The organism is Paracoccus broussonetiae (assembly GCF_031854425.1).
Classification (GTDB): domain Bacteria; phylum Pseudomonadota; class Alphaproteobacteria; order Rhodobacterales; family Rhodobacteraceae; genus Paracoccus; species Paracoccus broussonetiae.
In genome coordinates, this window is the sequence record NZ_JAVRQI010000004.1 from 111,530 (window position 1) to 167,331 (window position 55,802).

Here is a 55,802-nt window from a genome sequence, read left to right on the forward strand (position 1 = left end):
GAAGGTCACGGGCGGCCTGTCGGGCGCCGCGCTGATGCGCGATCTTGACCACGCGCTGGAGCTGGTCGAGGCGGTGGTGGGCGCGGTTCCCGACCTGCCGGTCACGCTGAAGATGCGGCTTGGCTGGGACGAGGATTGCCTGAACGCGCCCGAGCTTGCCGCCCGTGCCGCGGCTGCGGGGGTCAGGATGCTGACCGTGCATGGCCGCACCCGCGCGCAATTCTATACCGGCCGCGCCGATTGGAGCCGCATCCGTAAGGTCGCGAACCTGTCGGGCCGCCCGCCGCTGGTGGCGAATGGCGACGTGGTGGACGCGGCCTCGGCGCGGCTCGCGCTGGAGCAGTCCGGCGCGGATGCGGTCATGGTCGGCCGGGGGGCGCAGGGTGCGCCCTGGAAGCTGGCGCAGATCGCGCATGATCTTTGGGGCACACCCGCGCCGCTGATCCCGCAGGGGGTCGCGCTGGCCGATGCGGTGGCCGAACATTACGAAGACATCCTGTCGCTTTACGGTGCCGAACTGGGCCTGCGCGTCGCCAGGAAGCACCTTGGCTGGTATGCCGAGGCGAACGGCGCCCCGAACCGCGCCGAGCTTTTGCGCGCGCTGTCGCCCGATGCCGCGCTGGCCGCGATCCGGGCCGGATTTTCCGACGCACGCACTTCCGAACCCTATGCCGAGGCCCCTGAATGACATTTCGCGCCAGGACGACGACCCCCGGGACGGCCGCAGACGAGGCCGGGCTTCCGGGCGATTTCGTCCCGGCCGCAGTGGGGCCAAACTGGTCCGCATTGCCCCTACCGGCGATCATCGTCGATGCGCAGGGGCGGGTCGCCGGCATGAACGACCTTGCCGAGGCCTTCCTGAACATCTCGCGCCGCTCGGCCATGGGGGTGGCGCTCGAGGGCCCCGAGATGCAGAAGCGCCTGCATATCGTGCCCCCTGTCTCGGAAATCCTTGACCGCGTACGCGAGGGGCACGAGGCGCTGAACCGCTCGGGCGTGCGTTTCGAGATCGGCGACCGCGTCGGCGGCCATGCCGACCGCACCGCGACCGTCCATGCCGGTCCGGTCCCCAGTCCCGAGGGCGGGATCGTCCTGCTGATCGCGCCCAGCGACGGCACCGGGCGTCTGGGGCAGGGGCGCGCCGTCCGTTCGGCCGCGCGCTCGGCCATCGGCATGTCCGAGATGCTGGCGCATGAGATCAAGAACCCGCTGGCCGGGATCAGGGGCGCGGCGCAGTTGATCGGGATGAGTCTGGGGCCAGAGGATCGCGACCTTGCCGACCTGATCGTCGCCGAGTCCCGGCGCATCGTCGAGTTGCTGGACCAGGTCGAGCGTTTCGGCGACACCTCGGCCCCGAAGCTGGCCGAGGTGAATGTCCATGACGTGCTGGAGCGCGTCCGCCGCTCGGCCGCGGTCGGCTTTGGCAAGGGGTTGAAGATCGTGCCCGATTACGATCCCTCGCTGCCGCCGGCGCTGGCCGACAATGACCAGCTGGTGCAGGTCTGCCTGAATCTGGTCAAGAACGCGGCCGAGGCGATCCGCCGCGCCGGGCGCGAGACCGGCACCATCCGCATGCGCAGCTTCTATGACGGCACCCTGCGCATGGCCCCGACCGAGGCCGAACCCCATGGCCGCAGCCTGCCTTTGCAGGTCGAGATCGAAGATGACGGACCCGGCATCCCCGAGGCCATTGCCGATCAGGTCTTCGAGCCCTTCGTCTCGGGACGTGAAAACGGCACCGGGCTGGGGCTCGCGCTGGTTTCCAAGATCATCACCGACCACGGCGCCTGGATCAATGTCGAATCCCGGCCGGGTCGCACCGTATTCCGCATCTCTCTTCCCAAAGCCTGAGGTTTTTCATGGACGGCACCGTTCTGATCGCTGACGACGACCGCACCATCCGCACCGTTTTGACCCAGGCCCTGACCCGCGCGGGATGCCGGGTTCACGCCACCGGCTCGCTCGCGCAGCTTTTGCGCTGGGTCGAGGAGGGGCGTGGCGATCTGGTCATCACCGATGTGATGATGCCCGACGGCAATGGCATCGACATGATCCCCGCCATCCGCCGCCTGCGTCCCGACCTGCCGGTGATCGTGATCTCGGCGCAGAACACCATCGTGACCGCGATCCGCGCGACCGAGGCCGCGGCCTTCGATTACCTGCCGAAGCCCTTTGACCTGCCCGACCTGATGAGCCGCGCAGGGCAGGCGCTGTCACGCCGCGTCCGCAAGTCCGACACTGCACCGGCAGCAGCCCCGGCAGGAGTCCCCGCGCCGGAGGCCGGTGCGGACCCCGCGCTGCCGCTGATCGGGCACGCGCCCGCGATGCAAAGCCTGTTCCGCATGGTCGCGCGCGTCCTGAATGCCGATCTGCCGGTGATGATCGCGGGCGAGGCGGGCGTGGGCAAGACCGTGGTCGCGCGGTCCTTTCATGATCTGTCGGACCGGCGCGATGCCGGGATCGCGGTGCTGACCTCGGCGGACCTGTCCGAGGAAGCCATCCACCGCGCCGCCGAGCGCGCCGCCGCGGGCACGCTGCTGATCGAGGATCCGGCCGGTTTCGGCGCCGCCGCGCAGGCCCGCCTGATCGGCATGATCGAGGCATGGGAGGTCGGACCGGGCCGCAACCAGATGCCGCGCCTTGTGTCGACCACCGGGCCCGAGCCGCAGGCCGACGTGGCGGCGGGTCGCTTGCGCGCCGATCTTTACTATCGCCTTGCCGGGGTGACGATCACCGTGCCGCCACTGCGTTCGCGCGTGGACGACATCCCGCCGCTGGCGCGCCACCTGCTGGCGCGCGCGGCCTCGCAGGGGTTGCCGCATCGGGCGCTGTCGGATGGCGCGACGGCGCTGGTCCGTTCCTATCCGTTTCCGGGCAATGTGCGCGAGCTTGAGAACCTGATGCGCCGGCTGGCGCTGACCGCCGCCGGGGCCGAGATCACCGAGGCCGAGGTCAGGATCGCGCTGTCGGAAACCATGCCGGTGCAGCCGGGCGTCGCGCCCGCCTCGGTCGTGGCGCCGACGCCACGCGCGGCCGCGCCGGTCGCCACCCTGATGCCGGTCGCGAATCCGGCGACGGCTCCGGTTGCCGAACCCTCGAACGCGCGGCTTGCGCAATCGGTCGAGATGCATCTGCAGCGCTATTTCGACCTGCACGGCGACCAGCTGCCGCCGCCGGGCCTTTACGACCGCATCCTGCGCGAGATCGAAAAGCCGCTTCTGGAGATTGCGCTGGATGCGACCGGCGGAAATCAGCTGAGATGTGCCGATTTACTGGGAATCAACCGCAATACGCTGCGCAAGAAGCTGACCGACCTGAATATCGAGGTGACACGGCGTCGTAAGCTGATGTAAAACGGCCACAGATGGCCACGGCGGAGTCGCTGAACGGCCACATAACGGCCGCGATACAGCGGCGAAGCCGTGAGGTCGGACGAGTTGGCGGGAACGCTCTCAAGGGGCACATGGGAACGCGTCGCAAGATTGCGGCGCAAGCGGCTGGTGCGCAATGCCGCGACGCTGGGGCTGGCCGTTCTGGGGCCGGTGCTGGCCGCGCTGACATTCGCGGTGATGGGGCCACTGGCCCATGTCACCTCGGGGGGGGCGCTGCTTCGGCTGGTGCTGCTGGCGGACCTTCTTTACCTGATCGTCCTGACCGGCATGGTGATCGCACGCATGACCGGCATCGTCGCGGCGCGGCGCCGCTCGGCGGTGGGTTCGCGCCTGCACATGCGGCTGGTCGGGGTTTTTGCCACCATCGCGTTGGTGCCGACCGTGCTGGTCGCGCTGTTCGCGGGCCTGACCGTCAATATCGGGCTGGAGGGCTGGTTCTCGAACCGGGTGCAGCAGGTGGTCAGCAGCTCGCTTTCCGCAGCAGAGGCCTATCAGGAAGAACACCGCCGCGATCTGACCAATGACGCCAAGCTGCTGGCGGGGGCGCTGACCCAGGCGGCGCGGCAGAACCCGATGCTGGACGACGGCGAATTGCGCCTGCTGCTGGGGCAGGGGCAGGCGCTGATCCAGCGCGGCCTGCGCGAGGCCTATGTTGTCGACGGGCGCGGCACGATCCGCGCGCGCGGTGAACGCAGCTATCAGTTCTGGTACGAACAGCCCTCGGCGCAGGAGTTCGACGAGGCGCAGGCGCAGGGGCTGGTGCTGATCCAGGACTGGCAGAACAACGAATTTCGCGCGCTGGTGCCGCTGGCGCCGTTGGCCGACCGCTATCTTTACGTCACCCGCGACGTGGACGGGAAGTTGCTGGGCCTGCTGGACGATACCCGCCAAAGCGTCGGCGAATACCAGCGGCTTGAACAGGAACGCGGCCGGGTACTGCTGGAATTTTCTCTGCTTTATCTTGGCTTTGCGCTGCTTCTGGTGGCCGCCGCGATGTGGCTGGGCCTGTGGTTCGCAGATCGATTGTCGCGGCCCATCGGCCGGCTGGCCGAGGCCTCGGAGCAGGTCGGCAAGGGCAATCTGGACCTGCAGATACCCGAACCCGATACAGGGGACGAAATCCAGACCCTGGGCCAAAGCTTCAACCACATGACCCGCCAGCTGAAACAGCAGCGCGAGGAGCTGGTCGAAAGCTATCGCGTCGCGGATGACCAGCGGCGGCTGTTCGACAGCGTGCTGTCCTCGGTCACGGCGGGGGTCATCGGCCTGGACGCGGCCGGAGAGATCGACTTCCTGAACCGCTCGGCCAGCCGGCTGCTGGGGCTTGACCCCGCGCGCGCCCATGACCGGCTGCTGTCGGAGGCGGTGCCGGAATTCGCGCCGCTGTTCGACCGGCTGGCGCAATCCGTGAACGAATGGGTGCAGGACGAGATCCGCCTGAACCGCGAAGGTCGCGTCGAAAGCCTGCTGGTGCGCATGGCGATCCGGCGCAGCGCGGCGGGTGGGCTGGAGGGCTATGTCGTCGCGGTCGATGACGTGACCGATCTTGTCTCGGCGCAGCGCATGGCGGCCTGGGGCGATGTCGCACGCCGCGTCGCGCATGAGATCAAGAACCCCCTGACCCCGATCCAGCTTTCGGCCGAGCGGCTGAAGCGCAAGTTCGCCCCGATCGCGGGCGATGACCGAGATGCGCTGGAGCAATATACCGAGGTCATCATCCGCCAGACGAACGATCTGCGCCGGATCGTGGACGAGTTCTCGCGCTTTGCCCGCATGCCCGAGCCGGACCGCAAGGAAACCGACATCGCCAAGCTTCTGCGCGACAGCGAATTGATGCAGCGCGACGCCCTGCAAGGCGCGCTGGTCAGCCAAATTCCCGATCTACCGATCATCGTCGATGCCGATGCCGGGATGATGCGGCAGGTCTTTACCAACCTGCTGAAGAATGCCGGCGAGGCGCTGGACGAACTCCGCGCCGATCCGAAGCCGGGATGGCAACCCCGGATCGACGTGACGATGGAGGCCGCGCCCGATGCGGTCACCATCCGCATCATCGACAACGGCCCCGGCTTGCCCGAGGACCGTTCGCGGCTTTTCGAACCCTATGTAACCATGAAACAGGGCGGCACCGGGCTGGGCCTGCCCATCGTCAAGAAGATCGTCGAGGAGCATGGTGGCCGTTTCACCCTGACGGACGCCCCCGGCCAGCAAGGCGCGATGGCCGAGATCCGGCTTCCCCGCGAAAGACAGCCCGTGCGCCTTTCGGCGCGGCGCCAGAAACCAGAGCAGGACCACGTGAAATGACTGACATCCTAATCGTCGACGATGAAAAAGACATTCGCGAGCTGGTCTCGGACATTCTCAGGGACGAAGGTTACGCGACCCGCCTTGCGGCAAACTCTGACCAGGCGGTGGCGGAACTGAACCTGTCCGAACCGGCGCTGATGATCCTGGACATCTGGCTGAAGGACAGCAAGATGGACGGGATCGACATCCTCAAGCAGGTCAAGCGCAACAATCCGGACGTGCCCGTGGTCATCATCTCGGGGCACGGCAATATCGAGATCGCGGTCGCCGCGATCAAGCAAGGCGCCTACGACTTCATCGAGAAGCCCTTCAACATCGACCAGCTTCTGGTGGTGATCCGCCGCGCGATGGAGGCATCGCGCCTGAGGCGGGAAAACAGCACCCTGAAACGGGGCGAGGCCCGCGCGGCCGAGATGCTGGGCAACTCTGCCTCGTTCCGCAAGCTGCGGGAACAGCTGGACAAGGTGTCCAAGTCGAACGGCCGCGCGATGCTGTCGGGCGAGCCGGGGGCGGGCAAGGAAATGGCCGCGCGCTATATCCATGCCCACAGCCCGCGCGCGCGTTCCCCCTTCATCCCGGTGCCCTGCGCCACGATCGAGCCAGAGCGCATGGAAGAAGTGCTGTTCGGCCGCGAGACCTCCGAGCGCGGGATCGAGCCGGGGCTGCTGGAGCAGGCGCATGGCGGCGTGATCTATTTCGATGAAGTCGCCGACATGCCGCTTGGCACCCAGACCAAGATCCTGCGCGTGCTGACCGAGCAGCAGTTCCAACGCGCGGGCGGCACCGACAAGGTACGGGTCGACCTGCGGGTGATATCCTCGACCAACCGCGACCTTGGGTCCGAAATCGCGGCGGGCCGTTTCCGCCAGGAACTGTTCGACCGGCTGAACGTGGTCCCGGTGGCCGTGCCCTCGCTGGCCGAGCGGCGCGACGACATCCAGCACCTGGCAGAATATTTCATCGAGCAGTTCCACGCCCAGCAGGGCCTGCCGCAACGAGCCCTGCCAGAGGAAACCCTGGCCGCCCTGCAGGCGATGCCCTGGCCGGGAAACATCCGCCAATTGCGCAACGTGATCGAACGGGTGCTGATCCTTGGTGACGGCACCGGCCCGATCCAGCCGTCGGAACTGGAAAGCCAGGGCGCGAGCAGCGGCACCGGCGACGCGCTGGCGCTGGGCCCGCAGATCACCAGCCTTGCCCTGCGCGAGGCGCGCGAGCTGTTCGAGCGCGAATACCTGATCGCGCAGATCAACCGTTTCGGCGGCAATATCAGCCGGACCGCGCAATTCGTCGGGATGGAGCGTTCGGCCCTGCACCGCAAGCTGAAGTCGCTGGGCGTCGTCGGCGGCATGCGCGTCGAGGAGGAACTGGTCGGGAAGTGATCTGTCCGACCCGCATGCGGTGCCCGTGGCGGGCGTCGCATGGGTATTTGGAAAACGGTGAAGAGCCATCTGCCCGGCGCAGCACCGGGCAACGGCTTTGCAGGTGGCGGTTTTTTGCGGTATCCGCCCGGTTCCGGCCGGGTTAGGATCGGTCGGGCTGGCGAAGGGGGACCGGGCCGAGATGAAGATCATCATTTGCGGGGCGGGTCAGGTCGGCTGGCACATCGCGCGCCATCTGGCCGGCGAGCGCAACGATGTCACCATCATCGATACCAGCGCCGAACTGATCCGCCGCGCGACCGACGCGCTGGACGTGCAGGGCGTAACGGGCTTTGCGAGCCATCCCGACGTGCTGGACCGGGCGGGGGCGCGCGATGCCGACCTGATCATCGCCGCGACCCATTCGGACGAGGTGAACATGGTCACCTGCCAGGTCGCGCATTCCGTGTTCCAGGTGTCGCGCAAGATCGCGCGGCTGCGGTCCTCGGCCTATCTGGATGCGATCTATTCCGATCTTTACCGCACCGACCACCTGCCGATCGACGTGGTCATCAGCCCCGAGCGCGAGGTGGCGCAGGCGGCATTGCAGCGGCTGCGCGCGCCCGCGACCTTTGATGCCGAGACATTCCTGACCGGGCGGCTGCAATTGCTGGGCATTTCACTGGAGGCGGACAGTCCGGTGTTGAACACCGCCCTGCGCCAGTTGAACGAGATGTTCGCCAGCCTCAGCGTCATGGTGGCGGGGGTTCGGCGGCGCGGCAAGCTGTTCGCCCCTGAACCGGGCGACCAGCTGTTCGAGGGCGACCAGATCTATGTCTTCACCCTGTCCGAGGATGTGCCGCGCACGCTGGAGGTCTTTGGCAAGCCCGCCGAGAAGATGGACAACGTCCTGATCATCGGCGCGGGCAATGTCGGGCTGGTCGTCGCCCAGACGCTGGAGGCCCAGCCCGAACGCATCCGCGTCAAGGTGATCGAGCGCGACCGCGCGCGCGCCGAGGATGCGGCCGATGCGCTGAACCGGACCATCGTCCTGAACGGCGACGGCCTGTCTGCCGAGTTGCTGGAGGAGGCCGCGGTGATGCGCGCCAGCGCCGTGCTGGCGGTGACCGACGACGACAAGACCAATATCCTGGCCGCCGTTCGCGCCAAGCAGGCGGGTGCGCGGCTGGCGATCTCGCTGGTCAACGACCCGACCTTGATGTCGCTGATGGAGCCTTTGGATATCGACGCCTTCATCAACCCGCGCGCCAGCACGGTATCGACCATCCTGCGCCACATCCGGCATGGGCGGGTCAAGGACGTCTATTCGATCGGCGACGCCGAGGCCGAGGTGATCGAGGCGCAGGTCCTGTCCACCTCACCCATCGCGGGCCGGCCGATCCGCGACATCGAATTCCCCGAGGGCGCGCTGATCGGCGCCGTCCAGAAGGGCGAGCGCGTGGTCAAGCCCACGGGCGACCTGCGCATCGACGAGGGCGACATCATCGTGATCTTCGCCCTTGCCAAGGACGTCCCCGAGGTCGAGCGCCTGTTGCAGGTCTCGATCGACTTCTTCTGAGGCGGCGATGACGGTTCTGGCGCGCCTGCCGCTTCTGGTGATCCTGGCGGGGATCGTGTCGCTGGCGATGCTTCCGCCCGGCCTTTACGCCCATGCGCTGGACCTGCACCACCTTGGCTCGGCCTTTCTCAGCTGTGGTGGGCTGTTCCTGATCCTGTCTGCGATGATCGGGATCGCGACCGCCGATCGCCCGCGGGCGGCCAGCGCGCGCGAGGTGCTGCTGACCATGCTGGGCGCGATGCTTTTGCTGCCGGCGATGATGGCAGCGCCCTTTCTGCTGGGGGTGCCCGATACCGGCTTCCTGAATGCCTGGTGGGAGATGGTCTCGTGCCTGACAACCACGGGGGCGACGCTTTACTCCGCCGACCTGCTGCCCGCGCCGCTGCATCTGTGGCGCGCGATGGTGGGCTGGATGGGCGGGCTGTTCATGCTGGTTGCAGCGGTCGCGCTGCTGGCGCCGCTGCGGGTCGGCGGGTTCGAGATCCTGGCGCGTCCCTATGGCCGGGTCGAGCATTTCGAGCGCCTGCCGCGTTCTGCCGTCGGCCCGAAAAGAATGTCGCACCTGTCGGCGCCGATCTTTCGCTCGGAACTGGCCGATCCGGTCAGCCGTGTCATCCGGTCGTTCCGGCAGGTCTTTCCGATCTATGCCGGGCTGACCCTGCTGATGTGGGTCCTGCTGCTGATGCTGGGTGAATCCGGGCTGGTCGCGCTGGCCCATGCGATGGGGACGCTGTCGACCAGCGGGATTTCCCCGGTCGATGGCCCGGCCGCGCAATCGAGCGGACTGGGGGGTGAGATCGTCATCTTCCTGTTCCTGGTTCCTGCGCTGTCGCGCCGGTTCTGGCCGGGCGGGGCCGAGCTGAAGACCTCGGACAGCTGGGTCCGAGACCCCGAATTGCGGCTGGCCGCGCTGGTGGTCGCGATGGTGTCGCTGCTGTTGTTTACGCGTCATTTCATCGGTGCGCTGGGTGTGTCTCATGGCGGGTCGCGCGGGCTGTTCGAGACCCTGGCAAGCGCCGTCGCGGCAGCCTGGGGCGGCATCTTCAATGCGCTCAGTTATCTGACCACGACAGGCTGGACCTCGATCGAATGGCAGGGAGCGCGGAACTGGTCGGGGCTGACCTCTCCGGGCCTGATGTTGGCGGGGCTGGCGATCATGGGCGGGGGGGTTGCGACCACGGCGGGGGGCGTCAAGCTGTTGCGGGTCTATGCGCTGGCGCGTCACAGCGAACGCGAGCTGGAAAAGATCGTGCACCCGGCCTCGGTCGGGGGCGGGGGCATGATGGCCCGGCGCCTGCGGCGCGAGGGGGCATATCTGGCCTTTATCTTCTTCATGCTGTTCGCGGTGTCGCTGGCGGTGGTCATCATGCTGATTTCATTGCAGCAGATCGGCTTCGACAGCGCGACGATCCTGTCCGTGGCCGCGCTGACCAATACCGGGCCGCTGGCCGGGGTGATTCCCACGACGCCGACCTTCCTGGGTTCGGCCGGGGTCGCGGGCGCGCCCTGGCAGGGCTGGGCGGGTCTGCCGGGAATGACCAAGGCGGTGCTGGGTGGCGCCATGATCCTGGGTCGGATCGAGACGCTGGCATTGCTGGCTTTGCTGTCGCCCGAATCCTGGCGGAAATAGGGGGGATTGCGAACATGCAACGCGACCCCGCCGATCGCGGATCGCCCGCTTGCAAGCGTCGTGAGCCTCGCCTAAGTCTTGATTACCAGCGATAAGAACAAGGTGCATCGAAATGGCCGGCGACAAACAAAATCTCCAGGATGCTTTTCTGAATCATGTCCGCAAGGGCAAGGTTCCGGTCACCATCTTCCTGATCAACGGAGTGAAGCTGCAGGGTGTCATCACATGGTTTGACAACTTCTGCGTGCTGCTGCGTCGCGACGGGCAATCACAGCTGGTCTACAAGCACGCGATCTCGACCATCATGCCGGGGCAGCCGATCAGCCTTTACGACGGCGAGGACTGATTGACGGAATCGAACGAGACCCGCGAACGCCCCACGCGCGCCTATGTGATCCACCCGGATCTGGGGAATTCGCGGACCCGCCGATCCCCCGATCTGGCGTTGGAAGAGGCCGTTGCGTTGGCCTATGCGCTGCCCGCGATCGAGGTCGCGGGCGCCGAGGTTGCGAAGCTGCGCAAACCCGACGCGGGGATGCTGTTCTCCAAGGGCAAGCGCGAGGAAATCGGCCAGCACCTGAAGGCCGCCGCCGAGGGCGAGGGGGCCGAGCTTGTGCTGATCGACGGGCCGGTCACGCCGGTCCAGCAGCGCAACCTGGAAAAGGAATGGGGCGTCAAGATCCTGGACCGGACCGGTCTGATCCTGGAGATCTTTGCCGACCGCGCCCATACACGCGAAGGCGTGTTGCAGGTGGAACTGGCCGCGCTTGCCTATCAACGCACGCGGCTGGTGCGCGCCTGGACCCACCTTGAGCGCCAGCGGGGCGGATTGGGCTTCGTTGGCGGTCCGGGGGAAACCCAGATCGAGGCCGACCGCCGCGCCATCGACGAGCAGGTCATCCGCCTGCGCCGCCATCTGGAGCGCGTGGTCAAGACGCGCGAGCTGCACCGGCGCGCGCGCGCCAAGGTGCCCTATCCCATCGTGGCGCTGGTCGGCTATACCAACGCCGGAAAATCAACGCTGTTCAACCGGTTGACCGGGGCCGAGGTGGTCGCCAAGGACCAGCTTTTCGCAACGCTGGACCCGACGATGCGGCAACTGACGCTGCCCGGCGGGCGGCGCGTGATCCTGTCGGACACCGTGGGCTTCATCAGCGACCTTCCCCATGAGCTGGTTGCGGCCTTCCGCGCCACGCTGGAGGAAGTGCTGGCCGCCGACCTGATCCTGCATGTCCGCGACATCAGCCATCCCGAGACCGAGGAGCAGGCGGGCGACGTGGGCGAGATCCTGGACAGCCTGGGGGTCGAGGAAGACGTCCCGCTGATCGAGGTCTGGAACAAGATCGACGCGCTCTCCCCCGAGATTCGCGACGCGCTGCGGCGCACCGACGCCCGGACCGAGGGCGTGCAGGCGATCAGCGCCCTGTCGGGCGAGGGGCTGGACGATCTGACGGCCGCCATCGATGCGCGTCTGGCCGAGGCGCTGGACGAGCCGCGCGAGGAAACCCGCCTGCACCTGGCGCTGGAAGATGGCCGCCGCCGCGCCTGGCTGCATCAGCAGGGCATCGTGCTGAGCGAGGGGATCGACGAGCAGGGCGTCAGCCTGGTGGTCCGCTGGACCGCCCGCCAGAAAGCCATGTTCGAGGCAATCTGACCCCATGCGGCGGGCGCGCGCCTTGCGCCGCCGCATGGGTATTTCAGAAACGGTGAACTTGCAGGGCCCCGAGCGGCCCTGCAGTCATTGCCCCCTGTTCAGGCCGGAAGCGCCGCCAGTTCATGCGCCCAGGGCGGATTCGCACCCGGACGCGAGACGGTGATCGCCGCGGCGCGCGTGCCCTGCCGGAGTGCCGCGAGCAGCTGATCCGGTCCGATCCTGCCCAGTCTTTCGCGGCTGAGCACGCCATCTGCATGGAGCGAGGCGAGGACGCCCGCGTTGAACGTGTCGCCGGCACCGATCGTGTCCGCGACCTCGACCCTGAGCGCGGGGGCGGCGATGGGTTCGCCCTGCCAATGGGCGGTTGCGCCTTCGGAACCTCCGGTCTGGAAAACCGCGGTGGCGCCCTTGGCCAGCAGACCGGCCGCGGCCTGTGCGAAGCTGGCGCCCGGCATCAGCCATTCCAGATCGTCCGACGACAGTTTCACCAGATCGGCCATCGCAAGCAGGCGATCAAGCCGGGCGCGATAGGCATCGGCATCGGCGATGAAGAAGGGGCGGATGTTCGGATCGATCATCACCGGAACCTTGCCGCGCAGGCGGGCCACCAGCGCCTCGATTGCGGCGCCGCAGGGGTCGGGGACCAGGCTGATCCCGCCGATGAACAGCGCCGAGACGCTGTCCGGGATCGGGGGCAGGTCTTCGGGGGCGAGCATCCGACCGGCCGAGCCTTCGTCATAGAAGGAATAGCGCGCCTCGCCCCCGGTCAGGGTGACGAAGGCCAGCGTCGTCAGCCGGTCCGAGCGCGGGCAAAGGCCCGTATCGACGCCCGCCTCGGCCAAGGGGCGCAGCAGCGTTTCGCCAAAAGGATCGCGCGAGATCGGCCAGAGATAGCCCGCCGGTGCGCCGATACGGCCAAGCGCGATGGCGGTATTGTAGACTGCGCCCCCGGCCAGCGGCCGGAAGGCACCGCCTTCGGGCACCATGTCGATCAGCGATTCGCCCGCGCACAGGATCATGATGGTTCCCCCCGATCATCGCCGGGTCCGGCCCACGGCCCGGTCATGGCGGGGTGATAGCGATAACCGTCCTGCATGTGAAGCGCGGGGATGTCGGCATTGCTGCCGAATTGAACGTAATCGCCCCGCTCGTTCAGCCAGAGCAGCGCCGCAATGGCCAATGCGGCCATCAGGACGGCGAAGGCGATCTTCCAGACCGACCAGGGCCGTTCGCCCTGCACGCGCCCTGATTGGCCATTGACGACGAAGCGATAGCTTTTGCCGTTATAGCGATAGGCTGCGGACCAGACCGGCAGAAGGATATGCTTGAAGGTCTCGGCATCGTGGCGGGTCTGAATCTGCGCGATCTGCTGTTCGTTCCCCCCGATCGCGCGGCGCACGTCCATCGCAATGACGCCTGCCATTTCCTGGCGCGCGATCTGATGCCCCGAGGCGAGCGGGATCGTATAGCCTTCGGCCAGGAAGCCCGCGAGGTACTCCGGCTGATAGATGACCAGATGCGACAGATCCCAGGGCGTCAGCGCATCGGTGAAGCGGCGCGGCAGCGAGCTTGCGGCCAGCACCAGCACATCATTGAAATCGCGAGAGACCTGGCCCGAAACCGGAGTCCAGCGCGTGCGCCGCACTTGCTGTGCGACCCGCTGCATCCGGCCGTTGACCTCCTGCGTGACCCAGACGGTTTCGTAATACCAGTCCCCCCGCGCCCCCGAATAGGCCGAGCGGGTGGCTGCGTCGAAGGTCCAGAAGGGCGAGTAGATCCCGCTCATCCGGCGTCCGCGGCGGGCATAGGCGGTCAGCCCGGCGGGCGCGAACCACAGGCCCTTGAGCCAGCTTTCCAGTGCGGCCTTGGCCTGATCCTGGGTGATGACGAAGGGCAGGACGCCCTGCGGCTTTATCAGGCGCGTGCTTCCCGTGTCTGTCACCACCGCGGTGGCGCAGAAAGGGCAGGCGGCGGCGTGGCTGTCGGTCGTGATCTCGATCCGGGCGCCGCAATTCGGGCAGGAAAGGGTTCGGACGCTTTCGGTCAGGTCGCTGTTTTGGTCCAGCCGCAAACCCTGTTCCAGCGGCAATTCGCGAAGGTCGGGGGATTTGTGGCTGGCATCCCATTGCAAAGCGCGGCCGGTGGCCGGATCGCGCAGGATCGCCTGGTCTCCCCACGGGCCGTCCTTGATCTGTCGGCTGGGCGCGCGCGCGGGACCGGGACCGATATCCTGTTCGTGCCCGCAATAGGGGCAGGTCAGGCGCTGCTGGCCGGGAGAGAATTCCAGGCTCGCCCCGCAATTCTCGCAAGGATAGCGGTATTCTGACGGAGGCGTGGGCATTCAGGCGCGCTCAGCCGTCCTGCTTCGGAATGGGCGGCGGCGGGGGCGGTGGCGCGATGGTGAACAGCTGCGCAAGCTCTGCGACCTCGTCCGCGGGCTTCCAGCCGTCCTGTCCGGGCGTCCAGACCAGCGTGTCGCGGTCGAACTTGCCTTCGCGCGCAAGGCGGCCCAGATGGGCGCGGCCATAGGGCCCGTCGGCCTGACCATCGATGGCGATGTGCCAGACCTTTTCGGACTGCAGCGGCGGCGGGGTCTGTGGCGACGGCGCCGCCTGCTGGGGCGCAGCACCCCACGGCCCGCCACGCTGGCCCATTGCCGCGCCAAGGCCCGCGCCAAGACCTGCCCCGATCCCGGCGCCCATGCCGCCCGCCTGGGTCGAGGCGTTCAGCATCGCTTCGGACGCGGCGTATTGGCTGAAGCGGTCAAGGTCGCCGACGATTCCCATCGAGGTGCGCTTGTCGAGCATCTTCTCCACCTCGTCCGGCAGGCTGATATTCTCGATATAGAACTCCGGGATGGTCAGCCCGTATTCCGCGACGGTGGGGCTGATCGCCTTTGCGACAAGCTTGCCGAACTGGTCGGTATTGGCCGCCATGTCGAGGACGGGAATGCCCGATGCCGCGATCATGCGCGAGAATTCCTGCACGATGATGTTGCGCAGCTGGAAGCTGATCTCGTCCTTGGTGAATTCCCCGTCGGTGCCCACGATCTCGGTCATGAACTTGCCGGGATCGGTCACGCGCATCGAATAGGTCCCGAAGGCGCGGATACGCACCGGGCCGAATTCCGGGTCGCGTGCGATGACCGGGTTCTTGGTGCCCCATTTCAGGTCGTTGAAACGGGTGGTGTTGACGAAATAGATCTCGGACTTGAAGGGGCTGCGGAAGCCGTGGTCCCAATGCTGGATCCGCGTCAGGATCGGCAGGTTGTTGGTTTCCAGCATGTAGAGGCCGGGGCCGAAGACATCGGCAAGCTGACCTTCATGGATGAAGACCGCGGACTGGCCTTCGCGCACGGTCAGCTTTGCGCCGTACTTGATGGCCCGCCCGACGGTCGGAAAGCGATAGACCATCGTGTCACGGCTGTCGTCGGTCCATTCGATGATCTCGATGAACTCGCCGCCGAGGATGTTCAGCAAGGACATGGCAACCCCTTTCGCCGATCTCGCGTCACCCGATACTGCGCCGCAACGGCGCAGCGTCAAGCCCTTGCCCGGCCGGGCAGGCCGGGATCACGCATCGGTGCCCAGCAACTCGCGCGCGATCTGCAGGACGATGGGGCGCGCCTCGACCTCGGTCATGCCGGGGCGCAGGCGGGGATCGTACAGGATCTTCAGCAGCAACTCGTCATGCCGGGTCAGATAGGCGAATTCCTCGTCATCGTTGAAGATCGAGGGGCGCACCATCGGGCTGTCATTGGCCAGTCCCAAGCCCTGAGCCAGCTCTTCGTTGAAGCACGAGCGGCGCATCCTGGCGGGCGTTTCGCTGCGGATCAGGGCCACCGCCTGGTCATAGGTGGTCGAGCTTCCGCGCGAATAGGCGAAGACCGTGCAATAGTTCTGCGGCGCAAGTTCGATCAATGCGCGGATGTCGCTGTCGGGGATGCCGGGCACCAGCGCGGCAAGGCGCGGTCCGATCTGGCGGCGTTCATCCTCGCTGAGGATCAGGACGGTGAAGTTCCCCTCGACCGTGCCAAGTCCGACGCGGTGCCCGGACGCGGCCTCAAGCCGGGCGGCATAGGCAGCGATGTCGGCCCGGTCGCGGCTGCGCTGGTTCGGCGCGACCGAGGGGCCGAATTCGATCCGCATCCGCACGGGCTGGTCCCAGCGCCGCAACGGCGCGGGCGTACTGCGCGAGACGAGCTTGCCACCGTCGCGCACATATTCGTCATGCAGTGCGATCTGGACGAAGTCTTCTGTCAGACGCTCGGGCGTCAGCGCGATTTCGTTGCCGCTGTCGGTCCGCATCAGCCCGCGCGCGATCAGCGCCTCTTCGACGCTGGCCAGATAGTTGCGCATGTTGCGGCTGGCGGGCGTTTCGGCCGCTGCGGCGGCAGCTGCGGCATCGGCGCGTGCCCGATCGGCCCGGTCCCGACGCAGGGCGGCCTGTGTTGCCTCGGTCCGGTCGGGACGGGGCAAAGGCGCCGCAGCGTTGATCGCGGGCGGGTTTTCCGGGGCCGGGGCAGGTTCGGAACAGGCCGCAAGCAGCGCCAGCAAAAGCGCTGCCGGAACAAGGCGTGGGGCGGTCAGACCAGCGCGCGCGACGGGGCGGCGGGGATCGAGAGAAAGGCTTGCGGTCACGGTTGTCCTGGGGAGGCAGATGGCGTCGGGGAGGGGGAGGCGCTGGAGGAGGACAGCGCCCGGCGAAGCTGGCCTTCCATCGTGGTCAGCTCTTCCTCGGCGGCGGCACGGCGGGCCTTGCCTTCGTCGGCGATGCGCAGGCTGTCCTCGATGGTGGCGATCAGTTCGGCATTGGCGGCGCGTATGGCGTCGATGTCAAAGACGCCACGCTCGACCTCGGTACGGATGCTGGCATTGGCCTGGCGCAGGTTGCGCGCATTGGCGGTCAGCAGGTCGTTGGTCAGGTCGCTGGCCTCTTTCACGGCACGGGCGGCTTCGGCGCCACGCTGGATCGTGACGGTCTGCGCAAGCTGGGTTTCCCACAGCGGGACCGTGTTGACCAAAGTGGAATTGATCTTGGTAATCAGCGACTTGTCGTTTTCCTGCACCAGCCGGATCGAGGGCAGGGACTGCATCGTCACCTGCCGTGTCAGCTTCAGGTCATGGACGCGGCGTTCCAGGTCGTCGCGGGCCGCGCGCAGGTCGCGCAGTTCCTGCGCGGCCATGACCTTGTCCGGCTCGGGCGCGGCGTCGATCGCGGATTGCCGGGCGGGAATGTCGCTGGCGTCGATCTGGGCCAGCTTTTCTTCCCCGGCCGCGATATACAGCGCGAGTTCGTCATAGAAGGCCAGCGTGCGGTCATACAGCAGGTCGAGCGAGCGGATGTCCTTCAGCAGCCGGTGCTGGTGACCGTCCAGATCGACGGCGATGCGGTCGATCTGCGACTGCACCTCTTCGTAATTGGCGACGAATTTCGCAAAGGGGGCGGCGCGGCCGGTCAGGCGCTCCCACCAGCTGCGTTCGCGGCGCACGTCCAGTTCGCTGGCCGAGAAGCCGCGGATCGTGGTCACGATGTCGCGCAGGGATTCCCCCGCCGGACCGACATCCTTGTTCTTCACGTCCGCCAGCATGGCCTGGCTGATTTCCTGAAGCTCGTTCTGGGCGCGTGCGCCGAAATGGACGATCGAGCCGGTATCCTTCATGTCGATTTCCGCGATGCGCTTGCGGATTTCCTCGGCCGTGGCGGCTTGGGCCTCGGAGATCTGGGGCGGCGCGGGGGGCGGATCGGGCAGGACCACCGAGGTTACGCTTCTGATTTCGTCCATTGCGGCTTCTGCACTGGCCTTGGTCTTTGTCGTCATCCGGTTCGTCCTTTTCTGTTGGCTTGCAGGACCAGCGGAAGCATAGGCGGATTCGAGGTCTGTTCAATGCCGCAACGGTCCGGATCGCGGGAATTGCGGCATCTGTGGCGCTCGCGTCCCGCGTGTGGCCGATAAGTCCGGCACGGGCAAGTGGTGGCGGGATGGGCGGGCTGAAGGCATGGCGTTGCGCCAGAGGCGGCCCCCGTGTAGAACCTGACCGATTATACGAGGGTCAAGGAGCCGTCTATGCGCAGAGTTGTCGTCACCGGCCTTGGGATGGTCACGCCGCTGGCCTCGGGGGTCGAAGAGACCTGGAAGCGCCTTCTGGCAGGGGAATCCGGGGCTGGGCCGATCACGCGGTTCGACACCAAGGACGTCACCACGAAATATGCCTGCGAGATTCCGATGGGTGACGGCAGCGACGGGACCTTCAATCCCGACGACTGGATGGAACCCAAGGATCGCCGCAAGGTCGATGATTTCATCCTGTACGGGATGGCTGCCGCTACGCAGGCTGTCGAGGACAGCGGCTGGAAGCCGCAGACCGAGGAAGATTTCGAACGCACCGGCGTCATGATCGGTTCGGGGATCGGGGGGCTTGCCTCGATCGCGGAAACCGCCGTGCTGATCAAGGAACGCGGACCGAAGCGGGTTTCGCCCTTCTTCATTCCGGGCGCGCTGATCAACCTGGTGTCGGGGCAGGTCTCGATCCGGTTCGGCTTCAAGGGTCCGAACCACGCGGTCGTCACGGCCTGTTCGACCGGCGCCCATGCCATCGGCGACGCGGCGCGGCTGATCGCGCTGGGCGATGCCGAGGTGATGGTCGCAGGCGGCACCGAAAGCCCGATCTGCGAGATCGGCGTCGCGGGCTTCAACGCCTGCAAGGCGCTGTCGACCAAGCGCGAGGATGATCCCAAGGCCGCCAGCCGCCCGTGGGACCAGGATCGCGACGGCTTCGTCATGGGCGAGGGCGCGGGCGTCGTCGTGCTTGAGGAATACGAGCACGCCAAGGCGCGCGGCGCCAAGATCTATGCCGAGATCCTGGGCTATGGCATGTCGGGCGACGCCTATCACATCACCGCCCCCAGCGAGGATGGCGATGGTGGTTTCCGCAGCATGTCCGCAGCGCTGAAGCGCGCGAATCTGAACGCGGCCGACATTGATTACATCAACGCGCATGGCACCTCGACCATGGCCGACGTGATCGAACTGGGCGCAGTCGAGCGCCTGCTGGGCGATGCGGCCGGGGGCGTCGTGATGTCTTCGACCAAGTCGAGCATCGGGCACCTTCTGGGCGCGGCCGGCGCGGTCGAGGCGATCTTCTGCATCCTGGCGATCCGTGACCAGATCTGCCCGCCGACGATCAACCTGGACAATCCGGCGCGCGACACGGCGATCGACCTGGCGGCCAATGCCGCTGTCCGTCGCAAGGTGGATTATGTCCTGTCCAACAGCTTCGGCTTCGGCGGGACCAATGCCAGCCTGGTGATGGGGCGCGTCGCGGAATGATCTGGCGCCATTTCGCGTCGAATCTCCTGACGCTGCTGATCGTGGTCCTGGTCGCCGTTGCGGCGGCGATCGCCTGGGCCAAGCACGAATACAGCGCGCCCGGTCCCAGCGCCACCGCACAATGCGTCCGCATTGCGCCCGGCGCCAGCCTGGCAGCGGTCAGCGACCAGCTGGTCGCGCAGGGGGTCGTCTCGAATGGCTATATCTTCCGCGCGGGCACCGATTATCAGGGCCGCTCGCGCGGGCTGAAATTCGGCTCGTGGCTGGTGCCGCCGCATTCCACCATGGAGCAGGTGGTGGATGTGCTGTCGGCGGGCGGCCCCTCGACCTGCGGGACCGAGGTGATCCTGCGCGTCGGCGTGCGCGAAAACGCCGTGGTGCTGCGCGACATCGACCCGGCGACGGGGCAGATGATGGAGCAGGCGAAATACAATCCCGCCACCGAACCCGCGCCCGAGGCGCTGGCCACGGCCGAGAAATCGGCCGACACGCGGCTGCGCATCACCGTGGCCGAAGGCGTCACCAGCTGGCAGATCGTCGAGGCCCTGAAACAGGTGCCGTTCATGGGCGGCGATGTCTCGAAAGTGCCGGCCGAGGGCAGCCTTGCGCCCGACACCTATGAGATCCAGCAGGGCGCGGACCGTGGCGAGCTGCTGGCCGACATGGCCGCGCGGCAGGCGACCTATCTGGCCGCCGCCTGGGAAAAGCGCGAGCCGGGCCTGCCCTATGATACGCCGGAAGAGGCGTTGACCATGGCCTCGATCATCGAGAAGGAAACCGCGGTCGCGGATGAGCGCCGCGTGGTCGCCAGCGTCTTCGTGAACCGGATGCGGCAGGGGATGCGGCTGGAGACGGACCCCACCGTCATCTATGGCATCACCAAGGGAGAGGGCGTTCTGGACCGTGGCATCCGCGGATCGGAATTGCGCCGGCGCACGCCCTATAACACCTATCAGATTCCGGGGCTGCCGCCGACTCCGATCGCGAATCCGGGCCGTGCCTCGATCGACGCGGCGATGGATCCCGAGGATACGGATTTCGTGTTCTTCGTCGCGGATGGTTCGGGCGGTCACGCCTTTGCCCGGACGCTGCAGGAGCATAACCAGAACGTCGCCCGCTGGCGCGAGATCGAAAAGCAGCGGGGCCAGGCGCTTTCCCCGGTGCAGGGCAACTGAAGCAGGACCAGTTTTTCGGAAGCGGGGCGGGGTGATTCCCGCCCCGTTGCGTTTGCCGAGCGCAGGGGCGTTGCGCTTTCAATAGATTGATTTAGCGCGATAAATCCTCTGCGTTGCACAACCATGGGTTTATTATTGACATTGTGAACGCCCTAAAGTAGAACTATTACATGCTGGGAGAAATGGGCAAGCGGCCGGGTCGATGACCTTGGGCCGCTTTTTTCATGTCTCGCTCGTGCGGACAGTCACACGAGGGCAGGGCGATACGGAAATGACGATGAGTTTCGATCCGGGGCCAGAGGCACCGGAAGGGCCTTTCGTGGCCGGCGCCGTCACGGCGTCCGACCTTGACTTGAGCGTGCTGGAGATCGCGGACGGGTTGTTCCGGTCCTATGCGGCCGACCTGACCCGCCTGCGGGAAAAGATCAGCTCCGGCGAGACAGATGAACTGAAGGAATCCGGCAAGCTGGTGCGCGACCTGAGGGCCGCCGCCCAGATGGTGCTGGAGGAAAGGAGCAAGGTTGACAAGCTTCGCAAGGATGCTGCCGGACAGGTCGGGGCAGGCACGCTCGACCTTGTTGCAGCCCGAGATGAGGTCGGGCGCAGGCTGGCTTGCCTGCGCCGCGCCGGAGGAGGTTGACGAATTTCTGGGAGGCCTGAGCGACAATGCGCTGGCCAGCCTGCCCTGGCTGTTCGAGTTCTGGGCGCTGCCACACCAACTGCCCCCCGAGGGTGACTGGAAGACCTGGGTGGTCATGGGTGGACGCGGCGCGGGCAAGACACGTGCCGGGTCCGAATGGGTGCGTTCGCAGGTCGAGGGCGCGACGCCCGATGCACCGGGACGGGCGCACCGTGTCGCGCTGGTAAGCGAGACATTCGATCAGGCGCGCGATGTCATGGTCTTTGGCGAGTCGGGCATCCTTGCCTGCTCACCCCCCGACCGCCGCCCGGCATGGGAAGCCGGGCGGCGCAGGCTGGTCTGGCCGAACGGGGCGACGGCGCAGGTCTTTTCGGCGCATGAGCCCGAGGCGCTGCGCGGTCCGCAATTCGATGCCGCATGGGTCGATGAGCTGGCCAAGTGGAAGAAGTCCGAGGAGACCTGGGACATGCTGCAATTCGCGTTGCGGCTGGGCGAACATCCGCAGCAGATGGTCACGACCACGCCCCGCAATGTCGCGGTGCTGAAGCGGATTCTGGGCAATGCCTCGACCGTGACCACCCACGCACCGACCGAGGCGAACCGTGCCTATCTGGCCGAAAGCTTCCTGGCCGAGGTCGAGACGCGCTATGGCGGCACGCGGCTGGGCCGGCAGGAGCTTGAGGGGCTGTTGCTGGACGATGTCGAGGGCGCGCTGTGGACCACGGCGATGCTGGAATCCTGCCGGATCGACGCGTCGCCGAAGCTGTCGCGGGTGGTTGTCGCGGTCGATCCGTCGGTCTCGGGCGGGGCGGCTTCGGACGAATGCGGGATCGTCGTCGCCGGTGTCTGTACAGACGGCGCACCGGGTGAGTGGCGCGGCGTGGTGCTGGAGGATGCCAGCATCCGCGGCGGTCCGACCGACTGGGCGCGTGCCGCCATCGCCGCAATGGAGCGTCACGGGGCCGAACGCATGGTCGCCGAGGTGAACCAGGGGGGCGACCTGATCGAAAGCGTGCTGCGCCAGATCGATCCGCTGGTGCCGTTCCGCGCGCTGCGGGCAGGGCGCGGCAAGGGACTGCGGGCCGAGCCGGTCGCCGCGCTTTACGAACAGGGGCGGGTGCGGCACCTGCGCGGGCTTGGCGCGCTGGAGGACCAGATGTGCCGCATGACCGTCCGCGGCTATGAGGGCAGGGGATCGCCAGACCGGCTGGATGCGCTGGTCTGGGCGATGCACGAACTGATGATCGAGCCCGCGCTGCATTACCGCCGACCGCAGGTGCGGGGGCTGTAGCCGCGGATCATCGGAAAAGGGTCGCAGGGGTCGCGAAAGCGGCCCCTTTTTCATGGATGACAGGAGGACCCGATGGGGTTTCGATGGTTCGGGCGCGATGATGCGCCCGCCGCTGCGGTCGAGGCGAAGGCCAGCGCGGCAGGCAAGGTGGTGGCTTTGGCGGCGGGCTCGGGCCGGGTGGTCTGGTCGCCGCGAGATACGGTGTCGCTGACGAAGAAATCTCGCCCGACGATCTGAACATGCGCGTCTATCCCGGCGATGAAACGCAACTGCCGGATCCTGCAATCGTCGCGCAGGAAGGCGAGGATGCCCCGGCCTATCGCGGAACGGCCTATGTCGTGCTGGAGGCTCTTGCGCTTGACCGCTGGGGGAACCGGGTTCCCCAACTGAGTTTCGAGGTAACGCGCCGAGCAGAGTCCGGTCGTGGTTTGTCCCGGCAGGTCAGGGCCGTTGCGATGATTCCGGGAACGGGCGAATATTCGTTGGCCACGACGCCCGTCAGCTATGACTACGGCTTGGGTGAGACGCGGGTCGTCAATCGGAACTCGGCGTTGGCCCGGTCGGATTTTCAGGCATTGCTGGGCATTCTTGGACGCGAATTGCCCGATGTCGGATCGGTGTCGATGGTGGTGTCCTGGTTCGGCGACGATCTGCGGGTCGGTGAATGCAAGGTCCAGCCCAAGGTCGAAGACGTGACCCGCGACGGGCATGAAATGCCTTGGCGTGCCGGGGGGATTGGTCGGAGCGATGCTGCCGAGGTCGCGCGGATTGATGGCCGTCCGGTGAACGGGGGCACGCCCTCAGACGGGTCCGTCATCGAGGCTTTGAGGGAGATTGCGGGCAGTGGCCGCAAGGCCGTGTTCTATCCGTTCATCCTGATGGAGCAGTTGCCCGGAAACGGGAAGCCTGATCCTTGGACCGGTTCGGCTGATCAACCCGTGATGCCCTGGCGTGGCCGGATCACGACCAGCATTGCCCCCGGGCGCGAAGGCAGCCCAGCAGGCGGGGCGGATGCCGAGGCGGAAGTCGCGCGCTTTTTCGGCAAGGCCTCGGTGACGGATTTTGCATGCGCTGATGAGGAGATCACCTATTCGGGGCCTCTCGAATGGTCCTATCGCCGGTTCATCCTGCATTACGCCCATCTGTGTTCGGTAGCGGGAGGGATCGATACCTTTTTGATCGGTTCGGAGATGGTCGGCCTGACCCAGATCCAGGGGCGGGGTCGCAGTTTTCCCGCCGTTGCCGAACTGCGTCGGCTGGCCGCCGACGTTCGCTCGATCTTGGGGAATGAGGTCAAGATCGGCTATGCTGCCGACTGGTCGGAGTATTTCGGCTATCATCCCGCGAATGGTGATGTGTTCTTTCACCTGGACCCGCTTTGGGCGGACGAGAATATCGACTTCATAGGTATCGACAACTACATGCCGCTTTCCGATTGGCGCGAAGGCGAAGATCATCTGGACGCGCATTGGGAGCGCATCGACAACCCGGCCTATCTGCGTGCGAACGTCGCCGGGGGCGAGGGTTTCGACTGGTATTATGCGAGCGATGAGGATCGGCAGGCGCAGCGTCGCAGCCCCATCCGGGATGGCCTGTTCCATGAACATTGGTTGTGGCGATACAAGGACATTCGCGGCTGGTGGTTGAACGAGCACCACGATCGGATCGGCGGAACCAGGCAGGCCGCCGCGAGCCCATGGGTGCCCGGCTCAAAACCCGTGTGGTTCACCGAGATGGGGTGCGCCGCGCTGGACAAGGCGACGAACCAGCCCAACAAGTTTCTGGATGCGATGAGTTCGGAATCCTCGCTGCCCTATTTCTCGACCGGTCGACGCGATGATCTGGTGCAGGCGGCATATATCCGTGCCGTGACCGAGCATTGGGGCGATCCGGCGAACAACCCGCCAAGGCAAAGGTACGGCAGGATGGCATCGGGCCGGATGGTCGAGATGGACCGCGCCCATGTCTGGTGCTGGGACGCACGCCCCTATCCGGCTTTTCCCGCGCGGGCTGATCTTTGGTCGGACGGCCCTGCGTGGGAGCACGGCCACTGGCTGAATGGCCGTGCGGGCGCGATTCCCCTGGCTGATGTCGTGGCCGAGATTTGCCGGGTCGCGGGTGTCGATGCCTTCGATGCCGAGCCTCTTTCGGGGTTGGTGCGCGGCTATGTGGTACCGGGCGCGGACACTGCCCGTGCAGCTTTGCAGGGGCTGATGCTGGCCCATGGCTTCGATGCGGTCGAACGGGACGGCGTGTTGCGGTTCCTGATGCGGGACGCAAGGGTCGACGCGCGGCTGGATGCCGCTGACATCGCGCTGTCCGAGGAAACGGCGGCACCGGAATTCGCGCGAGCCGCGGTTGCGGAGCTGGCGGGAAGGATCCCGTCTGAGCCACATCGAGGCTGGCGCGGATTATGCCACCCGGACGGCCGAGACGATCGCGGCGGGCGCGGAGTTGCAAACCGCCTCGGACAGCGAGTTGCCGCTGGTGCTGACCCCTGCCGAGGGGCGCGCCATTGCGGATCGTTGGCTATCCGAGGCTATGGTTTCGGGCGAAACGGTGCGTTTCGCCTTGCCTCCGTCGCTTGGCCACCTGGGACCGGGGGATGTAGTCGAGCTGGGCGATGGTGCAAGCTTGGCCCGGCGCTGGCGGATCGACCGTATCGAGCGGGCCTCAACACTGAATGTCGAGGCTGTCCGGGTAGAGCCGGGGGTCTATCGCCCGACTCAAGGGTCCGACGAGGATGTCAGCCAACGAGCTTTCGTGCCACCCGTTCCGGTGTGGCCGGTGTTTCTTGACCTGCCACTGATGCGAGGCGACGAGGAGCCCCATGCGCCTCACCTTGCTGTTGCAGCCACACCCTGGCCGGGCAGCGTGGCTGTCTGAGCCGCGCCGGAGAAAAGCGGAGGCTACGCCCGCAACATCACGCTCGAAAGCGGCTCTGTCATGGGAGTGACGCTTGAACCCCTGTCCCGTGCGCGACCGGGGGTGTGGGACCTGGGTCCGCCGCTACGACTCAAGTTAAAGGGCGGCGACACCGGTTCCGTGAGTGAGACTGCGCTGTTGGGCGGCGCGAACCTGCTGGCCATCGGCGACGGTTCCGCCGAAGGGTGGGAGCTTTTGCAGTTCCGCGACGCGAAGCTGTTGGGCGCCGGGATCTGGGAGATCTCGACCAGGTTGAGGGGGCAGGCAGGGACGGATGCCTTCATCCCCGAGGTCTGGGCCGCGGAAAGTGTGGTCGTGTTGCTGGATGGCGCGGCCAGCCAGGTCGATCTGCCCCCCAGCGCACGCAACCAGATGCGCTATTGGCGGATAGGTCCTGCGCTGCGCAGTCCTGATGATCCCAGCTATCGGGCGCTGTCAGGCGCATACAGGGGGGCCGGGCTGCGGCCCTGGACGCCATGCCACCTCTCGGTTTCCGGCAACCGGATCAGTTGGATCCGGCGAACGCGGATCGAGGGAGATGGCTGGGAAGGTCCGGACGTGCCTTTGGGCGAAGCGCGGGAACAGTACGCCGCCAGGCTGGTTAGGAACGGCGCGATACTTCTGGAGGCGGTGCTGGACGCGCCGCAATGGAATGTTCCGGCGGAAAGCTGGAACGCGGCAGTCTCGGGCGGGGCGTTTGCGGTCGAGATTGCTCAATTGTCTGAAGTTTTCGGGGCCGGACCCCATGCAAGGATGGTCATCAACGGCTGACAACGCGACTTCGAATCTGGAACTGCCTTTGCTGTTGCCAGCGCAGGCGCAGAAGCACGTCACGGTCAATGACGCGCTGGTGCGGCTGGATGGCGCGGTCGATCTGGTGCTGCAGAGCATCAGTCGCACGACCCCGCCGACTCCTGTCGTCGAAAGGGTTGTGCTGGGCTATCCCCAGCGGGGCTGTCAACGCTTGGGAAGGTCAGGCCGGCAAGGTCGCGATCGGGGTGAATGGCGGATGGGTCTTTGTCCGGCCACGCTTTGGTCGGAGGGCGATGATCGTGGATCGTGGCGTCACCGCGATCCACGACGGGACGAACTGGGTCGCGGGGGCACTTAGCCTTGGACAGCATGGTGCCGGGATGCTGGTCGGTCAGGCAAGTGAAGATGTCACCATCCAGTCCGGGGCGACGGTGACGACGTCCATGGCGATCCCGTCGGGCGTGATGGTGGTCGGGGCCACCGCGCGGGTCCTGACGGCGATCACCGGCAGCCTGACATCGTGGTCGTTGGGGCATTCCGATGCGGTGAACCGCTTTGGCGAAGGTCTGGGAAAATCTGCGGCGTCATGGTCTCGGGGCATCCTGGGGGCACCAATGACCTACTGGACGCCTTCGCCACTGCGCCTGACGGCGGTGGGCGGGCAGTTCGCCACGGGCAAGGTGCGCATCGTCGTTCACTGGCGGGAATTGAGGCTTCCGGACTGACCGACCCTTTCGGCCATCCGTCGTTTGCGCTAAGACTGGGTATGAGCAAGCTGACGGACGCCCTGACATGAACCTGCACAAGGACCTGGTCGAACCGCAAGTCGACGAGACGCGTGACAATTCCCGCGTCTCGGTCTGGGCACGGATCCAGCGTGAGGCACGCATCGCCGTTCGCGACGAGCCATTGCTTGGCGCGCTGATCCATGCCGGGCTGTTGCACCACGCGACGTTCGAAGCGGCGCTGGCCTATCGATTTTCGCTGAAGCTGGCGTCGCGCGAGATGAGCGAGCAAATCCTGCGGGAAATCGCGGATGACGCGTTCGCGCGCTCGCCTGAGCTTGCGTTGGCCGCGCAGGCTGACCTGCTTGCCGTCTATGACCGCGATCCCGCGACCCATCGCCTGATGCAGCCGATCCTGTTCTTCAAGGGCTATCAGGCATTGCAGTCCTATCGCATCGGTCATTGGCTGTGGCAGCAGGGACGCCGCGACATGGCCTATTTCGTGCAGATGCGCTGCTCGGAAGTTTTCGGCGTCGATATCCACCCTGCGGCGCGCATTGGCACCGGAGTCATGATCGACCATGCCCATTCGATCGTCATCGGCGAGACCGCGGTGGTGGGCAATGACGTGTCGATGCTGCATTCGGTGACGCTGGGCGGCACTGGCAAGGAAGATGGCGACCGACACCCGAAGATCGGGAATGGCGTCATGATCGGCGCCGGGGCGAAGGTTCTTGGCAACATCAAGGTCGGCCACCATTCGCGTATCGCGGCTGGATCTGTCGTGCTGAGCGAGGTTCCTCCCTGCAAGACCGTTGCGGGCGTGCCTGCCCGCATCGTTGGCGATGCCGGTTGCAGCGATCCGTCGAATACGATGAACCAGCTGCTGGGGCATGACGGGCTGTTCTGATTACAGCCAGTCCTGCCGCCCGCTGCCGGTCAGTTCGGCCGGAGTGATGTTTTCACGCCGCAGCCGGTCATCCAGCCCCCGCGCAATCTCGTCAGCCAGCGAAAATCCCTGATAGATCAGCGCCGAGTACAACTGAATTGCCGATGCGCCTGCGCGGATTTTCTGCCAGGCATCCTCGACCGAGCCGATCCCGCCTACGCCGATGATCGGCATCTTTCCTTGGGTCAACTGGCTGAGGCGGGCCAAGACATGCGTGGATCGCTTCATCAGCGGCGTTCCTGACAACCCGCCTGTCTGGGTTGCGTGAACTGATGAAATCCCATCACGGCTGAGCGTGGTATTCGTCGCGATGACGCCGTCGATGCGGCCAGCCGTCACGACCGAGGCAATGTCGGCCAGGTCGGCGTCCGAAAGATCGGGAGCGATCTTCACGAAGACCGGGGGTCGGCGAGTCAGCGCGTCCCTTGCGGCAATGACCCCGTCCAGCAGGGCGGCAAGCGCCTCGGGGCCCTGCAGGTCGCGCAGCTTTTCGGTGTTCGGAGACGAGACGTTCACCGTCAGGAAGTCCGCACTATCGCCAGCCATGCGCACGACGGTCGCGAAATCCGCGCTCTTGTCCTGGCTGTCCTTGTTGGCGCCGATATTCAGACCCACTGGAATTGCTTGCGGATAAGTGGGGCTGCGGCGCGCAAGGCGCGCGGCAATGGCTTCGGCCCCCTGGTTGTTGAAACCGAAGCGGTTGATGATGGCGCGGTCTTCGGACAACCGGAACAGCCGGGGTTTCGGATTGCCGGATTGCGGGCGGGGCGTTGCAGCGCCGACCTCGATGAAACCGAATCCCGCCCGCATCAGCGCCGAGACAGCGCGCGCGTTCTTGTCGTAACCGGCGGCAAGACCGACAGGATTGGGCAGGTCCAGACCGGCGATCCGCGTCCGCAAGTGCGGGGATGTGAAGGGCGCGCCCGTCAGTGGCACCAGCCCGCGTTCAAGGGCAAGGATCGAAAGATCATGCGCCCGTTCGGGGTCCAGCGAATGGAGGGCAGCGACGCCAAGGCGTTCGAACAGCTTCACGAGAGATCTCCGGTCACATGTCCCGCTGGTCCGGAATGAATCTCACGGCTCCACAGCACATCCGCTTCACGCAATTCGCGGTAAAGATGCGGAAACAGATCGCCCCCGCGCGAAGCTTCCCATTTCAGTACATCAAGTTTGGCGGTGTCCACGGCCAGCAGTTGCAGACCGGCCTGACCTGCGAAATGCTTGGCCAGTGTTCCGGGAACCTGCGCTGCTGTGGAAAGATGGATATAGCCATCGGCCAGATCGACCGGAGCGCCAAGGCTGCGGCCGTCCCGACAGAACGCCTCGAATTCGGAAGCACGAAAGATTTTATACGCCAGCATGGCGCGGTTCATGCGCTGCGCATCGGGGCCGCGTCAAGTCCGAAGGATGCGCGGTTGTTGACGCGCGAAAGACCTTCCCCGAAGCTGCCCTCGTCCAATTACAGGTGGCGAGAGAAAATGATGAGACGCTGGTTTTTCCTGACGGCGGCGATGACGGCGCTTGGCGCTGGTGCTGCCCATGCGGATTTCACGCTGCATGTCCTGCATATCAACGACTTTCACAGCCGGATCGAGCCGATCAACAAGTCGGACGCCACCTGCGACGCCGAGACTGAGGCAAAGGGCGAATGCTTTGGCGGCGTCGCGCGCCTTGCCGCAAAGATCAACGAGATGCGCGACAAGTTGCGGGGCGAAGGCCAGAATGTCGTCGTACTGGATGCGGGTGACCAGTATCAGGGCAGCCTTTTCTATACGACCTACAAGGGCAAGGACACCGTCGAGTTCATGAACACGATCGGTTTTGACGCAATGGCCGTCGGCAATCACGAATTCGACGATGGCCCCGCGGGTCTGCAATTACTGGCCGAAGGTGTGAAGTTCCCGGTGGTCTCGGGCAATCTCGACGTGTCGCAGTCGCCCGAGCTGAAGGGCAAGGTCGGCGGCGCACTGACGCTTGACGTTGGCGGCGACAAGATCGGGATCGTGTCAGCGCTCGCCATGGACACGCCGGAGACTTCCTCACCCGGGGACAAGGTGATCTTTCAGGACGACCTGGAGAGCCTGAAGGGGGACGTGGCCGAACTGACCGGTGCCGGTGTCGACAAGATCATCGCGCTGACTCATGAAGGATATCGCCGCGATCGGGAAATCGCCGTGCAGGTGGCGGGTGTCGACGCCGTGATCGGCGGGCACAGTCACACCCTGTTGGGCGAAATGGACGGGGCAGAGGGGCCTTATCCGACGCTGGTCAAGGCTGCCGACGGGACAGTGGTCCCGGTCGCCACCGCCTATGCCTATGGCAAGTACCTTGGTCATCTGATCCTGTCATGGGACGACAGCGGCAAGCTAATCAAGGCTGAGGGCGCGCCGATCATCCTGGACAACTCGGTCCCGCAGGACGCCGCGATCGCTGCGCGGGTCCAGGAAATGGCCGCGCCGATCGAGGAGTTGAAGCAAAAGCTGGTGGCCGAAACTAAGGCTCCAATCGACGGCGGTCGGGAAACCTGCCGTCAGCGCGAATGCGAGATGGGCGTTGTGGTCGCCGACGCCATGCTGGAGCGGGTAAAGGGACAGGGCATTACCATTGCCATCGCCAATGGCGGGGGCTTGCGCGCTTCAATCGACGCGGGTCCGGTCACGATGGGCGAGGTGCTTTCGGTACTGCCGTTCCAGAATACGCTGTCGACGTTTCGCCTGAAGGGTGTGGACATCGTCGCGGCGCTGGAGAATGGAGCCAGCCAGTATGAGGACAAGGCGGGCCGCTTTGCCCAGGTCGCCGGCTTGCGGTTGACAGTCGATCCCGCTGCCGAAGTCGGAAAGCGGATCTCCGATGTCGAGGTCAAGGATGGGGATGGCTGGGCGCCAATCGAGCCGGACAAGGTCTATGGCGTGGTGTCGAACAATTACATGCGTTCGGGCGGGGATGGCTACAAGGTCTTCGCCACCAACGCGACAGAAGCCTATGACTTCGGACCCGACCTTGCAGATGTGTTGGCGGAATATCTTGCGCGTCAGGGGTCGGAATTCGCCCCGGTGCTGGACGGCCGCATCAAAGTGAAGTGAGCGTTCAGGATTGCCCCGGCGTTTCTGCGGGGGCAGTCTCAAGCTCGGCCAGCAGGAAGCGTTCGAAATCGTCGAGGTCGATCGGATCGAACTGGCCGAATCCCTGCATCCAGATAGAGGCGCTGCGCAATCCTTCCGGGTCGAGCTTGCACCATATGATGCGGCCACGACGCTCTTGCCGGATCAGGCCCGCTGTCGCCAGCACGGCAAGGTGCTTCGATATGGCGGCCAGGCTGACCTCGAAGGGGGCGGCGACATCCGTCACTGCCATGTCATCCTCCAACAGCATCCCCAAGATCGCGCGCCTCGTCGGGTCGGCGAGCGCGGCGAAGATAGTGTCGAGACTTGGGCCTGAGGCGGGCATCTGATCCTTACTTAACTGCTGGGTTGAATATGGGTCAATCTGCCCGCGCACCGCAAGTAGCGGAATCCGAGATATTCTGGTGCCGCTAAATTACACAAAAACAGTATGTTAGAAGGGGCGGCCATCAGCTTGACTCGCAGCCCCGCAGCACCTATCACCTCGCCAACCGATAACGGGGGTGTGAGGCATGGCCGAAGATGACGACCATGATGCCGCGCGTGCCCGGGACGCGGAGCGGTTGCGTCAGCTTGAGGCCCGATTGGGCCAGAAGGTGGAACCGCCAGAGGCCTCGCGCGGCGAGGAGCATTTCAGCCAGGCCAACTTGGCATGGCGGATGGTAACCGAGCTGGTGGCCGGACTGGGCATCGGGTTCGGGATTGGATTTGGGCTGGACACGCTGTTTGGCACGACACCAATCCTGATGGTGGTGTTCGTCCTGATCGGTCTGGCGGCCGGGATCAAGACGATGCTGCGGACGGCGAACGAGATAGGCAAGGCTCCGGGGCAATCCGGCGACGACAAGGGTAGATGACGATGGCGACAGAACAACACAGTGAAGGTCTGGTTTTCCACCCGATGGACCAGTTCATCGTCAAGCCGCTCTTCGGCTCGGAGTTGCATTGGTACACGCCCACCAACGCGACCCTGTGGATGGGTATCGCCGCACTGTGCATCATCGGCCTGCTGGTCTTTGGCACCCGTGGTCGTGCAGTCGTTCCGAACCGCATCCAGTCCATCGCGGAACTGCTTTACGGCATGGTCCGCAAGATGGTCGAGGACGTCACCGGCAAGGACGGGCTGAAATACTTCCCCTATGTCATGACGCTGTTCTCGTTCATCCTCTTCGCGAACTTCCTGGCCTTGCTGCCGAAATCCTTCTCGGCGACCTCGCAGATTGCTGTTACGGGCGTGCTTGCCGTCATGGTCTTTGTGGGCGTCACTGTTCTGGGTTTCGTCAAGAACGGCACGCATTTCCTGGGCCTTTTCTGGGTCAGCTCGGCGCCGCTGGCGCTGCGCCCGGTCCTGGCCGTCATCGAGCTGATCTCGTACTTCGTGCGTCCGGTCAGCCACTCGATCCGACTTGCAGGCAACGTCATGGCGGGCCACGCGGTGATCAAGGTGTTCGCGGCCTTTGCCGCCGTCGCCGCGATCGCGCCGGTTTCGATCCTGGCCATCGTTGCCATGTATGGGCTTGAAGTGCTGGTCGCACTTATCCAGGCCTATGTCTTCGCCATCCTGACCTGCGTCTATCTGAAGGACGCCCTGCACCCCGGCCACTAAGCCGGGACAAGCAGAGCAGGACAATCAAACTCTTTCCAAAGCCTCAAGGAGCATGAATATGGAAAATCTGGGTCAACTGGGACAGTATCTCGGCGCCGGTCTGGCTTGCATCGGTATGGCCGGTGCCGCCATGGGTGTGGGCAACGTTGCTGGCAACTATCTGTCGGGCGCCCTGCGTAACCCGTCGGCTGCCGCTTCGCAAACCGCCACGCTGTTCATCGGCATGGCCTTCGCCGAAGCCCTGGGCATCTTCTCGTTCCTGGTCGCGCTGCTGCTGCTGTTCGCAGTCTGATCCTGTTGCCATCCTTGCGGTTGGGTGGGGGCGTGACGCGCCCACCCGATTGTGAAACGACCGGCATGGGGTAGGAAATGTTCAGCCTGTTGCAACAGACCGCGCAAGACGTGGTCGAACACTCAGAAACGGTGACCAACGCCGAGGCCGCCCACGCGGCGGGGCAAGGTGCTGATGCGGCTCATGCTGCAGCGGGTGCGGCGCATGGCGCGAGCAGCGCCGGCATGCCGCAACTGGATATCAGCACTTTCGGCAACCAGATCTTCTGGCTGCTGGTTGTGCTGGCCGTGATCTATTGGGTTCTGTCGCGTGTGGCGCTGCCGCGCATCGGCGGGATCATCAGCGACCGTCAAGGCGCCATTACCGGCGATCTGATGGCGGCCGAGGAATTCAAGCAGAAAGCCAAGGACGCCGAGGCGGCCTATGACAAGGCGCTGGCCGATGCCCGCGCCGAGGCAAACAAGATCATCGCCGCCAACAAGGCCGAGATCCAGAAGGAACTCAACGCGGCCATCGCCCATGCGGATGCGGAAATCGCTGCACGTTCGGCCGAGTCCGAGACGCGGATCGGCGAGATCCGGGCCTCTGCGGTCGAGGATGCGCGCAACGTCGCCCGCGAAGTGACCGAGGCGCTGGTCCAGACCTTCGGCGGCACCGCCGATGGCAAGCTGATCAGTGAAGCTGTCGACCAGCGACTGAAGGGGGCGCTGCAATGAAACGTCTGAGCCTTCTTTTCGTCCTGATGGCCAGCCCGGCATTCGCAGCCTCGGGGCCGTTCTTCTCGCTGCGGAACACGGATTTCATCGTCACGCTGGCCTTCCTGGTCTTTGTCGGCGTCCTGATCTATTACCGTGTGCCGCAACTGGTCGGCGGACTTCTGGACAAGCGGGCCGAAGGCATCCGCAACGATCTGGCCGAAGCACGCCGCCTGCGCGATGAAGCTCAGGAAATCTATGCGAGCTACGAACGTCGCCAGCGCGAGGTCAAGGACCAGGCTGCCGATATTGTCGCCAACGCCAAGCGCGAAGCGACCGTCGAGGCTGAAAAAGCCAAGAAGGCGCTTCTGGTCTCGATCGAGCGTCGCCTGAAGGCGGCCGAAGATCAGATCGCCAGCGCCGAGGGTGATGCGGTTCGTGCCGTGCGTGACCGTGCGATCCAGACGGCCATTGCAGCCGCGACCGAGATCCTGGGCAAGCAGGCGACTGCAGACCAGCGCGCCGCTGGCATCGACAAGGCGATCGACGACGTCGCGCGCCGCCTGAACTGACACAGACAAGAGCCGTTTTACGGCCCTGAAGACAGTGATCTGACCCCGGATGGAGACATCCGGGGTTTTTCCGTTCTGGCGGCCATACAGCTTCCAAAATGAAAAGGGGCCGGCGACTGCCGGCCCCTTCGATGGCGTTTGCTTGCAGGACGATCAGCGCGTCGGGACGATCAGAATTTCGACCCGGCGGTTCTGCGCACGGCCCGAGGCGCTGTCGTTCGACGCGACCGGAGCGGTGGCGCCACGACCGGAGGCCGCGATGCGCGAGGTCGAAACGCCGCCTGCGGTCAGGATACCCGAGACCGAGCGCGCACGACGTTCGGACAGGTCCTGGTTATAGGCTGCCGAGCCGGTGCTGTCGGTATGGCCGATGACCTGAATCCGGCTGTTCGGATATTGGTTGAGGTTGCGTGCGATGGTGTAAAGGTCGTTCTGGCCCTGTGCACCGACCGCGGCCGAATCCGTCGCGAACAGCGTCGATTCCGGCATCACCACGGTCAGGTAGCTGCCGTTGTTCACCACACGGATGTTGGGGTTGTTCAGCGACTGCTGAAGCGCCTTTTGCTGCTGGTCCAGAATCGAGCCGCCAACCGCGCCCGCAGTTGCACCGATCACCGCACCCTTGATGGCGTTTTCACGGCTTTCGCCAGCGCCGATCAGGCCACCGACCACCGCGCCTGCAATCGCGCCCTGCTGGGTTTTGCTCATGCCGCCGGTCGAGGTGCCATAGGGGTCCGTGGTGTTCGCGCATGCGCCAAGGGCAAGCACGCCGGCCGATGCAAGAAGCAGCGTGAAGCGGGTTTTCATGTTCTTTTTACCTTTCATCAAGGGCGAGCCCAGTCGCCTGTCCTCTGACGACACTGCCAGCCATTTCCGGCTGGCGCTGGTGCCCAAACGTGGCGAACATCGCACGGGTTCCGAGGCAACTCCACTGAAATGCGGGTGAAATCGGGCAAGGCCACTCACATTGCGGCGAGTCCTTGCCGAGGGGCAATTCGGCGTTGGAAGGCGGGCCGGCGTGCAGGGGACGCTTGCACTGGCGGCTGGCTCGGGGCATCTGGAAGGAATGGCCCAAGCTGCTTTTTCCCGCATTCCCTCTGCCTTGCCCTATGGCCGGCAGGTCGAATTCTTCTCGCGTCTGCGCGACGCCAATCCCGCGCCCGTGACAGAGCTGGAATATGTCAACGCGTTCACCCTGCTGGTTGCCGTGGCGCTGTCGGCGCAGGCGACGGATGTCGGTGTGAACAAGGCGACCAAAGGCCTGTTTCGCAAGGTGACGACGCCCCGCCAGATGGTGGAATTCGGGCTGGAGGCACTGACCGAGGAAATCAAGACCATCGGCCTGTTCCGCCAGAAGGCGAAGAACGTGATTGCCCTGTCGAAACGCCTGGTCGAGGAATATGGCGGCGAAGTGCCGCAATCGCGTGCGGCGCTGATGACGCTGCCCGGCGTTGGGCGCAAGACCGCGAATGTGGTCCTGAACAGCGTGTTCAATTTTCCCGCGCAGGCGGTCGATACCCACATCTTCCGCGTCGGCAATCGCACGCGCATCGCACCCGGTCGCGATGTCGAGCAGGTCGAGCGCGCCATCGAGGACAATGTCCCCGTCGAGTTTCAACAGGATGCCCACCATTGGCTGATCCTGCACGGTCGCTATGTCTGCCAGGCGCGGAGACCGCGCTGCATGATCTGCCCGGTCGAGGATTTGTGCCCCTTTGAGGAGAAGACCGAATGACGACCCCCTATGTGATCGGGATCGGGAACGCGATCATGGACGTGATCGCGCCGACCTCTGACGCCAGCCTTGGACGGTTGGGCATCGAAAAGGGGATCATGCAACTGATCGACCGCGAGCGTTCCGAGTTCCTGATGGCGGCGCAATCCGCCGATGCCGAGGCGCAGAAGGCCCGGCTGGTGCCCGGCGGCTCGGTCGCGAATACGCTGGCAGGGATCGGAATGCTTGGCCTGCGCACCGCCTTTATCGGGCGGGTGGCGGGCGATCCGTTGGGCCTGTCCTATGCCGAGCAGACCGAGGTTTCGGGCACGGTCTTCGTCAATCCTCCGGTGGGGGGCGAGGTGCTGCCGACCTCGCGCTCGATCATCTTCGTGACGCCGGATGGCGAGCGATCGATGAACACCTATCTGGGGATTTCGGCGGAACTGGGCGGCGACGACGTGAACCCGGCGACCTTCAGCGGCGCGGACTGGCTTTTCCTGGAGGGCTATCTGTTCGACAAGGATGCCGGAAAGGCCGCGTTCCTGAAGGCGGCGGAGGCCTGCCACAAGGCGGGTGGGCAGGCCGGTATCGCGCTGTCCGACCCGTTCTGCGTCGATCGCCACCGCGAGGGGTTCCGCAAGCTGGTCGCTGGACCAATGGATTACGTCATCGGCAATGTCCACGAATGGACCTCGCTTTATCAGGTCACCGATCTTGACGAGGCCTTGCGTCTTGCCGCGGCCGATTGCGACACGGTCGTCTGCACGCGGTCGGGCGACGACGCGATCCTGATCCGCCAGGGCGAGCGGGTGACGGCCCCGGTCCACAAGGTCGTTCCGGTCGATGCGACGGGGGCAGGGGACCAGTTTGCGGCGGGGCTGATCTATGGGCTTGCGACCGGTGCGCCGCTGGCCGCTGCGGGGCGCATGGGCTGCATCGCTGCGGCCGAGGTCATCGGCCATGTCGGGGCCCGGCCGGAAAGCGATCTGCGCGCGGCCTTCCGGAGTGAAGGGCTGATCTGAACGCGCGGATTTGCGCTGTCGCAGGGGTATTTGAAAAACGGTGAAAGGGCAGAGGGTCGCACCTCTGCCCTTTTGTCCTTTTCAGGCAGCCTTGGCCGTGCCGCCGAAGCGGCCATAGAAGCTGTCGCCCTTGGCGGCCATGTCCTTGAGAAGCGCGGGCGCGGCAAAGCGGTTGCCGAATTTCGCGGAAAGGCCGTCGGCGATCTCGGCAGCGCGGGGTGCGCCCAGCATGTCGAGCCAGCCGAAGGGGCCACCTGACCACGGCGCGAAGCCCCAGCCGAGGACCGCGCCAACATCGCCTTCGCGGATATCTTCCAGCACGCCTTCCTCAAGCGCACGGACGGCTTCAAGCGATTGGGCGAACATCAGGCGGTGCTGGATCTCGGTCAGTTCGGGCTGCGTTTCCGCCTCGGGCCACTGGGTGGCAAGGCCGGACCAGAATCCCTGCCGCTTGCCGGCTTCGTCATAGTCATAGAAGCCCGCCTTGGACTTGCGGCCAAGTCGCCCCTGATCGGCCAGCTTGAAGATGACCTCGTCCACCGCGCCGTCTGGATAGGCGCCGCCCATCGCGGCGCGCGTCGCTTTGGCGATCTTGACGCCAAGATCGATTGAGGTCTCGTCCACCAGTTGCAGCGGACCCAGCGGCATCCCCATCAGTTTCGCGGCATTCTCGATCAGCGTCGGGCTGACACCCTCGGCCACCATGCGGATGCCTTCGTTGATATAGGGGATGATGCAGCGGTTCGCGTAGAAGAAGCGCGCGTCATTGACCACGATCGGCGTCTTGCGGATCTGGCGCACGAAGTCCAGCGCCTTGGCGACGGCACGCGGTCCGGTCTGCTTGCCCTTGATGATCTCGACCAGCAGCATCTTGTCGACGGGCGAGAAGAAATGGATGCCGATGAACTGGTCGGGCCGGGCGCTGGCCTTGGCCAGTTCGCTGATCGGCAGGGTCGAGGTATTGGTCGCGAAGATCGCGTCCTGCGGGATCACCGCCTCGGCCCGTTTCGTGACATCGGCCTTGACCGAGGGATCTTCGAACACCGCCTCAACGATCAGGTCGCAGCCGGCGAGGGTGGCATAGTCGGTGGTCGCGGTGATGCGGGCCAGAACCTCGGCCTTCTTTTCCTCGGTCGAACGCTTGCGGCTGATTGCCTTGTCCAGAAGCCCGGTCGAATAAGCCTTGCCGCGATCAGCCGCGTCCTGTGCCGCATCAATAAGTACGACCTCGATCCCGGCCATGGCCGAGACATAGGCGATGCCCGCGCCCATCATGCCCGCGCCGAGGATGCCGACTTTCTTCACGGTCTGATCCGGGGCTTCCGGGCGGTTCGCGCCCTTCTCAAGCGCCTCCTTGTTGATGAAGAGGCTGCGGATCATCGCGGTTGAACTGGGATTCATCAGCACATTGGTGAACCAGCGCGCCTCGATCTTCAGCGCCGTGTCGAAGGGCACCAGCGCACCTTCATAGACCGCACTGAGCAGCGCCTTGGCCGCCGGATAGACGCCCAGCGTCTTGCCATGGACCATGGCGGAGGCGCCGACAAACGTCATGAAGCCCGCCGGGTGATAGGGCTCGCCCCCCGGCATCTTGTAGCCCTTGACATCCCATGGCTTCACCAGATCCGCCTCGGTCGCCTTCAGCACCCATTCGCGGGCAGCCGCGACCGGATCGGCCACGACCTCGTCGATCAGGCCGGCAGCCTTTGCCTTGGCCGGATCGGAAAGCTTGCCTTCCAGCAGGAAAGGGGCAGCGGCCAGCGCGCCCATCTTGCGCGTGAGGCGGGTGGTGCCACCGGCGCCGGGAAAGATCCCGACCATGATTTCCGGCAGGCCGATCTTGGCCTTCGGGTTTTCGGCGGCAAAGATGCGGTGCGTCGACAGCGGCAGCTCCAGCCCGATTCCCAGCGCGGTTCCGGGAAGCGCCGCGGCAATAGGCTTGCCGCCCTTTTTCGTCTTGGGGTCCATGCCCGCGAGTTCGATCTTGCGCAGCAGGTGATGCAGCGTCATCACGCCCTCAAAGACCGCCTGCGCGCCGCCCTGTTTCATCTGCGCGATGACGTTGAGGTCCATGCCGCCGGCGAAATCCTTCTTGCCGGAGGTGATGACGATGCCCTTGACGGCCTCGTCGGCCAGTGCTTCGTCGATCAGGCCGTTCAGGTTCGCCGCGCCGTCAAGGCTCAGCACGTTCATCGACTTTCCGGGCACGTCCCAAGTGATGATGGCGACGCCGTCCGCGTCCTTCTGCATGGTGAAGTCGGTCATTCTTTATCTCCCTGTTGCGGGTAGGGGGTACCGTCCAGATGCGTGTACCCCGCAGGCGTCGCCAGAAGGTCGAGGCCCGGATAATGGCAGATGTTTTCCGGCCGGCGGCTGCCCACGATCAGGTAGGTTGCCGGCTGGTCTGTATGGTTCCTGAGGCAATGCGCTACCGGGGCTCCTGCCTTCCAGCAGCAGGCATCGCCGGGGCCAATCACGGTCGGAATCCCGTCCTCGATCACGGTCAGTTCGCCCGAGAGCATATAGAGGAACTCATCCTCATGCTCCTCCCAGTGCATTTGCGAGCTTTGTCCGCCGGGATGCAGCGTCTCGAGCGCTGCGCCGAACTGGTCAAGCCCGCCCGCCTCTGAGATCGGGCGATAGGACAGGTTGCCGGAACCCAGATAGTAGGGCGCCGGATAGGTAGAGACCGCATGGGTCTCGGTCACGCTGTCCTTGCGCAGGATCGCCATCAGACCCGCTCGATGATGGTCGCAGCGCCCATGCCGGATGCAATGCAAAGCGTGGCAAGGCCGACGGTCTTGTCCTGACGCTCCAATTCATCCAGCAGCGTGCCGATGATGATCGCGCCGGTCGCGCCCAGCGGGTGGCCAAGTGCGATCGAGCCGCCATTGACGTTGACGATGGCAGGATCGACCTGGAAGGCCTGCATGAAACGCAGCACAACCGAGGCGAATGCCTCATTCACCTCGAACAGGTCGATGTCGGAAATCGACATGCCGCTGTCGCGCAAGATCTTTTCCGTCACCGGAACCGGGCCGGTCAGCATGATCGTCGGATCGGTGCCGATCTTGGCGGTGGCGCGGATGCGGGCGCGGGGCTTCAGGCCATGGGCCTTGCCGAATTCGGCATTTCCGATCAGCACGGCCGCCGCGCCGTCCACGATCCCCGACGAGTTTCCGGCATGGTGGATGTGGTCGATATGGTCGAGATGCGGGTATTTCAGCATCGCCACCTTGTCGAAACCGGGCATCATCTCGCCCATTTCCTTGAAGCTGGCCTTGAGCCTTGCCAGATCCTCGACCGTCGTGCCCGGACGCATGTATTCGTCGCGGTCAAGGATGGTCAGGCCGTTCTGGTCGATGACCGGGACGATGGATTTCGCGAAACGGTTCTCGGTCCATGCCAGTGCCGCGCGGCGCTGGGATTCGACTGCCAGCGCATCGGCCTGTTCGCGGGTGAAGCCGTACTCGGTCGCGATGATATCGGCCGAGATGCCCTGCGGCACGAAATAGGTGCCGAAGGTCAGGCTGGGATCCACCGCGATGGCGGCGCCGTCGCTGCCCATGGCGACGCGGCCCATCATCTCGACTCCGCCGGCGATATAGGCCTGACCGGCACCGCCCCTGACCTGGTTCGCGGCAAGGTTCACCGCCTCCATCCCGCTGGCGCAGAAGCGGTTGATCGCAAGGCCGGGGATGGACTCGTCCAGATCCGAGGCCAGCACCGCCGAGCGGGCAAGGCAGCCGCCCTGCTCCTTGACCTGGGTGACATTGCCCCAGATCACGTCCTCGACCGCGTGACCTTCCAGACCGTTGCGTTCCTTGACGGCGTTCAGCAGGCGGGCCGACAGCGCGATCGAGGTGACTTCGTGCAGGCTGCCATCGAGGCGGCCCTTGCCGCGGGGGGTCCGGGCGGCGTCATAGATATAAGCTTCGGTCATGCGTCCTCCTTCACGGCCCGGTCGGAAGGATTGCCGGGCATCAGGTCATAGGGGTGTTTCCAACCGGGCAGGGCGGCAATGCCATCCAGCCAACGGTCGATATTGGGCCAATCGGCGCGGTCGAAACCGAAGGGCTCGGGATAATAAAGATAGCTGCAACAGGACAGGTCGGCGATCGTCGCCTGCTCGCCCGCCAGCCAGGCGCGGTCCTGCAGATGCGTGTCCAGCGTCTTCAACGCGGCTCGCACGCGTCCTTGCAGGAAGGTGATGACCTCGGCCGGGCGCTTTTCGGGCGGCAGGAAGTTCATCAGGAAACGCAGGGTGCCGAATTGCGCCGATCCCTTGTGGTTGTCCCAAAACAGCCAGCGCAGGATCTCGTTCCGATCCCCATCAAGGAAGCGCCCGGTCCTTTCGGCGAGGTGCAGCAGGATCACGCCGGATTGCGTCAGGACCTGCCCATCTTCGACCAGTACCGGCGCTTCGCCCATCTCGTTCAGGCTGCGGTAGTCCGCCCCGCGCGTTGCTCCGCCGAAGAAATCTACGAAGACCGGCTCCCAAGGGTGCCCCGTCATCTCCATCATCAGAGCCACCTTGTAGGAGTGGCCGGATTCCCCGAAGCAATGCAGTCTTGCCGTCATCTGTTGTCCATCCTCAAGCGTTTCGACAGCGGCACCGCCGCGATTGGGTATTTCGAAAACGGTGAAGCGGTTAGGTTTTCCTTAACTGCTTCGCCCCTAGTCTCGGATTCGCGGTACAGGCAGGGGAGCCGATGACCGCAAACGGTGAAAGCGCCCCGGCTGCCCGGCAATCCGCTGTCCCGCAGGGAGGACCCGGCGGTCCGGGGCGCGACCTCAACATTTCACCGTTTAACAAATACCCATGCCAAGCGTGACGCTCTCGCAAGGTTTGCAGGTCAGAACTGGTTTTCGGCCAGCGCCATGACAGGTTCGGCACCGGACCGGATACGGGCCAGATGCGTCGCGGTCATCGGCAGTTGCCGCGCCATGTAATAGCGGCCGGTCGCCAGCTTGCTTTGGAAAAAGTCACGATCCTCGGCACCCTCGGTCAGGGCCGAGCGGGCGGCGGCGGCCATGCGGGTCCACATCAGGCCCAGCGCGACATGCCCGAACAGGTGCATGAAGTCATAGGAGCCCGCGAGCGCCGTGTTGGGATTCTTCATCCCCTGCTCCATGAAGAACATGACTGCCGCCTGCAGATCCTTCGACGCGGTCTTGAGCGGTTCAAGGAAGCCCGCGCGCAGCTCCTCGTCGGTTTCATGGGTCTTGATCTCATGCTTGACCAGATCGAAGAAGCGCATCATGGGCTTGCCGCCCTCGGCTGCCAGTTTTCGTCCCACAAGGTCCAGCGCCTGCACGCCGTTCGCGCCCTCGTAGGTCATGGTAATGCGGATGTCGCGGACGAATTGCGACATGCCCTGTTCCTCGATGTAGCCGTGGCCGCCAAAGACCTGTTGGGCCAGGACCGCAGTCTCGAAACCCTTGTCGGTCAGGAAACCCTTGACCACAGGGGTCAGCAGCGACACGAGGCCTTCGGCCTCGGCGTCATTCGCAAGATGACTGCGGTCGATCAGGTGCGCGCACCAGGTTGCCAGCGCCCGGGCGCCTTCCAGGAAGCTTTTCTGATCCATCAGGTTGCGGCGGATGTCCGGGTGGACGATCAGCGGATCGGCCGGGCCGGAGGGGTTCGCGTCGCCGGTGATGGCGCGGCCCTGCAGCCGTTCGCGGGCATAGGCGGCAGCGTTCTGATAGGCGGCATCCGCCACCGCATAGCCCTGCAGGCCGACGCCGATCCGCGCCTCGTTCATCATCGTGAACATCGCGCGCATGCCCTTGTGCAGGTCGCCCAGCAGCCATCCCTTGGCGCCGTCATAGTTCATGACGCAGGTCGAGTTGCCGTGGATGCCCATCTTGTGTTCGAGATTGCCGACCGACAGCTTGTTGCGTTCGCCGGGGGTGCCGTCCTCGGTGACCAGGTATTTCGGAACGATGAAAAGCGAGATGCCCTTGGTTCCCTCGCCACCGCCGGGAGCCTTGGCAAGAACCAGGTGGATGACGTTTTCGGACATGTCGTGGTCACCGGCCGAGATGAAGATCTTCTGCCCGGTAATCAGGTAGCTGCCATCGTCCTGCGGTTCGGCGCGGGTCCGCAGCATCCCCAGGTCGGTGCCTGCATGCGGCTCGGTTAGGTTCATGGTGCCGGTCCATTCGCAGCTGACCATCTTCGGCAGATAGGTTGCCTTCTGCCCGTCCGTGCCGTGGGCATGGATCGCGGAATATGCGCCGTGGGTCAGGCCCTGATACATGGTGAAGGCCATGTTAGAAGCAGTCATCAACTCGCCCACCGACAGTCCGATGACATAGGGCATGCCCTGTCCGCCATATTCCGGGTCGCAATCGATCGCCGTCCAACCGCCCTCGCGCACCTGGTCGAAGGCTGCTTTGAAGCCGTCGGGCGTACGCACGACGCCGTTTTCCAGGCGGCAACCCTGCTGGTCGCCCACCGCGTTCAGCGGCGCGAGCACATCCGAGGCGACCTTGCCCGCCGCTTCCAGAATGGCATCGGTGAATTCGCGGTCGAGATCCTCATAACCGGGCAAATCCTGTCCCGAGATGTCCAGCACATCATGCAGGATGAACTGGATGTCGCGCACGGGGGCGTTGTAGATGGTCATGTGGTCCTCCGGGAAAGTCTCACGCCCCTTTGCGGGCGTCGGATTTCAGGTCTGCGAGCCAATTTTCGCCATTGGCGATCTGCTGGCGCAGGTCGATGATCGCGGCCGCCAGTTCGCGCTGCTGCCGTTCCATGTCGGCAAGCCGTTCACGCGCGGTGACAAGCGTTGCCTCGGTCTGGGTCACGTTGCGTTCGGTCGGATCGTAAAGTTCAAGCAGCTGGCGGATCTGCTCCAGCGAAAAGCCGAAGCGCTTGCCGCGCAGGATCAGCGTCAGGCGCGCACGTTCCTCGCGGCCATAGAAGCGGTTCTGTCCGCGCCGCTGGGGAAAGATCAATTCGCGGGATTCATAGAAGCGCAAGGTGCGCGGCGTGACGTCGTAAGTGTCGCACATCTCGCGGATGGTCATCAACTGATCGCTCATGGCCGTCCCTCCCGAAGGTTCCAGTCGCTTTGATTGAGTATAGGACAGGTTGACGTTCGCGTAAGCCGCGACGTGGCGTCAGTGCAGGACGGCAGGTCCGGGCTGCGCGAATGCAAAGGCCCGGCGCGCGGGGCCGGGCCGTTCAAAACCTGCAAGCCTGCGGAAGATCAGGCGGATTTCGTGTTTTCGCCGTCTTCGTCCATCCGCGACAGGATCGCGCTGGTTTCGTCGCGCAGCGCGCGCAGGTCGCCGATGGCCGTCTCGATTTCGTCGCGCTGTTGGGTCAGCACCTCAAGCTGTCGGTTCGCAAGGTCGATCCAGACGCGATACTGTTCCTGCGTGCCCTTTTCGCCATAGATCAGCAGCCATTGCCGGATATCCTCCAGCGAAAAGCCGAAGCGGCGGCCGCGCAATATCAGCTTCATGCGCGCGATTTCGCGGGCACCGTAGAAGCGAGAGCGGCCTTCCTTCCGGGGGCTGAGCAGTTCGATATATTCGTAATACCGCAATGTCCGCGGCGTCACGTCGAACTTCGTGCACATGTCCTTGAAACTGATGAAATCGCTGTCTGTCATGAATGGGACCTGCCGATTATGCTGCAAACCCTAGCTTAGGGCCTGCGCAAACTCAACCGTCGCAATGATGCGGACTTGTGACAGGTCCGGGGCGGGGTTAAGCCTTGGGGACAAGGACGAAATCCAGGACATGAGGTGCCCATGGCCGAGCCCCAGGAAAGCGAGCAGGACCAGCGCCGTCGCATTGCCCGGCAATTCATCGAGGCCATTCCCCATGCCCGCGCGCTGGGAATGACGCTTGAGGATCTGTCCCCCAGCGGCGCCGTCATCTCGTTGCCCTGGAATCCCGACCTTGTCGGTGATCCACGCAGCGGCGTGATCCATGGCGGGGTGATCTCGGCGCTGATGGACACCTGCTGCGGGGCGGCGGTGATGGCCCATCCCGATGGGCCGAAAGTCACCGCGACCATCGACCTGCGCATCGACTACATGCGGGCGGCGACGCCGTTGCAGGGGATCAAGGCGCGGGCCGAATGCTATCACGTCACCCGCTCGGTCGCCTTTGTCCGGGCCTGGGCGATGGACGAGGACGAAACCCGCCCCGTGGCCTCGGCCACCGGGGCCTTCACCTTCGAGCGTTGAACATGGCCGACCGCAACGAACCCCTTGCCGCGATCAAGTCCCGCCGGAACACGACGCTGAACGCGCTGGTCGCGGGCGTGCCCTATATCCGGTGGCTGGGCATCCAGTTCGACCGGCGCGGGGACGAACTGACCGCGATTCTGCCCTTTGACGAAAAGCTGATCGGCAACCCGATGCTGCCCGCCATCCACGGCGGCGTCACCGCCGCCTTCCTTGAGGTCGCGGCCATCGTCGAGCTGACCTGGAGCGCGATCTGGCAGGACATGGAAGAGGGGCGGATCGCCCCGGACGCAGCAGTGCCCGACAGCCTGCCGCGCCTGCCCAAGACCATCGACTTCACCGTCGACTACCTGCGTTCGGGCCTGCCGCGCGATGCCTATGCCCGCGCGCGGGTCGTTCGTTCGGGGCGGCGCTATGCCAGCGTCCATGTCGAGGCGTGGCAGGACCAGAGAACGCGGCTTTTCGCGCAGGCGACCGGGCATTTCCTGATGCCGCAGAATGGCTGAAGCCGGGGCCGCGGCGACGCTGACCCATCGCCGCGTCCTGGCCATCGCCCTGCCGATCGTGCTGTCGAATGCGACCATCCCGCTGCTGGGCGCGGTCGATACCGGCGTGATCGGACGCCTGGGTGAGGCCGCGCCGATCGGGGCGGTGGGGCTTGGCTCGGTCATCCTGACCTCGATCTACTGGATTTTCGGGTTCCTGCGCATGGGCACTTCCGGATTGGTCGCGCAGGCGCGCGGCGCCGGAGACGAGGCCGAGACGGGGGCGCATCTGCTGCGGGCGCTGGTCATTGCCGCCGTGGCGGGTCTTTCGCTGATCCTGCTGCAATCCTTGCTGCTGACGGGGGCCTTTGCGCTGGCCCCGGCCTCGGCCGAGGTCGAGGAGATGGCACGGCGCTATCTTTCCATCCGAATCTGGGGTGCGCCCGCGACCATCGGGCTTTACGCGCTGACCGGCTGGCTGATCGCGCTGGAGCGGACGCGGCTGGTGCTTGTGCTGCAACTGGTGATGAACGGGCTGAACGTCCTTCTGGATGTGGGTTTCGTGCTTGGCCTTGGCTGGGGCGTGGGCGGCGTCGCGCTGGCGACGCTGATCGCGGAATGGTCGGGCCTGCTGCTGGCGCTGTGGTTCGCGCGCGACGGGCTGCGCGCGGGCCTGCGCCGCGCGCTTTTCGCGGGCGGCGCGATGCGGCGGCTGTGGCGGGTCAACAGCGACATCCTGGTCCGCTCGGTCCTGCTGCAGGGGTCGTTCACCTGTTTCATGTTCATCACGGCGGGGCAGGGGGATACGGTTCTGGCCGCAAACCAGGTGCTGCTGCAGTTCCTGTCCTTTGTCGCCTATGCGCTGGACGGCTTCGCCTTTGCCGCCGAATCGCTGGTGGGTCAGGCAGTCGGCGCGCGCCGGCCCGACCGGCTGCGCCGCGCAGCCCTGATCAGTTCGCAATGGGGTGTCGGCGGGGCATTTGCGCTGGCGCTGGTCTTTGCGCTGGGCGGAACCGCGATCATCGACCTTTTGACCACCGCCCCCGATGTCCGGGCCGAGGCGCGGCACTACCTGCCCTGGCTGGTCGCCGCCCCGCTGGTCGGCGTCGCCTCGTGGATGCTGGACGGGATCTTCATCGGCGCGACCCGCACGCGCGAGATGCGCAATGCCATGGTCGTCGCGGTGGGCGTCTATGCCGTGCTTCTGTTGATCCTGCCGCGGTTCATGGGCAACCACGGACTGTGGGCGGCGTTGACGGCGCTGAACGCGCTGCGGGGCCTGACGATGTGGCGCCTGTATCCAAGGGTCGCGGCCGCCGCCGCCTGAAAGCCGAAACGCCCCGCAAGGCAGGGCGTTCGTCGTCAAGTCCAATGGGTTGGGGCTCAGTTCTCGTTCAGGATCTGCTCGCGCGCGGTCATCCTCAACTGGACCATCTTGGTGCGGATCTCGGCCTCGTCCATCTTGCCGGCCAGATCGGCCGCGATCTTGCGAAAGACGTCCTCGTCCCCCGGCTCGTCGAAGTCCGACGACACGACCGTCAGCGCATAGGAGCGCGCGTCATCGCCCGTCTTGCCCAGAAGCGCTGCCGCCCATTCGCCCAGCAAGCGGTTCCGCCGCGCCTCGGCCTTGAAGTTCAGCTCGGCATCGCGGGCAAACTTTGCCTCGTAAGAGCGCTCGCGTTCGTCGAAAGTGGTCATGACGGCCTCCTCCCTCGTGTCGGTCTGACACGCCATAATGGTATGCTTGCAGGGGGGGCACATCGCAAGCTCGTATTGCCCCTGACCCTGTTTCTGGCCTATAGCCGCATGAAGAATACCACTTACCTTGCGGACGGGAGACGCGCAGCATGGCACCAAGGCGCAAGAAAATCTACGAAGGCAAGGCGAAGATCCTTTACGAAGGCACCGAGCCGGGCACCCTGATCCAGTATTTCAAGGACGATGCCACCGCCTTCAACGCCCAGAAGAAGGCCACGATCGAGGGCAAGGGCGTCCTGAACAACCGGCTGTCCGAATACTTCATGACCGGCCTGACCAATATCGGCGTCCCGAACCATTTCATCCGCCGCATCAACATGCGCGAGCAGCTGATCCGCCAGGTCGAGATCATTCCGCTGGAAGTGATCGTGCGCAACTTTGCCGCCGGTTCGATTGCCAAGCGTCTTGGCATGGAAGAGGGCACGCCGCTTCCCCGCCCGATCGTCGAGTACAGCTTCAAGAATGACGAGCTGGGCGATCCCTTCGTTTCGGAAGAATATGTCATCGCCTTCGGCTGGGCCTCGCAGCAGGATCTGGACGACATCGTCAGCCTCGCGCTGCGGGTGAACGACTTCCTGTCGGGCGTCTTCTTCGGCGTTGGCATCAAGCTGATCGACTTCAAGATCGAGATCGGCCGGATCTGGGATGGCGATTTCATGCGTCTCGTCGTCGCCGACGAAATCAGCCCCGACAGCTGCCGCCTGTGGGACGTCAAGACCGGCCAGAAGCTGGACAAGGACGTGTTCCGCCGCGATCTCGGCAGCCTGACCGACGCCTATACCGAGGTGGCGCGCCGGCTGGGCCTGATGCCCGCCAACACCACCAGCCTGTCCAAGCCGACCCTGATCAACTGAAAGGCCCTGCCATGAAAGCCCGTGTCACCATCATGCTGAAGGATGGGGTTCTGGACCCGCAGGGCGAGGCGATCCGCCATGCTCTTGGCGGACTTGGCTTTTCGGGCGTCGATGGCGTCCGTCAGGGCAAGGTGATCGAACTGGACCTGGCCTCGGTCGATGCCGATGCCGCCAAGGCCGAAGTCGCCCGCATGTGCGAGGGTCTGCTGGCCAATACCGTGATCGAGAAATACGCCGTCGAGATCGTCTGAAACGCCGGACCGGGGCTCTGCCCCGGACCCCGGGGTATTTCGGAAACGGTGAGAATGGGCGCGGCCGGGGAGGGCGCGACTTGTGATCGACAAGCTGTCGATGTTCATGGTCCTTGCCCGCGAGAAGCATTTCGGCCGCGCGGCCGAAGTGCTGGGCATCACCCAGCCCACCCTGTCATCCGCGATCCGTGCGCTTGAGGAGCAGCTGGGCGTCCAGCTGGTCCGGCGCGGTTCCCGCTTTCAGGGACTGACTCCCGAGGGCGAGCGCGTCCTGGGCTGGGCGCGACGCATCGTCGGCGATGCCCGCGCCCTGCAGGCCGAGATGCAGGCCAGTCGCAAGGGCGTGACCGGGTTGCTGCGGCTGGGCGTGATCCCCACCGCAATGCCCCGCATCGCCGAGCTGACCGGACCTTTCCTGCGCCGCCATCCCGAGGCGCGGGTGTCGATCCTGTCGCGGTCCTCGGACGAGATTCGCGAGCAGATCGAGGCGCTGGAGCTGGATGCCGGCGTCACCTATCTGGACAGCGAGCCGCTGGGCCGGGTGCAGAGTCTGCCTTTGTATCGCGAGACCTATTGCCTGATCTCGCGCGATGTCTCGCAAGGCCCGGTGGACTGGGCCGAGGCGGCCGAACGTCCGCTGTGCCTGCTGACCCCCGACATGCAGAACCGCCGCATCGTCACCCGCCACCTGGTCGAGGCGGGATCGGACGCTTTGCCGCGGGTGGAATCGACGTCGATGCTGGCGATCCTGTCGCATGTGGCGACCGGTGACTGGGCGGCGATCCTGCCGCGCAGTCTGGCCCGTGGCCTGCCCTTGCCCGAGGGCGTGGGCGCGCGCGATCTGGTCGGCGAGGGGCATATGGTCGGCCTTGTCACCGCGCGGCGCGAACCGCACCCGCCCTTGGTCGAGGCCCTGTTGAGATCGGCGGATCTGATAGAAAAGTCCAATCAATAGACGGGACTTTGATATTGTTATGACTATTGAGCGGCCCTAATCTTGGTGTAGACAGGAATAGAGCCCGGACCCGACCCAGCCATGACTAATCCAGCGATTTCCGCTGATTTCCGCGAACGTCTCGACGCGATCATCAACCTTCACAAGGATCGCGAAGGGCCGTTGCTGCCGATCCTGCATGATATCCAGCATGAATGGGGCTTTGTTCCCGAGGAATCCGAACCGGTCATCGCCCAGGCTTTGGGGATGACGCGGGCCGAGGTGCATGGCGTCGTCAGCTTCTATCACGATTTCCGCGATCACCCCTCGGGGCGGCATGTGTTGCGCCTGTGCCGGGCGGAAGCCTGTCAGTCGATGGGTGCCGATGCGCTGGCCGATCAGGTCCGCGCAGCGCTGGGGATCGATTTCCACGAGACGACGCCGGATGGCCGGCTGACGCTGGAACCGGTCTTCTGCCTTGGGCTTTGCGCCTGTGCGCCGTCAGCGCAGATGGGCGACAAGCTGGTCGGACGGGCCAATCTTGCCAAGGTGCAGCGGCTGGTGACGGAGGCGGGCGCATGAGGGTCTGGGTTCCGCTTGACGCCGCCGCGAAGGCACTGGGTGCGGATGACGTGGCAGCCGCGCTTGCACGGGAATTGCCGGAGACGACGATCACCCGCAATGGCACGCGCGGCATGATCTGGCTTGAGCCGCTGGTTGAGATCGAACGGGATGGCGTGCGCCTGGGCTTTGGTCCGGTCGACCCCGATGACGTGCCGGGCCTGGTCGAGGCGATCCGCATTGGCGCGGCGCATCCGCTGGCGCTGGGACCAGTCGAGGAATTGCCCTGGATGAAGGCGCAGTCGCGGCTGACCTTTGCCCGTGTCGGTGTGATCGACCCCCTGTCGCTGACCGAGTATGAGGCGAATGGCGGTCTGGCCGGCTTGCGGCGCGCCATCGTTATCGGCCCCTCCGCCGTGGTCGAGGATCTGATCCAGTCTGGCCTGCGCGGCCGGGGTGGCGCGGGTTTCCCGACCGGGATCAAGTGGAAGACCGTCGCGGGCGCGAAGGCTTCGCAGAAATACATCGTCTGCAACGCGGATGAAGGCGACAGCGGCAGCTTTGCCGACCGCATGCTGATGGAGGGCGATCCCCTGACCCTGATCGAGGGCATGGCGATCGCAGGCATCGCCGTGGGGGCGACCCAGGGCTATGTCTATTGCCGCAGCGAATATCCTGACGCGATCCGCGTGACCGAAGCGGCGATTGCGCTGGCGCGACGGGGCGGCGTCCTGGGCGAGTCTGTCCTTGGGTCGGAATATGCGTTCGACATGGAGGTTCGCGTCGGGGCGGGCGCTTATGTCTGTGGCGAAGAAACGAGCCTGCTGAACAGCCTGGAGGGCAAGCGCGGCACGGTGCGGGCAAAGCCCCCGATCCCCGCGCTTGAAGGTTTCCTTGGCCGGCCGACGGTGGTGAACAACCTGGTCTCGCTGGCGACGGTGCCCTGGATCCTGGCCAATGGCGGCGAGGAGTACGCCAAGCTTGGCATCGGGCGGTCCAAGGGGACGATCCCGATCCAGATCTCGGGCAATGTCCGTCACGGCGGCCTTTTCGAGGCGGCCTTCGGCATGACGCTGGCCGAGATCATCGAGGAGGTCGGCGGCGGCACTGCCAGCGGTCGCCCGGTCAAGGCCGCGCAGGTCGGCGGGCCGCTGGGCGCCTATATTCCCGCGAAGGATTTCGACGTGCCTTTCGGCTATGAGGAGTTGGCGGGCCGTGACGGGCTGCTGGGCCATGCCGGTATCACCGTCTTCGACGACACCGCCGACATGCTGAAGCTTGCGCGTTTTGCGATGGAGTTCTGCGCGGTCGAAAGCTGCGGGAAGTGCACGCCCTGCCGCATCGGATCGGTCCGCGGGGTCGAGACGATCGACCGGATCGCCGCGGGCGACAGTGACGGGGTCGAGATCCTGAAGGACCTTTGCAACACGATGAAATGGGGTTCGCTTTGCGCGCTGGGGGGCTTTGCGCCATTCCCCGTCATGTCCGCGCTGACCCATTTCCCAGACGAATTCAGCGGGCGCAACGAACCCCGCAAGGAGGCCGCAGAATGAAAGACTTCATCATTCCCGACCGTGATTATGGCACTCCGGCCGCAAAGTCGGATGTGACCGTCAACCTGACCGTCGACGGGATCGCCGTGGCTGTGCCCTATGGCACCAGCGTGATGCGCGCCGCGGCCGTCGCCGGGATCACGGTGCCGAAGCTTTGCGCGACCGATCACGTCAGCGCCTTCGGGTCGTGCCGGCTGTGCGTCGTCCAGATCGACGGGATGCGCGGCACCCCTGCGTCCTGCACGACCCCGGTCGCCGAGGGGATGGTCGTCCATACCCAGACCGAGGATGTCGCGAAGATCCGCAAGGGCGTGATGGAGCTGTATATCAGCGACCACCCGCTGGACTGTCTGACCTGCGCGGCCAATGGCGATTGCGAGTTGCAGGACATGGCGGGGGCCGTCGGCCTGCGCGAGGTCCGCTATGAACCCGGCGCGAACCACTTCGCCCGTCGCGATGCCGAGGGGCCGAACCCCGAATACCGGCCCAAGGACGAGTCGAACCCCTATTTCACCTTCGACCCGGCCAAATGCATCGTCTGTTCGCGTTGCGTCCGCGCCTGCGAGGAAGTGCAGGGCACCTTCGCCCTGACGATCGAAGGGCGGGGCTTTGACAGCCGCGTTTCGGCCGGGATGGGGTCGGACAGCTTCCTCAGCTCGGATTGTGTCAGCTGCGGGGCCTGCGTACAGGTCTGCCCGACCGCGACCCTGATCGAGAACAAGGTGATCGAGATCGGCACGCCCGAGCATGTCGTGAAGACCACCTGCGCCTATTGCGGCGTCGGCTGTTCCTTCGACGCGCATATGCGCGGCGAAGAGGTCGTGCGCATGGTTCCCAGCAAGGATGGCAAGGCGAACCGCGGCCATAGCTGCGTCAAGGGGCGCTTCGCCTGGGGTTATGCCACGCACCAGGACCGCAAGCTGGAACCGATGGTGCGCGAGAAGATCACCGATCCCTGGCGCGTCGTCTCGTGGCAGGAGGCGCTGGACTTCGCGTCCGAGCGCCTGCACCGGGCGCAGGCTGACCACGGCCGGGATTCGATCGGCGTCATCACCTCGTCCCGCTGCACGAACGAAGAGACCTATCTGGTCCAGAAACTGGCCCGCGCGGTCTTTGGCACGAACAACACCGATACTTGCGCGCGCGTCTGCCATTCGCCGACCGGCTATGGGCTGGGCGCGACCTTCGGCACCTCGGCGGGGACGCATGACTTCGATTCGGTCGAGGATACCGACCTGGCGCTGGTCATCGGCGCGAACCCGACCGACGGGCATCCGGTCTTTGCCTCGCGCCTGCGCAAGCGGCTGCGGCAGGGGGCGGGGCTGATCGTCCTTGACCCGCGCGAGATCGACCTGCTCAAGACCCCGCATATGGGAATGGGCATGCACTTGCCGCTGCGCCCGGGCACGAACGTCGCCGTCATCACCTCGATCGCGCATGTGATCGTGGCCGAGAAGCTGTATGACGAGGCTTTCATCCGCGAACGCTGCGACTGGGATGAATTCCTGGCCTATTCCGAATTCCTGCTGGATCCGCGCCACTCGCCCGAGGAAGTCGAGAAGCTCAGCAAGGTCCCGGCCGAAAAGATCCGCGCCGCCGCCCGTGCCTATGCCGCCGCGCCGCGCGCCAGCATCTTCTATGGCCTGGGCGTGACCGAGCATTCGCAAGGCTCGACCACCGTGATGGCCATCGCGAACCTTGCCATGCTGACCGGCAATATCGGCCAGCCGGGCACCGGGGTGAACCCGCTGCGCGGCCAGAACAACGTCCAGGGTTCCTGCGACATGGGCAGTTTCCCGCACGAATATCCGGGCTATCGCCATGTCTCGGACCCGGCCACGCGCGAAATCTATGAACGCGTCTGGGGGGTCGAGCTGTCGCCAGAGCCGGGCCTGCGCATCCCGAACATGTTCGACGAGGCCTTGGCCGGTCGCTTCCGCGGCCTTTACTGCCAGGGCGAGGATATCGTTCAGTCCGACCCGGATACCAAGCACGTCACCTCGGCCTTGTCGGCCATGGACATCGTCATCGTGCAGGACCTGTTCCTGAACGAGACCTCGAACTATGCCCATGTCTTCCTGCCGGGTTCGTCCTTCCTGGAAAAAGACGGCACCTTCACCAATGCCGAACGCCGCATCAACATGGTGCGCCGCGCGATGACGCCGAAGAACGGGCATGAGGATTGGGAGATCACCCAGATGCTGGCCAATGCGATGGGCGCGCATTGGACCTATACCCACCCGCGCGAGATCATGGCCGAGATCGCGATGACGACCCCCAGCTTTGCCGGCGTCAGCTATGATCTTCTGGACCGCGAAGGTTCGGTGCAATGGCCCTGCAACGACAGCGCGCCGCTGGGCACGCCGTTGATGCATGTCGACGGCTTCGTGCGCGGCAAGGGTCGCTTCATCCATACGGAATATGTCGCGACCGAGGAACGGACCGGCGCACGCTTCCCCTTGCTGCTGACGACCGGACGGATCCTGTCGCAGTACAACGTCGGCGCGCAGACCCGCCGCACCGACAACCTGGTCTGGCACGGAGAGGATATTCTTGAGATCCACCCCTCGGATGCCGAGAACCGGGGCGTGCGGGACGGGGACTGGGTGCGGGTGGCGTCCCGTTCGGGCGAAACCACGCTGCGGGCGCTGTTGACCGAACGGGTTGCGCCGGGCGTGGTCTATACCACCTTCCATCACCCGACGACTCAGGCCAATGTGGTGACCACAGACAATTCCGACTGGGCCACCAACTGTCCCGAGTTCAAGGTGACCGCGGTGCAGGTCAGCCCCTCGAACGGTCCGTCGGATTGGCAACAGGAGTATCGAAACCATTCCGAACGCGCCCGCCGCATCCTGCCCGAAGCCGCCGAGTGACGCGCGCATGAAGGATCTTGTCCCGCGCGCGCTGCGCTGGGAAAAGGGCGGCTGGCAGCAGGAACCGCCCGGTCCCAGCCCCGAGGAATGCCCGGTGGCGATCGTCATCGACGGTGTGTCGCAGGCCGTGCTGATGTCGACGCCCGCCGACCTGCAGGACTTCGCCATGGGCTTTGCCCTGACCGAGGGGCTGATCGCGTCATTGGCGGACGTGACCGGGTTCGAGGAAGAGCCGGTCCATGTCGGCGGCCATCCTGCGCTTGAAGCGCGGCTTTGGCTGCGGCCGGGGCTGGCCGCGGGCCTGGCCAAACGGCGGCGCAGCACCGTCGGTCCCGTCGGCTGCGGCCTTTGCGGCGTCGACAGCATCGAGGCTGCCCTGCCTGCGGTCGTGCCCGTCACCTCGGACTGGACCATGCCACCCGAGGCGGTGGGCCGCGCGATTTCTGCGCTGGCTGCGGGACAGGTTCTGCGCCGCGCCACGCCCGCGATTCACGGTGCGGGCTTCTGGGATGGCAGCCGGATCACCGTGCGCGAGGATGTCGGACGCCACAATGCGCTGGACAAGCTGGCCGGGGCGCTGGCTGGTCAAGGCCGCGATGCGGGGCAGGGCGCCATCGTCATGTCCTCGCGCCTGTCGGTGGATCTGGTGCAGAAAGCGGCCCGGATCGGCGCGCCCGTGCTGATCGGTGCCAGCGCGCCCACGGCCCTGGCGCTGACCTGGGCCGAGGAAGCCGGCATCACCCTGATCGCCCGCGCGCGCGGCGACAGTTTCGAACTTTATACCCATCCCCGGCGCATCGCCGGAAGCTGAGGCAAGATGTCCCATAGCAACGATGACAAGCTGATCCGCATGGCCACCCAGATGGCCCAGTTCTTCGAAAGCCAGCCCGGCGGCGGCGCGGCCGAGGCCGTGGCCGCGCATATCAATGCCTTCTGGACCCCGCGGATGCGGCAGGATTTCGTCCAGCATCTGGATGGCGGCGCGACTGCCGGCCCGGTTGTCCGCGACGCTGCGCGCTTCGTGCGGCTGCCCGACGCCGCCTGATTTTGCCCCTGCCGCCCGGACAGGGCGCGTGCTAGCCTGCGGGCATGGCACAGCTACCTTCCCGACAAGAGATTCTCGACTGGGTGCACGCGCACCCGGACGCCACTGCGAAACGCGACATCGCCAAGGCCTTCGGCATCAAGGGCGCCGCCCGGATCGAGCTGAAGCGCCTGTTGAAGGAGCTTGAGGCCGAGGGCCTGCTGGAGCGCCGCCGCCGCCATTATCACGATGCCGAGCGTCTGCCGCCGGTCACCGTCATCCAGCTTCTGCCGCCGGACAAGGACGGCGACATTTTCGCAAAGCCGATGGAGTGGCAGGGCGACGGCCCGATGCCGCGCATCCTTTACGCGGCGCTGAAATCCGATCCGGCGACCGCCCCGGGCGAGCGCATCCTAGCCCGCCTGATCGAGGTGCAGGGCGAAGACCACCAGTATCAGGCCCGCCTGATCCGCCGCATCGGCACGACGCAGCACCGGCTTGTCGGCATCTTCCGCCGCAATTCGGCCAGTCCAGAGGCTGGCGGGCGCATCCTGCC

At 65.4% G+C, this 55,802-nt stretch carries 55 protein-coding genes and 3 pseudogenes (2 of these 58 running past the window's edge); 41 read left to right on the forward strand and 17 right to left on the reverse strand.

Annotated elements, in window-relative coordinates:
- From dusB to hflX, 9 genes are all read left to right on the forward strand, one after another.
- Positions 1-688, forward strand: partial view of a tRNA dihydrouridine synthase DusB gene (gene dusB / locus RM190_RS06295; RefSeq protein ID WP_311758567.1) — the 3' portion only. The gene continues 338 nt to the left of window position 1, outside the view; 688 of the gene's 1,026 nt are visible here — the last part of the coding sequence; the start codon falls outside the window, past its left edge; it ends in the stop codon at positions 686-688.
- Positions 685-1,851: a two-component system sensor histidine kinase NtrB gene (locus tag RM190_RS06300; protein WP_311758568.1), complete on the forward strand. Its 1,167-nt coding sequence runs from the start codon at positions 685-687 to the stop codon at positions 1,849-1,851. Before dusB ends, RM190_RS06300 begins: the two co-directional genes overlap by 4 nt.
- A gap of 8 nt (positions 1,852-1,859) precedes the next feature.
- On the forward strand, positions 1,860-3,353 hold the full coding sequence (locus RM190_RS06305) for a response regulator (protein WP_311758569.1): 1,494 nt from the start codon (positions 1,860-1,862) through the stop codon (positions 3,351-3,353).
- An 84-nt stretch (positions 3,354-3,437) separates the two neighbouring features.
- On the forward strand, positions 3,438-5,696 hold the full coding sequence (locus tag RM190_RS06310) for a sensor histidine kinase NtrY-like (RefSeq protein ID WP_390908092.1): 2,259 nt from the start codon (positions 3,438-3,440) through the stop codon (positions 5,694-5,696).
- A complete protein-coding gene (ntrX, locus tag RM190_RS06315; protein ID WP_311758571.1) occupies positions 5,693-7,081 on the forward strand; it encodes a nitrogen assimilation response regulator NtrX in 1,389 nt (462 codons plus the stop codon). Before RM190_RS06310 ends, ntrX begins: the two co-directional genes overlap by 4 nt.
- Positions 7,082-7,262: 181 nt before the next feature.
- Positions 7,263-8,639 (forward strand): Trk system potassium transporter TrkA, encoded by a 1,377-nt coding sequence (gene trkA, locus RM190_RS06320; RefSeq protein WP_311758572.1) that lies wholly within the window; start codon positions 7,263-7,265, stop codon positions 8,637-8,639.
- A 7-nt stretch (positions 8,640-8,646) separates the two neighbouring features.
- Complete coding sequence (locus RM190_RS06325; protein ID WP_311758573.1) at positions 8,647-10,269, forward strand: potassium transporter TrkG; 1,623 nt, start codon at positions 8,647-8,649, stop codon at positions 10,267-10,269.
- A 112-nt stretch (positions 10,270-10,381) separates the two neighbouring features.
- A complete protein-coding gene (gene hfq / locus RM190_RS06330) occupies positions 10,382-10,615 on the forward strand; it encodes an RNA chaperone Hfq (RefSeq protein WP_017999735.1) in 234 nt (77 codons plus the stop codon).
- Positions 10,616-11,923 carry a GTPase HflX gene (gene hflX / locus RM190_RS06335; protein WP_311758574.1) on the forward strand — a complete coding sequence of 436 codons (1,308 nt, stop codon included), beginning with the start codon at positions 10,616-10,618 and terminating at the stop codon, positions 11,921-11,923. It begins immediately after the preceding gene.
- A gap of 98 nt (positions 11,924-12,021) precedes the next feature.
- On the opposite strand, the gene RM190_RS06340 is transcribed toward hflX, so the two are convergent.
- The 5 genes from RM190_RS06340 to RM190_RS06360 all read right to left on the reverse strand — a co-directional run bounded on the left by RM190_RS06340 (position 12,022) and on the right by RM190_RS06360 (position 17,744).
- Entirely contained in the window at positions 12,022-12,942 is a 921-nt protein-coding gene (locus RM190_RS06340; protein WP_311758575.1) for a carbohydrate kinase family protein, read from the reverse strand.
- Positions 12,939-14,264 carry a zinc ribbon domain-containing protein gene (locus tag RM190_RS06345; protein WP_311758576.1) on the reverse strand — a complete coding sequence of 442 codons (1,326 nt, stop codon included), beginning with the start codon at positions 14,262-14,264 and terminating at the stop codon, positions 12,939-12,941. The genes RM190_RS06340 and RM190_RS06345 overlap by 4 nt, the downstream gene beginning before the upstream one ends.
- A gap of 10 nt (positions 14,265-14,274) precedes the next feature.
- Positions 14,275-15,408 (reverse strand): SPFH domain-containing protein, encoded by a 1,134-nt coding sequence (locus tag RM190_RS06350; RefSeq protein WP_311758577.1) that lies wholly within the window; start codon positions 15,406-15,408, stop codon positions 14,275-14,277.
- A gap of 87 nt (positions 15,409-15,495) precedes the next feature.
- Positions 15,496-16,563: a DUF2927 domain-containing protein gene (locus tag RM190_RS06355; protein WP_311758578.1), complete on the reverse strand. Its 1,068-nt coding sequence runs from the start codon at positions 16,561-16,563 to the stop codon at positions 15,496-15,498.
- Positions 16,560-17,744, reverse strand: coding sequence for a toxic anion resistance protein (locus RM190_RS06360; protein WP_311758579.1), 1,185 nt, complete (start codon positions 17,742-17,744; stop codon positions 16,560-16,562). The genes RM190_RS06355 and RM190_RS06360 overlap by 4 nt, the downstream gene beginning before the upstream one ends.
- Before the next feature lie 246 nt (positions 17,745-17,990).
- Here RM190_RS06360 and fabF point away from each other — a divergent pair, with 246 nt between their 5' ends.
- The 11 genes and pseudogenes from fabF to cysE all read left to right on the forward strand — a co-directional run bounded on the left by fabF (position 17,991) and on the right by cysE (position 27,672).
- Positions 17,991-19,253, forward strand: coding sequence for a beta-ketoacyl-ACP synthase II (fabF, locus tag RM190_RS06365; protein WP_311758580.1), 1,263 nt, complete (start codon positions 17,991-17,993; stop codon positions 19,251-19,253).
- On the forward strand, positions 19,250-20,428 hold the full coding sequence (gene mltG, locus RM190_RS06370; protein ID WP_311758581.1) for an endolytic transglycosylase MltG: 1,179 nt from the start codon (positions 19,250-19,252) through the stop codon (positions 20,426-20,428). Before fabF ends, mltG begins: the two co-directional genes overlap by 4 nt.
- Positions 20,429-20,705: 277 nt before the next feature.
- A complete protein-coding gene (locus tag RM190_RS06375; RefSeq protein WP_311758582.1) occupies positions 20,706-21,068 on the forward strand; it encodes a permease in 363 nt (120 codons plus the stop codon).
- Positions 21,019-22,359, forward strand: coding sequence for a DNA-packaging protein (locus tag RM190_RS06380; RefSeq protein WP_311758583.1), 1,341 nt, complete (start codon positions 21,019-21,021; stop codon positions 22,357-22,359). The genes RM190_RS06375 and RM190_RS06380 overlap by 50 nt, the downstream gene beginning before the upstream one ends.
- A 72-nt stretch (positions 22,360-22,431) precedes the next feature.
- Positions 22,432-22,575: pseudogene (locus RM190_RS06385) on the forward strand (phage portal protein); the annotation flags it as partial.
- A gap of 23 nt (positions 22,576-22,598) precedes the next feature.
- Positions 22,599-24,680, forward strand: a pseudogene (locus RM190_RS06390) (baseplate multidomain protein megatron); the annotation flags it as partial.
- Positions 24,658-25,245, forward strand: coding sequence for a phage tail protein (locus tag RM190_RS06395; protein WP_311758756.1), 588 nt, complete (start codon positions 24,658-24,660; stop codon positions 25,243-25,245). The pseudogene RM190_RS06390 and the gene RM190_RS06395, both read left to right, overlap by 23 nt.
- A 60-nt stretch (positions 25,246-25,305) precedes the next feature.
- The gene (locus RM190_RS06400; RefSeq protein WP_449301381.1) at positions 25,306-26,055 is read left to right on the forward strand and encodes a GTA baseplate fiber-binding domain-containing protein; all 750 of its coding nucleotides are present in this window, start codon (positions 25,306-25,308) and stop codon (positions 26,053-26,055) included.
- A gap of 89 nt (positions 26,056-26,144) precedes the next feature.
- A pseudogene (locus tag RM190_RS06405) lies at positions 26,145-26,321 on the forward strand (DUF2793 domain-containing protein); the annotation flags it as partial.
- Between the two features lie 9 nt (positions 26,322-26,330).
- Positions 26,331-26,762, forward strand: a complete 432-nt coding sequence (locus RM190_RS06410; RefSeq protein WP_311758764.1) for a hypothetical protein — start codon at positions 26,331-26,333, stop codon at positions 26,760-26,762.
- A gap of 67 nt (positions 26,763-26,829) precedes the next feature.
- Positions 26,830-27,672, forward strand: a complete 843-nt coding sequence (gene cysE / locus RM190_RS06415; RefSeq protein WP_311758585.1) for a serine O-acetyltransferase — start codon at positions 26,830-26,832, stop codon at positions 27,670-27,672.
- Here cysE and RM190_RS06420 read toward each other — a convergent pair whose 3' ends face one another.
- Positions 27,673-28,743 (reverse strand): quinone-dependent dihydroorotate dehydrogenase, encoded by a 1,071-nt coding sequence (locus RM190_RS06420; RefSeq protein ID WP_311758586.1) that lies wholly within the window; start codon positions 28,741-28,743, stop codon positions 27,673-27,675.
- Positions 28,740-29,084, reverse strand: a complete 345-nt coding sequence (locus tag RM190_RS06425; protein ID WP_390908042.1) for a DUF952 domain-containing protein — start codon at positions 29,082-29,084, stop codon at positions 28,740-28,742. Before RM190_RS06425 ends, RM190_RS06420 begins: the two co-directional genes overlap by 4 nt.
- A gap of 108 nt (positions 29,085-29,192) precedes the next feature.
- Here RM190_RS06425 and RM190_RS06430 point away from each other — a divergent pair, with 108 nt between their 5' ends.
- On the forward strand, positions 29,193-30,794 hold the full coding sequence (locus RM190_RS06430) for a bifunctional metallophosphatase/5'-nucleotidase (protein ID WP_311758587.1): 1,602 nt from the start codon (positions 29,193-29,195) through the stop codon (positions 30,792-30,794).
- Positions 30,795-30,798: 4 nt separating this feature from the next.
- Here RM190_RS06430 and RM190_RS06435 read toward each other — a convergent pair whose 3' ends face one another.
- Entirely contained in the window at positions 30,799-31,158 is a 360-nt protein-coding gene (locus RM190_RS06435; RefSeq protein ID WP_311758588.1) for an ArsR/SmtB family transcription factor, read from the reverse strand.
- Between the two features lie 187 nt (positions 31,159-31,345).
- Here RM190_RS06435 and RM190_RS06440 point away from each other — a divergent pair, with 187 nt between their 5' ends.
- The 5 genes from RM190_RS06440 (at position 31,346) to RM190_RS06460 (ending at position 33,998) form a co-directional block, all read left to right on the forward strand.
- Positions 31,346-31,690, forward strand: coding sequence for an AtpZ/AtpI family protein (locus RM190_RS06440; protein WP_311758589.1), 345 nt, complete (start codon positions 31,346-31,348; stop codon positions 31,688-31,690).
- Positions 31,691-31,692: 2 nt separating this feature from the next.
- Entirely contained in the window at positions 31,693-32,439 is a 747-nt protein-coding gene (locus tag RM190_RS06445) for a F0F1 ATP synthase subunit A (RefSeq protein ID WP_311758590.1), read from the forward strand.
- 58 nt (positions 32,440-32,497) lie between these two features.
- Positions 32,498-32,731 (forward strand): F0F1 ATP synthase subunit C, encoded by a 234-nt coding sequence (locus tag RM190_RS06450; RefSeq protein ID WP_036740245.1) that lies wholly within the window; start codon positions 32,498-32,500, stop codon positions 32,729-32,731.
- 77 nt (positions 32,732-32,808) lie between these two features.
- Positions 32,809-33,447 carry a F0F1 ATP synthase subunit B' gene (locus RM190_RS06455; protein WP_311758591.1) on the forward strand — a complete coding sequence of 213 codons (639 nt, stop codon included), beginning with the start codon at positions 32,809-32,811 and terminating at the stop codon, positions 33,445-33,447.
- Positions 33,444-33,998, forward strand: coding sequence for a F0F1 ATP synthase subunit B (locus RM190_RS06460; RefSeq protein WP_311758592.1), 555 nt, complete (start codon positions 33,444-33,446; stop codon positions 33,996-33,998). The genes RM190_RS06455 and RM190_RS06460 overlap by 4 nt, the downstream gene beginning before the upstream one ends.
- A 153-nt stretch (positions 33,999-34,151) precedes the next feature.
- Here RM190_RS06460 and RM190_RS06465 read toward each other — a convergent pair whose 3' ends face one another.
- On the reverse strand, positions 34,152-34,805 hold the full coding sequence (locus tag RM190_RS06465) for an OmpA family protein (RefSeq protein ID WP_311758593.1): 654 nt from the start codon (positions 34,803-34,805) through the stop codon (positions 34,152-34,154).
- Between RM190_RS06465 and RM190_RS06470 the strand changes: the two genes are divergently transcribed.
- The 3 genes from RM190_RS06470 (at position 34,804) to RM190_RS06480 (ending at position 36,737) form a co-directional block, all read left to right on the forward strand.
- Positions 34,804-34,944 (forward strand): hypothetical protein, encoded by a 141-nt coding sequence (locus RM190_RS06470; protein ID WP_311758594.1) that lies wholly within the window; start codon positions 34,804-34,806, stop codon positions 34,942-34,944. The two genes, RM190_RS06465 and RM190_RS06470, sit on opposite strands and share 2 nt — an antisense overlap.
- Before the next feature lie 120 nt (positions 34,945-35,064).
- Positions 35,065-35,733 (forward strand): endonuclease III, encoded by a 669-nt coding sequence (nth, locus tag RM190_RS06475; protein ID WP_311758758.1) that lies wholly within the window; start codon positions 35,065-35,067, stop codon positions 35,731-35,733.
- Positions 35,730-36,737, forward strand: a complete 1,008-nt coding sequence (locus RM190_RS06480) for an adenosine kinase (RefSeq protein ID WP_311758595.1) — start codon at positions 35,730-35,732, stop codon at positions 36,735-36,737. The genes nth and RM190_RS06480 overlap by 4 nt, the downstream gene beginning before the upstream one ends.
- Before the next feature lie 81 nt (positions 36,738-36,818).
- Here the strand turns inward: RM190_RS06480 and RM190_RS06485 are convergent, their stop codons facing one another.
- The 7 genes from RM190_RS06485 to RM190_RS06515 all read right to left on the reverse strand — a co-directional run bounded on the left by RM190_RS06485 (position 36,819) and on the right by RM190_RS06515 (position 44,368).
- A complete protein-coding gene (locus tag RM190_RS06485; RefSeq protein ID WP_311758596.1) occupies positions 36,819-39,002 on the reverse strand; it encodes a 3-hydroxyacyl-CoA dehydrogenase NAD-binding domain-containing protein in 2,184 nt (727 codons plus the stop codon).
- Positions 38,999-39,469, reverse strand: coding sequence for a cupin domain-containing protein (locus RM190_RS06490; RefSeq protein WP_311758597.1), 471 nt, complete (start codon positions 39,467-39,469; stop codon positions 38,999-39,001). The genes RM190_RS06485 and RM190_RS06490 overlap by 4 nt, the downstream gene beginning before the upstream one ends.
- A complete protein-coding gene (locus RM190_RS06495) occupies positions 39,469-40,680 on the reverse strand; it encodes an acetyl-CoA C-acetyltransferase (RefSeq protein WP_311758598.1) in 1,212 nt (403 codons plus the stop codon). The genes RM190_RS06490 and RM190_RS06495 overlap by 1 nt, the downstream gene beginning before the upstream one ends.
- The gene (locus RM190_RS06500; RefSeq protein ID WP_311758599.1) at positions 40,677-41,318 is read right to left on the reverse strand and encodes a glutathione S-transferase family protein; all 642 of its coding nucleotides are present in this window, start codon (positions 41,316-41,318) and stop codon (positions 40,677-40,679) included. The genes RM190_RS06495 and RM190_RS06500 overlap by 4 nt, the downstream gene beginning before the upstream one ends.
- Before the next feature lie 275 nt (positions 41,319-41,593).
- The gene (locus tag RM190_RS06505; protein WP_311758600.1) at positions 41,594-43,372 is read right to left on the reverse strand and encodes an acyl-CoA dehydrogenase C-terminal domain-containing protein; all 1,779 of its coding nucleotides are present in this window, start codon (positions 43,370-43,372) and stop codon (positions 41,594-41,596) included.
- Positions 43,373-43,391: 19 nt separating this feature from the next.
- Positions 43,392-43,793 (reverse strand): MerR family transcriptional regulator, encoded by a 402-nt coding sequence (locus RM190_RS06510; RefSeq protein WP_311758601.1) that lies wholly within the window; start codon positions 43,791-43,793, stop codon positions 43,392-43,394.
- Positions 43,794-43,960: 167 nt separating this feature from the next.
- Positions 43,961-44,368 (reverse strand): MerR family transcriptional regulator, encoded by a 408-nt coding sequence (locus tag RM190_RS06515; RefSeq protein ID WP_311758602.1) that lies wholly within the window; start codon positions 44,366-44,368, stop codon positions 43,961-43,963.
- A gap of 141 nt (positions 44,369-44,509) precedes the next feature.
- On the opposite strand from RM190_RS06515, the gene RM190_RS06520 reads away from it, so the two are divergent.
- From RM190_RS06520 to RM190_RS06530, 3 genes are read left to right on the forward strand one after another with little or no spacing between them, the layout of a single operon-like run.
- Positions 44,510-44,950 (forward strand): PaaI family thioesterase, encoded by a 441-nt coding sequence (locus RM190_RS06520; protein WP_311758603.1) that lies wholly within the window; start codon positions 44,510-44,512, stop codon positions 44,948-44,950.
- 2 nt (positions 44,951-44,952) lie between these two features.
- Positions 44,953-45,456 (forward strand): PaaI family thioesterase, encoded by a 504-nt coding sequence (locus RM190_RS06525; protein ID WP_311758604.1) that lies wholly within the window; start codon positions 44,953-44,955, stop codon positions 45,454-45,456.
- Positions 45,449-46,762, forward strand: coding sequence for an MATE family efflux transporter (locus tag RM190_RS06530; RefSeq protein ID WP_311758605.1), 1,314 nt, complete (start codon positions 45,449-45,451; stop codon positions 46,760-46,762). The genes RM190_RS06525 and RM190_RS06530 overlap by 8 nt, the downstream gene beginning before the upstream one ends.
- Positions 46,763-46,818: 56 nt before the next feature.
- On the opposite strand, the gene RM190_RS06535 is transcribed toward RM190_RS06530, so the two are convergent.
- Positions 46,819-47,133 (reverse strand): DUF1476 domain-containing protein, encoded by a 315-nt coding sequence (locus RM190_RS06535; RefSeq protein ID WP_311758606.1) that lies wholly within the window; start codon positions 47,131-47,133, stop codon positions 46,819-46,821.
- 149 nt (positions 47,134-47,282) lie between these two features.
- On the opposite strand from RM190_RS06535, the gene purC reads away from it, so the two are divergent.
- The 9 genes from purC to rnr form a co-directional block, all read left to right on the forward strand.
- The gene (purC, locus tag RM190_RS06540) at positions 47,283-48,047 is read left to right on the forward strand and encodes a phosphoribosylaminoimidazolesuccinocarboxamide synthase (RefSeq protein WP_311758607.1); all 765 of its coding nucleotides are present in this window, start codon (positions 47,283-47,285) and stop codon (positions 48,045-48,047) included.
- An 11-nt stretch (positions 48,048-48,058) separates the two neighbouring features.
- The gene (gene purS, locus RM190_RS06545) at positions 48,059-48,298 is read left to right on the forward strand and encodes a phosphoribosylformylglycinamidine synthase subunit PurS (RefSeq protein WP_311758608.1); all 240 of its coding nucleotides are present in this window, start codon (positions 48,059-48,061) and stop codon (positions 48,296-48,298) included.
- Between the two features lie 82 nt (positions 48,299-48,380).
- Entirely contained in the window at positions 48,381-49,253 is an 873-nt protein-coding gene (locus tag RM190_RS06550; RefSeq protein WP_311758609.1) for a LysR family transcriptional regulator, read from the forward strand.
- A gap of 81 nt (positions 49,254-49,334) precedes the next feature.
- Positions 49,335-49,814, forward strand: a complete 480-nt coding sequence (locus RM190_RS06555) for a formate dehydrogenase subunit gamma (protein ID WP_311758610.1) — start codon at positions 49,335-49,337, stop codon at positions 49,812-49,814.
- Positions 49,811-51,346: a formate dehydrogenase beta subunit gene (locus RM190_RS06560; RefSeq protein WP_311758611.1), complete on the forward strand. Its 1,536-nt coding sequence runs from the start codon at positions 49,811-49,813 to the stop codon at positions 51,344-51,346. The genes RM190_RS06555 and RM190_RS06560 overlap by 4 nt, the downstream gene beginning before the upstream one ends.
- Positions 51,343-54,222, forward strand: a complete 2,880-nt coding sequence (gene fdhF / locus RM190_RS06565; protein WP_311758612.1) for a formate dehydrogenase subunit alpha — start codon at positions 51,343-51,345, stop codon at positions 54,220-54,222. Before RM190_RS06560 ends, fdhF begins: the two co-directional genes overlap by 4 nt.
- 7 nt (positions 54,223-54,229) lie before the next feature.
- Positions 54,230-55,033 carry a formate dehydrogenase accessory sulfurtransferase FdhD gene (gene fdhD / locus RM190_RS06570; RefSeq protein ID WP_311758613.1) on the forward strand — a complete coding sequence of 268 codons (804 nt, stop codon included), beginning with the start codon at positions 54,230-54,232 and terminating at the stop codon, positions 55,031-55,033.
- A gap of 6 nt (positions 55,034-55,039) precedes the next feature.
- Complete coding sequence (locus RM190_RS06575; RefSeq protein ID WP_311758614.1) at positions 55,040-55,267, forward strand: formate dehydrogenase subunit delta; 228 nt, start codon at positions 55,040-55,042, stop codon at positions 55,265-55,267.
- Positions 55,268-55,311: 44 nt separating this feature from the next.
- A protein-coding gene (gene rnr, locus RM190_RS06580) for a ribonuclease R (RefSeq protein WP_311758615.1) crosses the window boundary here: on the forward strand, positions 55,312-55,802 show its 5' end (the start). It continues 1,774 nt past the right edge of the window; only the first 491 of its 2,265 coding nucleotides appear in the window; the start codon lies at positions 55,312-55,314; the stop codon falls past the right edge of the window.

Bases quoted from the DNA above. Each gene is read 5' to 3' on its own strand.
- RM190_RS06430 (WP_311758587.1), top strand. From the start codon at position 29,193: ATGAGACGCTGGTTTTTCCTGACGGCGGCGATGACGGCGCTTGGCGCT.
- RM190_RS06345 (WP_311758576.1), bottom strand. From the start codon at position 14,264: ATGCCCACGCCTCCGTCAGAATACCGCTATCCTTGCGAGAATTGCGGG.
- RM190_RS06525 (WP_311758604.1), top strand. From the start codon at position 44,953: ATGGCCGACCGCAACGAACCCCTTGCCGCGATCAAGTCCCGCCGGAAC.
- RM190_RS06515 (WP_311758602.1), bottom strand. From the start codon at position 44,368: ATGACAGACAGCGATTTCATCAGTTTCAAGGACATGTGCACGAAGTTC.
- RM190_RS06340 (WP_311758575.1), bottom strand. From the start codon at position 12,942: ATGATCCTGTGCGCGGGCGAATCGCTGATCGACATGGTGCCCGAAGGC.
- RM190_RS06535 (WP_311758606.1), bottom strand. From the start codon at position 47,133: ATGACCACTTTCGACGAACGCGAGCGCTCTTACGAGGCAAAGTTTGCC.
- RM190_RS06450 (WP_036740245.1), top strand. From the start codon at position 32,498: ATGGAAAATCTGGGTCAACTGGGACAGTATCTCGGCGCCGGTCTGGCT.
- ntrX (WP_311758571.1), top strand. From the start codon at position 5,693: ATGACTGACATCCTAATCGTCGACGATGAAAAAGACATTCGCGAGCTG.
- cysE (WP_311758585.1), top strand. From the start codon at position 26,830: ATGAACCTGCACAAGGACCTGGTCGAACCGCAAGTCGACGAGACGCGT.
- RM190_RS06530 (WP_311758605.1), top strand. From the start codon at position 45,449: ATGGCTGAAGCCGGGGCCGCGGCGACGCTGACCCATCGCCGCGTCCTG.
- RM190_RS06510 (WP_311758601.1), bottom strand. From the start codon at position 43,793: ATGAGCGATCAGTTGATGACCATCCGCGAGATGTGCGACACTTACGAC.
- RM190_RS06520 (WP_311758603.1), top strand. From the start codon at position 44,510: ATGGCCGAGCCCCAGGAAAGCGAGCAGGACCAGCGCCGTCGCATTGCC.
- RM190_RS06465 (WP_311758593.1), bottom strand. From the start codon at position 34,805: ATGAAAACCCGCTTCACGCTGCTTCTTGCATCGGCCGGCGTGCTTGCC.
- RM190_RS06470 (WP_311758594.1), top strand. From the start codon at position 34,804: ATGTTCTTTTTACCTTTCATCAAGGGCGAGCCCAGTCGCCTGTCCTCT.
- RM190_RS06300 (WP_311758568.1), top strand. From the start codon at position 685: ATGACATTTCGCGCCAGGACGACGACCCCCGGGACGGCCGCAGACGAG.
- fdhD (WP_311758613.1), top strand. From the start codon at position 54,230: ATGAAGGATCTTGTCCCGCGCGCGCTGCGCTGGGAAAAGGGCGGCTGG.
- RM190_RS06410 (WP_311758764.1), top strand. From the start codon at position 26,331: ATGATCGTGGATCGTGGCGTCACCGCGATCCACGACGGGACGAACTGG.
- RM190_RS06400 (WP_449301381.1), top strand. From the start codon at position 25,306: ATGGGAGTGACGCTTGAACCCCTGTCCCGTGCGCGACCGGGGGTGTGG.
- RM190_RS06560 (WP_311758611.1), top strand. From the start codon at position 49,811: ATGAGGGTCTGGGTTCCGCTTGACGCCGCCGCGAAGGCACTGGGTGCG.
- fdhF (WP_311758612.1), top strand. From the start codon at position 51,343: ATGAAAGACTTCATCATTCCCGACCGTGATTATGGCACTCCGGCCGCA.
- fabF (WP_311758580.1), top strand. From the start codon at position 17,991: ATGCGCAGAGTTGTCGTCACCGGCCTTGGGATGGTCACGCCGCTGGCC.
- nth (WP_311758758.1), top strand. From the start codon at position 35,065: ATGGCCCAAGCTGCTTTTTCCCGCATTCCCTCTGCCTTGCCCTATGGC.
- RM190_RS06380 (WP_311758583.1), top strand. From the start codon at position 21,019: ATGAGGTCGGGCGCAGGCTGGCTTGCCTGCGCCGCGCCGGAGGAGGTT.
- RM190_RS06480 (WP_311758595.1), top strand. From the start codon at position 35,730: ATGACGACCCCCTATGTGATCGGGATCGGGAACGCGATCATGGACGTG.
- RM190_RS06490 (WP_311758597.1), bottom strand. From the start codon at position 39,469: ATGGCGATCCTGCGCAAGGACAGCGTGACCGAGACCCATGCGGTCTCT.
- RM190_RS06325 (WP_311758573.1), top strand. From the start codon at position 8,647: ATGACGGTTCTGGCGCGCCTGCCGCTTCTGGTGATCCTGGCGGGGATC.
- RM190_RS06375 (WP_311758582.1), top strand. From the start codon at position 20,706: ATGAGTTTCGATCCGGGGCCAGAGGCACCGGAAGGGCCTTTCGTGGCC.
- RM190_RS06455 (WP_311758591.1), top strand. From the start codon at position 32,809: ATGTTCAGCCTGTTGCAACAGACCGCGCAAGACGTGGTCGAACACTCA.
- purC (WP_311758607.1), top strand. From the start codon at position 47,283: ATGGCACCAAGGCGCAAGAAAATCTACGAAGGCAAGGCGAAGATCCTT.
- RM190_RS06305 (WP_311758569.1), top strand. From the start codon at position 1,860: ATGGACGGCACCGTTCTGATCGCTGACGACGACCGCACCATCCGCACC.
- RM190_RS06435 (WP_311758588.1), bottom strand. From the start codon at position 31,158: ATGCCCGCCTCAGGCCCAAGTCTCGACACTATCTTCGCCGCGCTCGCC.
- RM190_RS06445 (WP_311758590.1), top strand. From the start codon at position 31,693: ATGGCGACAGAACAACACAGTGAAGGTCTGGTTTTCCACCCGATGGAC.
- RM190_RS06395 (WP_311758756.1), top strand. From the start codon at position 24,658: ATGCCGCTGACATCGCGCTGTCCGAGGAAACGGCGGCACCGGAATTCG.
- RM190_RS06350 (WP_311758577.1), bottom strand. From the start codon at position 15,408: ATGTCCTTGCTGAACATCCTCGGCGGCGAGTTCATCGAGATCATCGAA.
- RM190_RS06555 (WP_311758610.1), top strand. From the start codon at position 49,335: ATGACTAATCCAGCGATTTCCGCTGATTTCCGCGAACGTCTCGACGCG.
- RM190_RS06500 (WP_311758599.1), bottom strand. From the start codon at position 41,318: ATGACGGCAAGACTGCATTGCTTCGGGGAATCCGGCCACTCCTACAAG.
- trkA (WP_311758572.1), top strand. From the start codon at position 7,263: ATGAAGATCATCATTTGCGGGGCGGGTCAGGTCGGCTGGCACATCGCG.
- RM190_RS06360 (WP_311758579.1), bottom strand. From the start codon at position 17,744: ATGACGACAAAGACCAAGGCCAGTGCAGAAGCCGCAATGGACGAAATC.
- RM190_RS06495 (WP_311758598.1), bottom strand. From the start codon at position 40,680: ATGACCGAAGCTTATATCTATGACGCCGCCCGGACCCCCCGCGGCAAG.
- hfq (WP_017999735.1), top strand. From the start codon at position 10,382: ATGGCCGGCGACAAACAAAATCTCCAGGATGCTTTTCTGAATCATGTC.
- mltG (WP_311758581.1), top strand. From the start codon at position 19,250: ATGATCTGGCGCCATTTCGCGTCGAATCTCCTGACGCTGCTGATCGTG.
- RM190_RS06575 (WP_311758614.1), top strand. From the start codon at position 55,040: ATGTCCCATAGCAACGATGACAAGCTGATCCGCATGGCCACCCAGATG.
- RM190_RS06425 (WP_390908042.1), bottom strand. From the start codon at position 29,084: ATGAACCGCGCCATGCTGGCGTATAAAATCTTTCGTGCTTCCGAATTC.
- purS (WP_311758608.1), top strand. From the start codon at position 48,059: ATGAAAGCCCGTGTCACCATCATGCTGAAGGATGGGGTTCTGGACCCG.
- RM190_RS06440 (WP_311758589.1), top strand. From the start codon at position 31,346: ATGGCCGAAGATGACGACCATGATGCCGCGCGTGCCCGGGACGCGGAG.
- RM190_RS06505 (WP_311758600.1), bottom strand. From the start codon at position 43,372: ATGACCATCTACAACGCCCCCGTGCGCGACATCCAGTTCATCCTGCAT.
- RM190_RS06485 (WP_311758596.1), bottom strand. From the start codon at position 39,002: ATGACCGACTTCACCATGCAGAAGGACGCGGACGGCGTCGCCATCATC.
- RM190_RS06460 (WP_311758592.1), top strand. From the start codon at position 33,444: ATGAAACGTCTGAGCCTTCTTTTCGTCCTGATGGCCAGCCCGGCATTC.